Source organism: Nitrospirota bacterium, assembly GCA_035873375.1.
Classification (GTDB): domain Bacteria; phylum Nitrospirota; class Thermodesulfovibrionia; order Thermodesulfovibrionales; family JdFR-85; genus BMS3Bbin07.
Genome location: JAYWMQ010000043.1, coordinates 1 through 57,671, shown reverse-complemented (window position 1 = coordinate 57,671; position 57,671 = coordinate 1). Strand labels below are relative to the sequence as shown.

The window sequence follows — 57,671 nt, the reverse complement described above, 5'->3', positions numbered from 1 at the left end:
ACCCATGTAAATGGTTGTCATATCACCTTTTTTATCCGTTCAACCGCCTCTTCAATCCTTTCCACAGACACGGTAAGGGCAAACCTGATATATCCCGCCCCAGGATCACCAAAGCCATTACCAGGCGTGCCGAGAACCCCTGTCCTGTCAAGGAGATGCACAACAAAATCCTCTGAGGTAAAGCCCTGAGGCACCCTGGCCCAGAGGTAAAAGGTGGCATCAGGTCTGATTACATTTAAACCCATCTCCGTGAGCCCGCCAAACAGCACATCCCTTCTTGCCTGATAAGTTGACCTTATTGAAGACAGCAGATTATCATCCGTATCAAGGGCAACTATGGATGCCTCCTGTATTGCCTGAAAGACACCGGAGTCCAGATTGGTCTTTATCTTGCCAAGCCCTGCAATTACTCCACTGTTGCCCACGGCAAACCCTATCCTCCAACCTGTCATATTATAGGTCTTGGAGAGGGAGTGGAACTCTATCCCCACTTCCTTTGCACCCTCGACCTCCATAAAGCTTACGGGCATCCTGTTGTCATAGTAAATCTCGGAGTAAGCAGCATCGTGACAGATAATAATATTATATTTATGTGCCAGGGTAATGGCCTCACTGAAGAAGTCCTTGTCTGCAGTGGCACTGGTCGGGTTGTTGGGATAGTTAAGGAACATAATCTTTGTCCTCTTAAAAACCTCCTCAGGTATGGACGAAAAATCAGGAAGAAATCCGTTTTCCTCTGTCAAAGGCATAAAGTAAGGCTCGCCTCCTGCAAACAGTGTTGCTATCGAGTAAACAGGATACCCGGGAGAGGGACAGAGCACAACATCCCCCGGATTTACAAAGGCAAGCGGTATATGACCTATACCTTCCTTTGAACCAATAAGGGAAAGGACTTCCTGCGCAGGGTCAATGGAGATTTTGAACCTCCTGGTATACCACCTCGACACAGCCTCTCTATAGGAGGGCATCCCGTCATAAGACGGATACTTATGATGCTCCGGCTTTTCAACAGCCACCTTCATCGCCTCCACAATATGTTGAGGGGTCGGCATATCAGGGTCACCAATGCTCATATCTATGAGATCAACTCCCCTGTTTCTCGCCTCTGTCTTCATGCCGTCAATCCTTGCAAAGAGATAAGGCGGAAGATTCTTTATCCTGTCGGCAAGTTCAATTCTGATAGACATCGTACCTCCTTAATTTGAATTGCATATTGCGAGTCTAACCCGCAATCTCATAATCTACATTCAAAAAAGGATTATTATACCAGAACAGTGCACTTTTTCACTCTCCGCGATTAGATGACTTCAGGTACAAAGAGGGATTAAGTCCTGGAAGTGGGACATTAAAATCAGGCAGATTTATAACTCATAGTCAAAAAGAGGATGGATCCTATCCTCTTTTTCGATCTAATAAACGGCTTCAACAGGATAAATCTCGGTCAGATATTTTCCAACTGTGTTACATAAATCCAAGATACCTTCCTCGGATTTAACGCGAAGATGGAATTCACATCTCATACAGGAAGATTTCTTACGCCTGCCAATCTTTTCAAGTGCATCTCGACAACAATTATCTTCAATAACCCAACAGACCCTTCCCCCGTTGACCCCACCGTTTAAACCATTTGCAGAAACTTCCGTGGTAACCGGACAGACCCCGAGTTCTTCTGCATGCACCCCCCCGGGTTCTCTCCCGCATCTCATGAATTCCCAGCAATTTAGTTTTATGTCTTCGTTCATGAAATAAATTTAACATTATCTGCTGGAGTAGTAAAGGTAAAATTCACATTGGCAGAAATATTGATTAACTTAAATAATGATAATTGAGGGAGGCTATCAGATAAGCGGAATCGATAGAGAAATTTATGGCAATCCTGCTTAAAAAGAATCCGCCATGGTGTCATATGGCAAAAAAAAGCCGGCCAAGAGGCCGGCTTTTTTTATCTTTTGGATAAGAATTAATATAGAAAGTTTAAATCGAAACCAGACTCATTACTACCAGCAGATCCAATACCATGTACCGATTGCTTTTACCCAGATACACGGATTGCTCTGAAGAACCGTGATGCTTTCGGCATTCTTCATCTTCTTTCCGACAAGGCTCTTCTTGAATTCAGTCTTTGTCATTTTTTTTGGTGCTTTCATGTCTCCTTTTTCTACTTTAATATTCCCGTTATCCATTACTGCTAATCTCATAACTACCTTTGCCATTGCTTACCTCCCTTGATGGAAATGATCTTCAGGTTCTCAAGAACCCGGCAATTGAAAAAAACATGGCTTATTAAAACCGAGTCAAAATGCCAATGTAACTTTAGCCAGGATCAGTCGCTCCGGATAAATGGATGGATTTGTAGAATCGGTATCCTGGAACTTGAATTTTTCATCGAATAAGTTTCGAGCTTCTATTGAAACCATGCCGTAGCGTTTAGGCAATCTATACCTGATAGAGGCATCAACTACCCAGAAACTATCGCTGTCTTCAACTGTTGTCAAAAGGATTGGATTAAAAAACTCTCCCGTCTGATCAACATATGTAGTCTTTATATGGGCAATCAATCCGAGGGGGAAGAAAAGGGAAACTTTTATTGGGATTCTGGTAGTCTCCAGTTTTTTTATGTCATCAACGAAGAAATCTTCTCTGTCAAATTTTTCATATTGATATTCTTCACTCAGAGCCAGCCACGACAGTGGTGACCAGTAAAGATATACCCGAAACAAGTCTTCTTCCCAATCCGTCACTTTATTTTCAGTGACGGGTCCGGAGGGTGGTGGTAAGATTGTCAGCTTCTTAAACGGCACATCCATTTTACGCCTGGAGAACTCTGCACCACTGAAGAGATTCTGTGTGAATTTCTGATCTATCGCAATACCGTATCTCCATGCATCTGTGCCATTGGCATCATCAAAGAACTGATTGAACCCTGCCACCTGAGTTGGCTCAATCGTCTGGTTCGAAATAAGCTGTCTTTTCAATGTCCTGAATACAGCACCCCGGAGGGTCGTGTTGGTCGGAAGGGTCCAGGTCAGACCAATCTTTGGATTAAACTGGTTTTTATCTATAGTTTCGTTATCAAAAAAATCAGCGCTTCCCCCAACTGTCCACATTAGGGCATCAGGATAGTTGATATGTGTATAGACATAAAGGTTGGTGTGGCGCACGTCGTTTTCCTCAAGTGCCGGAGGAGAAGTGATCGCAGGAAGAGGCGGTATTATAACAGTAGTCGTTGTTTCACTTTCAACATCGGAAGTGAAGTGACCAAAACCGCTGATAATGTGCAACCGCTCTGCATTATAAAGGTGCTGGATTTCCCCAAGGTAGCCACTCTCTTTAGCGTTAAGTTCAACTTCCCTTGTGCTTGGCACTCCGGGAACAATATCAGGAGTGGAAACAAAGAAATTATATTTAACACTCTGATGAATGGCAGAGGCTATTATTTCCGAGTTTGGAGTAATACTGTGACGAAATCCCAAACGAATTGACTGAGAATGGTCTTCTTCTCTCCTGGCAGGAAAGAAGGCATCGGGGTCAAAGTTGAGTGATAAATTGCCGTTTTCCTTGTTTTTGTACCGATATTCAGCCTGGATACTTGTTTTGTAGGAAATATTGTACTGGGTAAATATATTGTAGATATCCTCACGAAGATCGTTGTTTTCCCTAAAACCGTCGGTCTCGTAGTGGAACTGCCCTGTGCTTAAAGAAAACCTGTCATATACTCCTGATGCGACAATTTCGTTGCCGAATGTAGCATTTCCACCGTAAACTCCACTTAACTGCAAAGCCAACCGGTTCCGGTTGAAGAGGGAATTGAATTCATTAAATGACAAGTCTCCCGGCCCGGCCCGGTCAAAAATAAAGAGATTGCTCTCGGCAAGCTGGGGTTGAACAGGGGTGATGTTGAGCGGCTGAAGTAGCTGGGACTGGAGGAGTTCGCTGACTCGTGCTATCTCATGGCGTGGCTGAGAGGCATATGTATCGGCCAGCAGCCTGTGTGCTGAATAGTTCTTTGGATCGGTATTAACCGATTTCCATCCCTCTACAAGCGCAAGCCGCTGAAAGCCAAGATCACTGTAAATCCGGGCAATGCTGGCACTGCGTGCTGCAAGGTCGTCATCAAGCAGGAGTTTGGAACGGTATACCCCCCGGTTATCATTCAACTCTATTGCTTTCTGCATATCGTGTAATGCCTCTACCGGACGGTTGATGCTCTGTTTCAGAATCGCATCATAGAAAAAAGGAGTAGGATCAAGGGGGTCAAGTTCCCTGGCTATACCATACTGGTCTTTCGAAAACTTCTCCCGTTTTTCTTCATAGTATGCCTTACCGAGATAGCTCCTGATAATAGACTGGTTTGTATCCAGGCTTACAGCAATCTCTATCTCCCGGCGTCCTTCCCGGAGATATCCCTGACGGATTTTTGCCAGTCCCAGACCAAGACGCGCAAGTGGATCAGCCTGATCCAGTTCAATTGCCTTTTCAAAGGCATCCCTGGCCTCCCGCACCTTTACCTGTGCAAGGTATGCAAAGCCAAGAACTGTTTGCGTACGTGACAGGTCAGGATTCAGATCAACGGCTTTATGTGCTGTAACAAGGGCCTTGTCGAGATATCCGAACGACAGCCACATCTCGGACAAACGTGCCCAGGCAAGGCTGTTTTCCGGCTCGGCTCTCACTGCCTTCCTGAGGCTTCTCAGGGCCCCCTTAAGATCAAAGTTTGCCTGCTGTGCATAAGAAAGGGCGATAAGTGCTGCAGCTGATGAGGGATCGGCATTAACAGCCTTCCGTGCAAGCACAAGGGCACGTTCCTTGTCATTTTGCACAACAAAAATAACAGACTGAAGTGCAATGGCCTGAGCGTAATCAGGAGCAAAAGACAGTGCCCGTTCTATATATCTGAGCGCCTCTTCAACACGGCCTACAGAGAGCATCAACGAGGCTCGGTAAGTGAGGTACAACGGATCCGTTTCGTCTTCAGTCAGTTCCCCGGGATACTCCATAACAGGAGGATAATAGAGCGCCCACTGGACTGCATCCCTGGGGTTAACTACAACTTTCAGTACCGGAGCCTTCCCCTCTTCTGCAACAGCCGATTGACCTTCTGTCAATGTCAGGCTCCCCGAATTGTTTGAGGCCAGGACCTTGCCTTCAAAGACCGACACAAAGGTTTGACCTTTATCTACTCTAACCAGGAATTCTGTTCCCTCTACTGAAGCGTTCACATATGGGGTGATAACCTTGAGAGTTCTGGGAACACGGCTCAGAAAATGAATGGCGCCTCTGATAAGGTCAAGCAGGGATGTCTCTTTCTTTTCTATACCACTGAACATTATCGTCGTATTCTGGTCGAGACGGATAATGGTTTCATTGCTCAGAACAATAGCAGCCCGGCTGTTTTCCATAAGACGGAGCATATCCCCGGGGCAGAACGTGCTGTTCAATTTAATGGGTCTCCATTCAACATCCCCTGTTAGCCTGACCTCAGCTATGCCCTGAACAGAAACCACTTTGGCTACCAAAACCTCACATCTTTCTGCAGCCATGGAATTTGAGGAAATAAATACCGGAAGTAAAAAGAGAAGCGTTGATGGAATGAGAAGACGAGTCAGTATCAGTCTCAAATACATATCCTCCTTAAAAGGAAATTTTCAAAACCTGCCAACTGGACTTACTTGTAACTCTTGCATGTAAGAACGATTAACCAATACTTTTATATTACATACTATATCTATTTTTTTTCCACACAAATAACTCCATCCCATGATTTACCCGGAGGCTCTTCCATGTAATGAGAAATCAACTTCAGATAATATTGAGACGGACCGTCTTCTCCGTATTTGTTTATTATATCATGGAATGTCTCTGCTGCATCTTCCCATAGCTGACGCCTGAAGGCGTCAAGGGCATCGGAAAAACTTAAACACAGCCCTTTTTGTTCCTCTGTCATTTTATCAGCACGGCATATCAATTCAAATACTCTTATAGGTTTTGCCTTCCCATACAAGAGAAACTCCCCGAGTTCTCTCGTAAGAATCCCTTCGATTCCTTCAATGGTCTCTTCGGATGCCAGCAGATATGTGCCGAGGTGTTTATTAAGACCCTCTATCCGTGCTGTTGTGTTAACGATATCCCCGATAGGTCGGTATTCATAGTGATCAATGGCACCGATATTTCCAAGTAAAAAACGGCCAAAATTTAAACCTACTCTCGTTGGTATCTTTACATCAGTGGAGGCTTGATTAAACCTTTGAACCTCCTCTGCCAAATCAAGAGCTGCAAGACAGGCATTCTTCCTTTGCTGATCATCGGGCAGGGCTGTTATCCACAATGCCAGCATTGAATCAGCAACAACATTGGAGACAACACCACCATATCGTTTTACCGGGCCGAAAATAGTCTCATAATATTGCTTGATAAAGTTGCTCAGCTCTTCCGGCTCCATTTTTTCAGAAAGTGAAGTGTATTGCTCAAGATCGGTATAGAGACATGTCCCGTTTACGACCTGCGTGCTTGCCCTGATATCGCCAATATTCCTGATTAACGTGTCAACTATATCTTCAGGCAGGTAGTAGCTGAAGGCCTTTCTTATTTTTTGACGCTCCCTGCCTGTATCAACATATTTCCAGACAACGGCACCAAAAAAAGATGCAGGTGATTGTAACAGGCACGGCACCACAAGGGGATACCAGAGACCGGCAGTCCTGAACTGATAAAGAGCAAGGTATAGATATAATGCATTCATGCCTATTATGATTATAACCGCCGGGATGGAAGGTAGGAGAAAGGCAGCCAATCCCAGGAACAATCCAAAAATCAGGATCAAGACAGTATGTGAAGACATGTTAAGGGGTCTGACAGGCAGATATTCAAGAATATTTGCAAAAGCTGTGGCAGCAATCTCGACTCCATTAAGATCCAACCCATCAGGAGTGGTGAAAACTGTGTAAAAACCGTCTTTCTGTAAATACGGTTGAGTCTCTGCCTGTCCTACAAATACGACTTTACCCCTGAAATCAACCTCCTTTGTGCCGCCCCTCATATCGTTATTCAGATACAATACCTGATGATAAGGCACAGTTGTTATTGTCCTGGAAGGGCCGTAGAAGTTGAGGTACTGGCTGTCCGGACTCTGGTACATTTTTATCAGTGCAGTCAGTATCCGCCTTTTGCGTAGTTCTGATGCGAACGTTTTCGAGCTTTGTAACTCTGCAAGCATCCTGTCCGCCATAGCCGGATTTTTCCGAAAAATATCCCTCAGGGTCATCATGAATTTAACGACCTTGCCGGAAGCTGCAAGTTCATCCTTCTTAAGAGAAAGTATATCTATTTCATCTGGATAGTGTTTTTTCAGCAGCTCAATAAATTCGTTATAGACCTGAAAGCCATAGACCTGAAATGCCACAACCGGCAAGGTGGGAGTATCACCGGCAGACGTCTTGAATGTCCAGTACTGGTTGACACGAAAGGGCAGTTTGGGCAAGGGGAAAGGTGCCAAGGCTGCAGCATTCCCTGCAAGGATGGGAATTGGTGGAACCAACTCTTCAATATCCAGTTTTCCGGAAGGAGCTCCGTTCAATTTGCCAAAGGGGACAATCTCTTTTTTGAGAAATTCACAGAAGACAATATTGCGGGCCTTGCGGACTGCCTCTGCAAAAATACGGTCATTTACCGGATCGCTCTCCTTGTCAAAGGTTACATCAAAGACTATAACCTCTGCTCCCTCCCTGAGCAAATTCTCAATGAGCCTGGCATGGAGCGCACGGGGCCAGTCAACGGGACGATTCGGCAGGGTCAGCTCATCAGACGATGCCTTGTCAATATTGACAACTACGACTTCTGAAGGGGCATCTCTTTCCCCCCGCAGTTTAAAGAGCAGGCCAAGCCCCAGATTTTCTTCCAGTTCATGTCCAAAAGAGGTGAGGCTCAGAACAATGCCCAGCAAACCCGCAACCAATCCAAGAATAACCGATTTCAGTAATTTAGACATTTATATTTTTTTATTCTGACGACCTAAACCCTATTATAGAAGAGTCGATATGATATACTATACTTATATAGATTTATTTTTAGAGATACGGCTATTTTTTATGTTTGTGCAACAAATTCCAATATATGGTAAAAAAACAAGTTTATCTTTAAGATGTAAGGTATCATATCGAATTTTTGATGTCAAGAACCTGTTAAGATTAACTGACACGTTATGTACCGGGACCCCAGCGATAAAAAGTCTTGAACATGTCGCTTCCAAAAGGCATTTATCCCTGGATTTGGGTATATACAAATAAAAATTGCAGGTATAATCCATGATTTTAAAAGAAAAGGACAAGCTTCTTGTCGGGAAGTTTCTGAAGGAAATTCCTGCATTCAGAAATCTTTCAGATAAACGTGTGGAGCAGATAATTAATGACTTCACTATTCGCACTTTTCATGCAGGAGAGACCGTATTCTATCAGACTGACAAGAGCACCGATATGTACATAATTCTCGAGGGCAAGGTTAAAGTAACCTTATTGAGTGAGGAAGGTGATGAGTTTGTCCTGACAGACCTTAATCAGGGTGATTTTTTTGGGGAAATGAGCCTTATTGATGGCAATCCGCGCTCTGCTTCGGTTATAGCAGAGGAGGATTCAACCTTTGCAGTTTTAGAGAGAAACAGGTTTCTTGATGCAATTAAAGAGGACCCTGAGATTGCAATCGATCTCCTCAAGTCTCTTGTGCAGAGACTGAGAAATGCAACCGAAAGGGAGGAAAGCCTTGCCTTCCTTGCTGTTCATCAAAGATTGGTCAAATTGTTCATGAAGCTTATAAAAGACGAGGGGAAAAAGAAAAAAAACGGCTTCTACCTGATCAAAAAACGAACTCACAAGGAAATTGCTGAAAGAATCGGGGCGTCAAGGGAATCAATCTCGAAAGTTGTAAAAAGGCTTGTGTCAGGTAATCTGATAGCTGAAAACGGGGATACATTCCTGTTATCCCCTGATCTGTTTGAAGATATTGATGAGCTTACAGATTAAGCTCTCTTCTTTAATCCCGCTGAATTATTCCCCCGCCAAGCACCACATCCCCCACGTAAAAAACCGCATTCTGCCCGGGGGCAGGGGCCCATTGGGGTTCGTCAAAGACCAGTCTTACAATATCCCCGCTCTCTTCCATTAAGAGCATTGCAGCCTCATCCCTCATCATGGAGCGAATCTTTGCCGTAACCCTCTTAACAGGCGGTGCAATCCAGTTCAGCTCTCCTACCTCCATCTCCCTTTTAAACGCCATCGCCCTTGACCCTACATGAATTGCATTGTTTCCAGGGTCTATCCCTATCACATAGAGTGGATCGGCAGAAGAGACATTAAGACCCCGCCTCTGTCCCACGGTATAATTAAATATCCCTTTATGCGTTCCCAGCACACTGCCGTCAGGCCCTATAATCGGGCCTGGTTTTACTGCCTCAGGAACGATATTACTGATAAAAGATGGATAGTCACCTTCCGGGATAAAGCATATCTCCACACTCTCGGGCCTTTGCGCAGCCGGCAGTTTCAGTCCCCTTGCAATATCCCTCACACGCTCTTTTGTATAAAGTCCCAGGGGGAAGAGCAGCCTGGACAGGGTACCCTGATTCAGCACATAGAGAAAATACGTCTGGTCCTTGACCGGATCAACCCCTTTTTTCAGGAGACAATGCCCGTCAACCCTCTCCACCCTTGCATAATGTCCTGTGGAAATAAATTCAGCGCCGATACTCCCGGCCTCTTTCAGAAGATAAGGAAACTTGATATGGAGATTACAGAGCACACAGGGATTTGGGGTTATCCCGTGCAGATAACCATCGACAAAGGGCTCTATGACCTTATCTATAAAATCCCCCCTGACATCAATCACCCTGTGAGTAATCCCGAGTGCCTTTGCTGTCTCAGCAGCCCCATTTATCGCCTCAAGTGAGCAACACGTCCTGAAGTCTGTCCTCTCCCGGGCCTCCCACAGCATAAAGCTTACCCCTGCCACTTCATGGCCCTGCTCCCTGAGTAAATATGCCGTAACAGAGGAGTCGACTCCTCCGCTCATTCCAACCACTACCTTTGCCATTTTTCTACCCTCTTTCTATGGTGTAACCAGACAATAGAGATTCTGAAATAAATTCAGAATGACATATATCGTTATTTTCTGTTTGTACAAAAAACTTTTGACCCGCTTGAAACTGTTTATTTGTTTGCCGGTTCAATAACCTTGCCCCGGCAAGCAGAAACGAAATATAGCGTGGAGTATAATGATACCATATCCTTTTATCACCTGTATTCTTGTCATCAGCTAAAGTGTGTGCTATGATTAAAATAGATAAACAGGTTAACAGGAGGGAAAGATGAAGATATTGCTAGCCACAGACGGGTCGGCATGTTCAGAAGGTGCGGCAGGATTCTTATCCAGGCTCAACTTATCGTCAGATGATGAGATTATCGTCCTCCATGTATTAAGCTGGGGCCCCTATCATGATGACAGGGAATCCTACTATATAAGCATTAAATATTTTAAAGAGAAGATCGCCCCAAAAATCCTTGATTCAGCAATCGATATTTTAAAACCCGCAGAAGCAAGAATCAGCACGGCACTGGTCGAAGGTTTTCCTGACAAGGCAATTATCGAAGCAGCAGTGGCTTCCGATGTTGACCTGATAGTCATGGGTGCACGTGGAATAAAGGGTGTTAAATCGCTTTTCATTGGGAGTGTAACCAGGTCGGTTGCAATAAATTCACCAAAGCCCGTCCTTGTAACCAAACCTCCCCTCCGGGAGATACCTGCAAGGATGAGAATCCTCCTTGCCACGGACGGTTCTGATTCAGCTCATGCAACTGCTGCATTTCTTGCCTCGATTCCGTTCCCTGATGATACCGAGCTGATAATTATGAATGTAATCCGTTCAGCCATTTCTGATATACCGGAACGGTTTATTATGGAAATAAATGATAAGATCAAGGAAGAAGTGGCAAAGGCCAGGACAATGGAGTTTGAGGAATCGTCCGGAATTATTGAGCAAGCCCGGCCATACCTGAACAAGAGATTTTCAAAAATTGAGGGGATTACAAAGATTGGAGACCCCTCAATAGAGATACTCAACGCAGCGGGTGTATTTGGAGCGGACCTGATTGCTGTCGGGTGCAGGGGTCTTAAGGGAATAAAGGGAATGATGGGCAGCGTATCAAGAAGGATACTCAGCCACAGTCAATGCCCGGTATTGGTTGGGAAGAAAAGCTAATGCAACTTAAACTCAGAAACAGAAGGTGAACGATGGACATTAAAAAAGTGAGACTTGAGGATATCAGTAAAACAGAAAGGCCAACTCTTGGCGATGAGGTTCCGGTTGAGGTATTCCGTCTGCTGAGAATAATCGGAATGTATAGCATCCTGGGCGAAGGCTCAGGTTATACCCTGTATCTGGCCGGAAAAGAACTCGGCGTTGAGCTTGACGTAAACACGACCGATGAACTTGCCGCACTCCTTAAAAAGCTGAAGATCGGCATTCTTACGGTTGTGGAATCATCTGACGACAAAGTTGTTGTGAGAGTTGATGAATGCATAACCTGCTCCGGCCTGCCCGATATTGGCAGGATGATCTGCCATTTTGAAGGGGGAATTATTGCGGGAGCCATGGAGAGGGTACTGAAAAGGCCCACAAAGGGTGTTCAGACCAAGAGCCATACATCAGGCTTTGACCACTGCGAATTCCAGATCCATCTGTTATGAATCTGAATGTCAGGATTCCATGAAAGACCACGGAAAAGATAATGACTTGACAAGAAAAGACCGGGAAATCAGAGGACTGAAACTCGAGCTCGAGGAAGTTAAAAGACTGACGGAAATAAACGAAAAGCTGTTACTATCCAGCATCAGGGAACAGGAGAGACTTCTCAACGAACTTTCCAAAAGGTCAGAGGTGATCCTGAAGAAGGGTTTGGAGATAAGGGAACTGAAGGCCTTTAACGAAATTATTGCAGTAGCAAGTAAGCACCTCAGCATCAAGGACATCCTTAAGTACAGTCTTCAAGTCATTATCAGCTCCCTTGAATCCCTGGAAAAGGCTGTGGGCAGGGAGGTGAAGATAAGCGGGGGCATATTCCTCATCGATGAAGCTACTGAAGAACTCGTTCACTTCACATCCTCCGGAATTTCCCCTGAAGCCCTGGGCTGCAGGGGAAGGGTAGCCCTGGGTAAGTGCATATGCGGCATGGTTGCACAATCCGGGGAAGTCGATATAATCCCTTACTGCCGGGCTGAAACACATCACGGGGGAATGCTCCCGGCCTGCAAGGAGGAGGACCATGCCCATGTCAGCATTCCACTGAAGTCAGGGGACAAGGTTCTGGGTCTCATTTATCTGTATTTTGTCCCCCCTGGTTATCTGCATCTCACCTCTGATGTTAACATCTTCTCGTCAATCGGGAACTACCTCGGACTGCGTATTGAAAAGGCCAGGCTTTATGAAAAGGTGCAGGAACTTGCCACCCACGACGGCCTTACCGGACTATATAACTACAGGGAATTCCACAACCGCCTTGATCACGAATTTCTGAGGGCAAAACGATACACAAAAACGCTTTCTCTCCTCATGACAGACATCGACCACTTCAAACGATTCAATGATACCTACGGTCACATGTCAGGGGATGAGGCCCTGAGAACCATTGGAAGACTTATCAGAAACCTTGTCCGAAGTGTAGATATACCTGCAAGATACGGGGGAGAGGAATTTACTGTAATTCTCCCTGATACGCCATTAAAACAGGCTGAACTGGTAGCGGAAAGACTGCGCTCTTCAGTGGCAAGCCACCCCTTTTTCGTAGAGGGCAAACCCGTCTCGCTAACCATAAGTATCGGAATAGCCTCTTTTCCGGAAGACGCTGATACGAAAGACGAACTGATAAAAGCAGCGGACCGGGCCCTGTATTGCGCAAAAAACGGGGGCCGCAACAGGGTATACAGGTTTACGAGAGGGAAAAATCCTTGCAACAGGGTTACAACTCCCGGGACAGATGAATCATGACCGGGGAGCACCTTCACTCTCTTCAATTTCATCACGGGAAGCTGTATGAATGGAGCGCAGCCTGAAGAGTTTATGCACATCTTCCAGGACAAGATAAAGAGAAGGGATAAGCAGCAGTGTAATCCCTGTAGCAAACAATATCCCGAAGGCAAGGCTGATGGCCATGGGGATAAGGAACTGGGCCTGCACGCTCGTCTCCAGTATCATGGGCATCAGTCCGAAAAATGTTGTTAGAGACGTCAGGAGGATCGGCCGGAACCTCCGCTTGCAGCCATCAACCACGGCCTGAAAGAGTTCAGCACCTTCCTGCCGGTTCCTGTTCACCTTGTCAATCAGAAGGAGAGAATCATTGACAACAACCCCTGAAAGGGCAACGATACCAAAAATGCTGAGGATGCTCAGCTTGAACCCCATTATCAGGTGCCCGGCAACAGCGCCCACCATACCGAAAGGAATAGCCGCCATTATCAGCAGGGGCTGGCTGTAACTTTTAAAAGGGATGGCAAGCAGGGCATACATGCCGAGCAGGGCAAGCATAAACCCCTGCACCATACTCCCCATGGATTCTATCCGCTCCTTTTCCTCTCCTCCCATATCAAAAGTCAGGCCCGGATAATCATTGGCCATCTTGCTGAGAATGCCCTGTTTGAGGTCAAAAAGTATCTCCTCGGCATTGGCTGTCTTATCATCCACGCTTGCCGTGACATTGATTACACGTTTCCTGTCTGTCCGGTTGATTTCACTGAAGCCCCGTCCCTCCGTAATATAGGCTGCCCTGGTCAGAGGAAGCTCCCCTCCATCCGGAGTCCGGATCCTCATTGACTTCAGGTCCCAAAGGCTCTTTCGATCCTCTTCAGGGTATCGGACAACGACCTTGACCTCATTGCGCCCGCGCTGGAATCTCAGGGCCTCGGCCCCGTAAAAGGCCCCCCGGACCTGCCGGCCCAGGTCCTCCTCCGTAACCCCGAGGGTACGGGCCTCAGGGGTAAGGCGGAACTTGAGTTCCCGTTTCCCCTTAAAATAATTGTCCCCTATATCTCCGACACCCGGGTATTGGGCCAGGGCCTCTTTAATCCGCTCCGAGGCGAGGTCCAGGACTCCAAAGTCCTCGTGGGCAAGCTGTATATCAATATTGGCGCCCATCCGAACCACATTGGACGTAAACACAATCGATTCCACACCCGGAACCTCACCCACCTTTGTGCGCCACCGATTTGCAATCTCTACCGCTGGAATGCCCCGCTCCTCGCTCTGTTTCAGAAAAAGGGCCATATCAGAGAGATGAGTCCTGGAGTCAACACTTGACCCCACATTTCCTGCCTCAATCATGGTGCCCCCCACCACGGCATAGACATCCCGCAGAATGGAGTCGCCCCCGGGACGTTCCCTGTCATACTCAGCCACCACCTCCATGGCCTTCTCTTCAAGGAATTTCTGCACCCTCGCAGTCTCCTCTACAGGTGTTCCGGGAGACATCTTCAACGAAACGGTAATCACATCACCATCCACAACAGGCATGAAATGGAACTTCAGAATCCCCCCCTTGACAATTCCCACGGTTAACAGCAGGACGGCAATACCTGCCGCTATAGTGGTATAACGGTTTCTCAGGCAGAGACTCAGAAAACGCTGGTATGGACCGGCTATAAACCTGTCAAGCTTCCTGCCAAAGCCGGTACGGACCCGGTCGATAGCACCGATCAGGCCGCGCGACACCGGACGTGGTCCTCCCATGGCCAGATGGGCCGGCAGCACAAAAAGGGATTCTATAAGCGACAGGAGCATCAGCGAGATCACCACCAGAGGAATAACCCTGATAAACTTCCCCATCATGCCGCTGACAAAGACCAGGGGGAGAAAGGCCGCCACAGTGGTCAGGACCGAAAACGTTACAGGAACAGCCACTTCAAGGGCACCGTCTATCGCTGCCTGAAGATAGGGCTTGCCCTTCTGACGCTGCTCATATATATTTTCTCCTACTATGATGGCATCATCCACCAGGATTCCCAGTGCCAGGATAAAGGCAAACAGGGATATCATATTTATGGATACGTCCATGTAAGGAAAGAGGAGCAAAGCTCCGAGAAAGGATATGGGAATGCCGAGCATGACCCACAGGGCCAGCCGGATCTCGAGAAAGAGCCCGAGAATAATAATCACCAGGGTCAGACCGAGAAAGGCGTTTTTTTCCAGCAGGTTCATGCGGCTGTGCAGCAGTTCCGAGGTGTCGTTCCAGGTGGCAATCTTCAAAGAATCGGGCAGGAAGCCTCTCTTCTGCTCCACATACTTCTTTACAACCTCGGAGATCCTGATCGGTTTCTGCTCCCCTACCCGAAAAACCTTCACCATGGCTGCAGGTTTACCGTCAAACCTGGCAAACATCCCGGTATCGGCAAAGGCATCCTTTACTTTTGCTATATCCCCAAGCCTTACCCTCGTGCCGTCAGGCCTCGTGAGCACGATTATATCGGCATATTCAGGCCCGTAATGACGGCGTCCCTTTGTGCGCAGAAGGATCTCGGAACCCCGGGTCTTGATTGTACCTCCCGGCAGGTCAATGGAAGCCAGTCTCACCTGTTGAGCCACCTGCTCCATTGTTACATTGTAGCGCCGAAGGTTTTCCTCCGGGATCTCAACGGCAATCTCGTAAGGCCGCACACCACTGAGTTCAACCTGGGTAATCTCCGGATGTGCAAGCAGTTCTTCACGGATAATCTCGGCCTGCTCCCTCAGTGTCCTGTCCGAGGCGTCACCGTAGACCACAACCGAAATCACTTCAAAGCGGTTAAGGAGCTTGGTAATCACGGGTTTCTCGGCATCCACCGGAAAGGTGATAATCCGGTCCACCTCGCTCTTTATCTCCTGAAGCTTCAGATCAGGGTCCTCCCCTGGCAGAAGCTCGGCCCTAACCGTACCAACCCCCTCCTTGGCCACAGACCTGATCTCCTTGATCCCCTCCACACCCGTAAGGTTCTCTTCAATCTGAAGAAGTATCCCTTCTTCCACCTCCTCGGGGCCGGCACCGGGATAAGTCACGGTGACCTGAATTGTGTCCAGGCTGATCTCGGGAAAGACCTCCTGCTTGATCGAAGAAATCCTGATCAGACCACCGACCACCAGGATTATCATGAGAAGGTTGGCGGCCACATGATTGCTGGCCATCCACTTGACTGCTCCTCTCATCGTCCCGCCGCCTTATCTATGAGCCGCAGTTTCATGCCCTCAGCCGCACCTGAAATGGTTGTGAGGACCAGGCGTTCCCCCTCCTTCAGGCCATCACTGATAATCACTCTCTCCTGCTCCCGCCGCACCACGGTCACCGGCCGGATATTGAGTCTGTCCTCTTTGTTTACAACCCATACTGTATTATTTTCGCGAAGGGCATTTGCCGGAACGGGAAATACACCGGGCAATACTTTACCGTGGAATGTGACCTCCACAAACATGCCCATCTCCAGGTCAGGCTCTTCATTGTTTCTCCGGGTATTCAGGTAATAGGGATCATCCACAGCCACCACAACCCGTGCCATACGCCCTTTGGGGTCAACCTCACCCAGTGAACGGACCAACCGGCCCTGCCAGCTGAAGGATTGCCTTCCAACGGTAATTTTCACTATAGCAGGGGAACCCTTATCCTCAGAACCCTGACGGGGAACACGCAACCACTGCAAATCCTCCAGGGAGAGGGGAACAACGACCTCGGCAGTTTCAGTCCCGGCCACCACCGCAACACTGCTGCCGGCACGCACATACTGTCCGGCCTCGACCGACTCAGAACGAACCCGGCAATCAAAGGGTGCGTAGATACGTGTACGTTGCAGATCAAGTTCAGCCTGCTTTAGAGCAGCCCCGGCCGCTGCCGCATCAGCCCTGGCCTTTTTTATCTGAGGCTCATAGAGGACCAGGGGATTGGGTTTTTTGTTCTTATCCGTTACCGGATTATTCATTACCAGTCCTTCCCACTCCCGGCGGGCAACAAGGGCGCTGCTCTCCACCTTGGCAAGCTCAAGTTCGGCCTGCGCCAGGACAGCCCGTGCACGGACTACAGCCAACTGGTAGTCAACCCCCTCTATCTCAAAGAGGATATCTCCACCGGCAAAAAAACCTCCGGCAATAAATGCAGGGGCAATATACTTGATACGGCCGCTCACGCGGGGAGTAATACTTGCCTCCCTCCTCGCCTGCACCGTACCCGTTCCAATGACCTGAACCTGATGGTCCTTACTGCTGACCGTCAGGACCTCAACCAGTGCGCCTGGATTACTCCTGACCTCCTTCTGCGGGGCAGGACGGGACAGCACCAGCAGCCGCATAACAACAAAGCCTGCTGTCAGTATAATAACCGGAATGACTATCCTGAACAGTTTACTCCTGAAACTCATGAGCCCCCTCCTTTATGATTATTGACGGTCAGGCGCTCTTGTATTTCATGTTCCATCCATTCCCCTCCGAGCGCCCTTGCCAGGGTGACACGGTCGGATACAAGCTGGCGGCGGGCCGTCAGGAGCTGACCCTGAGCATCAAAATAGAGTGTCTGGGCAATCAGTACCGGAAGATATCCGGAAAGACCCTGCATGTAGCGCTCCTGTGAAATGCGCAGTGCCGACCCTGCTGCTTCTGTCAGCTCCTGCAACTGCGTGATACGCTCTTCAGAAGTGCGGTTCCTTACCAGGGCATCCTCCACTTCCTGAAAGGCGTTCAGGACAGTCTTATGGTAGAGGGCAAGGTTTTCACGAAACACGGCCCTTGAACGATCCACCTCTGCGCTGCGCCTGCCACCGTCCAGTAACGGCTGTGACAGGTTTATCAGAATTTTCCAGAAATTCCCGACAATGTCACCTGTACTGAAAACAAAGCTTGATGTGCCGTAACTGCCAAGCAGGTTAAAAGAGGGAAAACGATCGGCAATAGCCACCGCTACCCTGGCATCGCTCGCCTTGAGGCGCAGAAGGGCTGCGCGGACATCAGGACGCCGTGAAAGGACCTCTGAGGGGAGACCGGCGGGGAAGGCAGCAGGAGTCTCCGGCAATTCAACCAGCTTACCCACCATTTCACTGCCGGGATAATGGCCCATGGCAACAGAAAGGGCATGCTCCGTCACCCTCAGTGTAGACTCAAGGATAGCTCTACGGGCCTTGACCCTGGAGAGGTTCTGCCGAGCCTGGTAAACATCAAGTGCAGGTACCAACCCCTCCCGGTAACGCTCTTCTACCAATGAAAGGATATCTGTATAGGAGTTAATGGTCTGTTCCGTAAGTTTTAGCTGGGCACGCTGCTCTGCCGCCAGATAATAAAGGTCGGCAATACGGGCCGAAAGGCTGATATAGAGGGTCTTGATCTCTTCGCGGAGTGCCTCCACGTCAAGACCGGCAGCCATGGTACGGGATTTGAGCTTTTGCCAGAGGTCCAGCTCAAAGCCTGCAGCAAGGGACAGGATGTAACTGTTGCCGGTATTGTTACCGAAAAAACTTGGTGTATCCTCCCTGCTCCACTGCCCCTGAAGGTCAACCGAGGGCTTCCGGGCAGCTGCGGTGCTGCGGTATATGGCCCGGCTCTGCTCAAAACGCTCATACGCCTGCACCAGGTCGGGATTGCCGGAAAAGGCCTCCTCCATAAGGAGATTCAGGTCTGCATCCCCAAAGGCTTCCCACCAGCGCTCCACCGGAACACCCGGGCTGTTTTGTTCACTGAACGATGCCGGAACAGGAAGCGGGGGCGCTACAGTCTGAGGACTGTGCACAGCGCAACCTGCTGACAGCATTATAATAAAAACAAAAAGAGGTGTCTTTATACTCCATACCCTCATGGTCTCTCCATCCCTGCTACAGCAAAGTCAAGGAGCATGGCTGTCAGTGACTCCACATCACTGACGGGTGTGAGCCCCTCAGGCAGGGAATAATTTTTCCCTGCCATGCATATGGCATGCCCCATGGCCCCAATGGCAAACTGAAGCCGCCAGAAGAGGATGTCGGGGGAGAGCTCCGGCAATGCCTCGCACAGTATGTCAAAGAGAAAATAAAACAACGGCGCAATGTGACGGATAAAGACATTTCTTACTGTATCATCAGGGTCGGACATGGCCCGCCCCACGAGGGTGATGAAATCTTCCGCCCCTGTCCCGGATTTACGAAAGGCAAGCGTTGGCTCAATAAATGCCCGCAGGGACTCTTCCACCCCGGGGAGCCTTCTCTCCTGCCGTGCCGTTTCACGAACCGCTTCAAGATTCTCCCGGCGGATATTGTTCAACGGCACGAGACGCCTTTCAAAAACCGCCTCAAGGAGCGCCTCCTTGGAACCAAAGTGATAATTAACAGCAGCCAGATTCACTCCGGCACGACCGGTAATGGCCCTGAGGGAGGTATTGTGGAATCCTTTCCGGGCAAAGAGGTATTCAGCAGAGTCAAGGATTCTTTCTTTGGTCTCGGGAAGACTCATGACTCATTCCAGACAATCATACGTTCAATTAAAACATATGTTTGAAAAAAAATCAAGGGTAAAAAGAGTAAAGCAGTTCAGAACCACGAAAGGAAATTGCTGAAAGAATCCTGGAAGCAAAAATATCTAAAAGGACAGACTGATTTACTCCACGACTGTATCCAGCCTGATATGAAGGTCTTTTAATTGCCTCTCATCCACTGGTGAGGGGGCCCCACTGAGCAGACAGACGGCCTTCTGTGTCTTGGGAAAGGCTATAACGTCCCTGATGGAGCTTGCGCCAACCATGAGCATTACAAGCCTGTCAAGTCCCAGGGCAATACCACCGTGAGGAGGAGCGCCGAAGCGGAGTGCATCAAGGAGAAAACCGAATTTCATCCTTGCCTCTTCCGCGGATATCCCGAGGATATCAAACATCCTGCTCTGGACCTCCGGGTTGTGAATACGTATACTGCCACCACCGATCTCATTACCGTTAAGCACTATATCATAGGCCTTTGCCCTTAGAGAGGCCGGCCCGTTGCGGTCATTCATATCCCCTCCGAGCATCCTCTCCATATCAGCATCTGCGGGTGACGTAAAGGGATGGTGCATTGCCTGAAACCTGTTTCCTTCCTCATCCCATTCAAGCAGTGGGTAGTCGACAACCCAGAGGAACCTGAAACCATCAGAGACAAGGCCCTGTCTCCTTGCTATCTCAAGCCTCAGCCTGCCAAGGACATCAAGCACCACGTCCTCCCTGTCTGCAACAAAGAGCATTATATCGCCCTCCTCTGCCTCGAGCCTCAGTGCCATCTCATTCAGGACATTTTCAGGGAAAAACTTCGCTATAGGCGATTCAAACCCGTTCTTGATCTTTATCCATGCCAGCCCCTTTGCTCCAAAAGACCGGACCTCTTCCGTCAGCAGGTCCATCTCTTTTCTTGAAAGCCCGGCCATCCCCTTGCCGCACACGGCCTTTACCCGGCCGCCTGATTCAAGGGCGGACAGAAAAACCTTAAAGCTGCCCTCCCTGGCAAGGTCACCCATCTCCCTGAGTTCCAGGCCAAACCTGAGGTCAGGTTTGTCGGAACCGAAACGCTCCATTGCATCCCTGTAGGAGAGACGCTGCATGGGGGTCTCTATCTCAACCCCAAGGGTCTCCTTAAAGAGGTGGGACAACATCCCTTCAATCGTGGAGATCACATCATCGGGCTCAACAAATGACATCTCCATATCAACCTGCGTAAACTCGGGCTGACGGTCCGCCCTCAGGTCTTCGTCCCTGAAACATTTTACGACCTGAAAATACCTTTCAAGCCCCGACATCATCAGTATCTGCTTGAAGAGTTGAGGGGACTGCGGCAGGGCGTAGAACTGGCCCGGATTGAGACGGCTCGGCACCAGATAGTCCCTTGCGCCCTCAGGGGTTGACTTTGTAAGCATGGGGGTCTCTATCTCTATAAAACCCTCTCTGTCAAGATAGTCACGCATGAGCTTTGTAACCCTGTGCCTGAATACAAGGTTCCCCTGCATCTCCTGTCTCCTGAGATCAAGGTAGCGGTATTTAAATCTCAGGGACTCGGATACCTCTGCTGCCTCTTCCAGCACAAAAGGAAGTGTCTCGGACCTGCTCAATATATTCAACTCCCCGGCATAGAGCTCAACTGCACCGGTCGGGATATCAGGGTTCTCCGTACCATCAGGTCTTCTGCTCACCTTACCCCTCACCTTTATAACAAACTCAGAGCGGAGCAGATGGGCTGACTCATGGGCCTCTGAAGAGACATCCGGACTGAATACCACCTGCACAAGGCCGCTCCTGTCCCTCAGGTCAACAAATATCAGCCCCCCATGGTCACGTCTCCTGAAGACCCATCCCGAAAGGGTAAGTTCCTCACCAATATCAGCCTCTCCAACCTCTCCGCAATTCCTGTCTCTATACATGACACCTCCTGAGTCTTTATGGAGTAATGGAGCATTGGGGTAATGGAGCATTGAAAAATCCAATTCTCCAGCACTCCATAACTCCGGTTATGTTTTACCCACATCCAGCAACAAAAAGGCTCCGGCAAGGAAAGGAAGCGATATGATGGAGTCTGAACGGTTTTAATTTCGCAGCAAATTCACCTGGATGGTGAATTGCGAAATTACCTCGGAGATGGACACGATGTCCATCGAGAATGAGTGAAGAATCTATCATATTGCTTCCAACAACCTTTTATCTGGATTCGGTTTTCACTTTACATTTTAAGGCTTTTCTTCAGTTTCTTCACCTCAACCTCATCCAGATATCTCCACTGTCCTGTCCTGAGATCTCCAAGACCAAGACCATCAATCCTGATCCTCCTGAGTTTCAGCACAGTATGCCCCACCCGCTCAAACATCCTCCTTATCTGCCTCTTCCTGCCTTCGTAAATCGTTACTTCAAGCCATGAGTTCTTCTCTGCCCTGGGCGCCCGGACCCTCTTTATCTTTGCGGGTGCAGTCATGCCGTCATCAAGCATTATGCCCTTGTGCAGCTTACTGATGTCTTTCTCCTCTATCACCCCTTTTACCTTTACAAGATACGTCTTGGGTATCTTGTGGGAAGGATGGATTATCCTGTAAGCAAGGTCTCCGTCATTTGTCAGCAGCAGCAGGCCCTCTGAATTGAAATCAAGCCTTCCAACAGGGTATACCCTGAACTTCAGCTTTCCGAGAAGTTGCTGTACAGTCGGCCTGCCTTCGGGGTCCTCAAGGGTTGTAAGAACACCGGGAGGTTTGTTAAGTATGATGTAGACCTTTGGCTCAGACCCGCGCAAAAGCTTGCCGTCAACCCTGATATGGTCCCTTTCAGGGTCCGCCTTCATCCCGAGGACGGCTGTCTTTCCGTTTACAACCACCCTGCCCTCGAGGATGAGTTCTTCCGCCTTGCGCCTTGAGGCAATGCCCATTTTTGCGAGTATCTTTTGAATTCGTTCTTCCATTATGCTAAACCTGTTTGCTCCTCATTTGAATGACAAATTGTACATCTTCAAATAAACACGGACATATATATTAACCTGAACCATGCAAAGATGTAAAACAATGCAGGGAATTAACTGAATTTACGGAAGGGCCTGATAAACCATTGCCCGGCTATCATGGTTATCACATATAGTACAATACCCCCCAGTACATCCACAACATAGTGATAGCGGCAATAGACAGTAGCAAACAAGAGGAGGAGAGTTATCGGCAGGTAGATATAAAAAAGCCTCTTTTCATAACGGAATGCAAGGTGCAGAACCACCAGGGTTATTGCTGTGTGACCACTTGGAAAGGCGTCCCTCTTTATACCTTCAATACTATTGAGTATGCCGTATATCTTCTCAAAAAGCAGCTTACCCTCAAGGGGAATTGACTGGAGGTGGTTCATGGTATACCTCGGGCCAAGGGCAGGAAAGAGTACGTATCCGACGTAGGACAGATAAAAGCAGAGGAGTATAAAGACCAGACCGTCATTAAACTCGGTCTCTTTCTTCTTTATCCTGAGGACGATCCCGAGAATAACCGGAAGAAAATAATAACTTGTATAGGCCAACTGCAGTATCTCCGTAAGATAGGGATTCACCACCCTTTCAAGCCAGACCGTGGGGTAGCCCCCCAACAACCAGTAATCCGCCCGTATGAGCAGGTAATCAATGTCCCCGGGGTTTACGCCCGGCACGAGCTCTGTCATGCTGTCAAATACAAGAAATACGGCTATCACTGGAAAGACAATGTCATGAAATAATTTCCAGAACCCGCGTTCAGGAGAATACCAGATAAGGATCAATTGAATGGAGAGCAACGAGATATATGTAACAAGCAGTTTATCGGCAGATTCAATAGAGCCATAATAAATCACGGTCAACAGGGCAAAGAGCGCGACAAAGATTACAGTAATAGCGTCTGCAGGCCTTACCCTGCCGGAATTCAGCCCCATTACAACTTGTTCAAGGCCCTCGTTACGGCCTTCTGACGTTTTGAGAGTCTGTGTGAAGAGCCCTTCCTGACTGACCACTCATCTTCTTCATCTTCATCACCAGGCATCTTCCCTGTTAATTCATCCATCATATCTTCACCACCTGCAAACTCTTTCTCTCTTAACGCACGACTGAGCTTTCCGAGGAAATCAGCGGAACCAACCGGCACAGACCCATGAGCCCAGGTAAAATCAGCCACATCCCTGTCCGAGCTGACCACGATAAAGAACTTCTTCTCCCTGACAAGCATCTCCTTTATCACATCATCCGCCTTCTTCGCTATCCTCGAAAATATTATCCTGACTCCGCCATCGACCCTTACCGTCTCCCTGGATGAAACGCCGCCATGACCATCAAAGACTACGGTTATATCATGCCCCAGAACTCCCCTGTATCTAATCAGCCTTTTGACGAGTTCGTTCCTCTCGGACTCAAGATCCCTGTGCTGTATTCCGATGAGATTATACCCATCAATAATCAAGTGGGATATTTTAAACCTCCCTGGCCGGTAGCCTGAAAAATTCACCGTTTGTTGTTAAAATATATTATACTTATATCATAAATTGAAAAGCCATTTATAAATAATCCATTGCCGTATTCATTTCCAGTATCATTGAGCAGGGGGGTTGTCAGGGTTTTATGTTTCCGGTCAAGGATACAGTACCGCGCAGGGAATTCCCGTATATTACATGGATGATAATCCTGATAAATGGGATAGTCTTTCTTTTCGAAATATCCCTTCCCGAAGACAGTCTCAAACAACTCTTCTATCTCTTCGGCGTAGTACCTGCAAGGTATTCCCATCCGGATTGGGCGGTTCTGTTTGGACTCCCCCTCGACGACTACTGGCCTTTTATAACAAACATGTTCCTCCACGGTGGTTGGATACATATTATAGGTAACATGTGGATGCTCTATCTCTTTGGCGATAACGTAGAGGACAGAATGGGCCATGGCAGATTCCTTGTATTCTATCTGCTCTCAGGTATTGCAGCCAGCATTACATACTTTATCTTTGATATGCACTCAACCGTTCCGGCTATTGGCGCCTCAGGTGCAATTGCAGGTGTAATGGGTGCTTACTTTGTAATGTTTCCCACTGCACGGGTTATTACGCTGATACCGATCTTCTTTCTGCCGTTCTTCATCGAAATACCGGCCTTCCTGTATCTCGGTGTCTGGTTCGCATCACAGGTATTTTCAGGTACGTTCTCCCTGCTTACACCTAAAACCGGCGGGGGGATAGCGTGGTGGGCGCATATCGGGGGCTTTATTGCAGGCATCGTGCTCTTACCCGTCTTCAGGAAGAAGAAGCGCTCTTATCGCAGATATTTTCCTGACGAGATATATTCCAATCTCTATAAATAAAAAAGACCCAAAGGAGGGTATATGAACGTCGACATATTCAGCATATTCTGGCTCTTCTTTATGCTTACCGCACTTCAGCCTGTCCTTAAACAGCGGCTCCTTGAGGCATCGAGACAGAAGCTTATTGCCAAAATCGAGAAAAAACGCAGTTCAAGGGTAATCCTGCTTGCACACAGGCAGGAGACAATGAGCCTCCTCGGCTTTCCCATCCTCAGGTATATCAATATCAATGACTCCGAGGAGGTAATCAGGGCCATCCATATGACCGACCCCGAGATGCCCCTTGATCTGGTACTTCATACACCCGGGGGGCTTGTGCTTGCATCCTACCAGATTGCTCATGCAATAAAAAGGCATCGTGGAAAGGTAACGGTATTTGTGCCCCATTATGCAATGTCCGGAGGCACTCTTATAGCCCTCTCTGCTGATGAGATAGTGATGGGAGAGCACGCAGTCCTTGGCCCTGTCGATCCCCAGATTGGCGAGTATCCTGCAGCATCTCTTGTTAAGCTGGTTGAGACAAAGCCTCTCTCGGAGATTGATGACAGGACGTGGCTGCTTGCAGATATCGGGAAAAAGGCGATGAAACAGTTGAAGAAACAGGTCGGTTCACTTCTCGAAGGCAAGTATCCTCCTGACAAGGCCGAAGAACTTGCAACAATCCTTTCAGAAGGCAGGTGGACACATGACTATCCCATAACATATGAAGAGGTAAATACACTCGGCCTTAATGTGAGCAACAAAATTCCCCCTGAATTCTACCAGTTGATGAGCCTCTATCCGCAACCCGTAAGACAGCAACCATCGGTTGAATACCTGCCCATACCACGATTCAGGGGGCCGACAAACCAGAAATCTGAAAAGAATTAACGCGTCATCGGTAGTTCTTCATAAAATCTATCCATATCGGAAGGGCCGCCCTTGCCCCTGTCTCCTTGTCACCGATAGGGGTATGGTCATCCCTTCCAACCCATACTCCCACGGCCACCCTGTCATCAAAACCGACAAACCATGCATCGGTGTAGTCATTGGTTGTACCTGTCTTTCCATAAACAGGCCGCTTGATTACCCTCGCCATCCTTCCGGTACCCTGAAGGATAACGGAGCGGAGCATATCCCTGATTTCATCCACCACTGCCTCATCAATGACCCTGTCGGCCCCCGGGTAATTCTCCTCCAGGGTCAGCCCGTCTCGGTCTGTAACCCTGTCGATAAAGAGTGGTTTCAGCCTGTACCCCCGTGCAAGGGTTGCATAACCATAGACCATATCCTTAAGTGTCGCCTCTGATGCCCCGATTGCCGATGAAAGGTAGGGTTTGACCTTACGGCGTATCCCTACCTCCCTTGCCGTCCTGACAACACTTCTAATCCCTATCGTATCAGCAAGACATACTGTTGCCGAGTTCAGACTGTGTGCGAGTGCATATCTGAGCGTTACCTCGCCATTATATTGTTTTTCATAATTCCGCGGAGACCAGACATCCTTGTTATCCGGGGTTGGATACCCCACCTCGGTATCCACAATCACGTCTTCAGGGATAAACCCCTTCTCCAGTGCTGCCAGGTATACAAACGGTTTGAATGCAGAGCCGGGTTGTCTGTATGCCTGGGTTACCCTGTTGAACTGGGTCTGCCAGAAGTCCGTCCCCCCCACCATAGCCTTGACCTCTCCTGTCTCCAGATCCACGGCAAGCAGGGCAGCCTGCACTCCAGGGTCAATCCTCTTGTCAAGTGCCTGCACACCTTTGGTTACGGCCTTCTCTGCAACCTCCTGCATATGCATGTCAAGGGTTGAATATATCCTCAGACCCGCAGTGTAGAGACTGTCCGAGTATCTGCGTTCAAGTATATCCCTCAGATACTCAATAAAATACGGGGCCTTGTAACGTCTCCTGTGTACCTTGTCGGGCAGGGGTTCTTCTATTGCCGCATTATACTCCTCTTCAGTTATATATCCAAGGCTTAACATCTTTCTGAGAACAAGGTTCCGCCTCTTAAGTGCCTTCTCCGGATTCTTGAATGGCGAGTAATATGAAGGCGCCCTCGGGATGGCTGCCAGAAGGGCAGCCTCTGCAAGTGTCAGCTCTTCCGTGGATTTATTAAAATACGTATGGGATGCAGCCTCAATTCCGTATGCCTTGGTGCCGAAATATGCCTGGTTCAGGTAAAGCCCCATTATTTCGTCCTTTGTATACCTCTTCTCAATCTGTATGGATAGTGCCGCCTCCTTTATCTTTCTTGAAATATTCCTCTCGGGCTTGAGAAAGAGCAGTTTTGCAAGCTGTTGCGTTATAGTGCTGCCACCCTGAACAATCCTGCCTGCCTTGATGTCATAAACCAGGGCCCTTGCTATACCGATCAAATCAATACCATGATGACTGTAAAACCTCTCATCCTCAATTGCCACAAATGCATTCCTCACATACCCCGGGATTCTGTAAAACGGGACAAAGGTACGCCTCTCAACATAATACTCGGCAATAACGTCACCTGAGGAGGAATAGACTTTTGATGCCTCAATAGGGTTATACTCCTCAAGGGCCTCAATCTTTGGCAGGTCAGAGAGGCTCCAAAAGACAACCCCTGAGAAGACACCTGCCAACACACCCAAAAGACCTATGATGATTAACCCTCTTGCCATCAAAATATTATAACTCATTTTGGGCTCCGGCTACTGCGGTACTTTAAGGCAAAAAAGAATTTCTGTAAAAAAGAGCTGCGCTATTGAAGAGATATACTAATGTCAGCTTGAAAAAAAAGATCCTTTATGGTAAGTTTAAAGTAATGGTAAAGAAACTGTCTGGTCTGATAATATCTCTCGTTATTGCTGTTATTGCCTTTATTCTCTCCTATATTCATCCCACTTTTGATGCCCTGGCAATCTCGATAATCCTTGGAATGTTATTCTCCAACATCCTGGAGGACAGAAACTTTCTGAATGACGGAATTAATCTCGCAATCAAGATATTCCTCCCTGTTGGGATAGCCCTTTATGGGGCACAGCTCTCGATAAGAGAGATTGACCCTGCCATGACCCCTCTGGTCTTTCCCACTTTTGTTGCAATATTTACCCTTGTCTACTTCATCTCAAAATGGTTTGGGGTAAGAAAAAATATCCGGATACTGCTTGCCACGGGCATGTCAATCTGCGGGGCATCAGCAATTGCAATTGTCTCCCCCCTGATAAAATCAGACAGTGAAGAGACTTCCATCTCTCTGATTGTCGTGATGATCTACGGTCTTTTTGGGATGATAGCCTATCCTATATTTGCAAACTTCTTTGATATAGGGGTGAAGGAATTTGCCTTTATTACCGGCACAACGCTGCCGATGATCGGACAGATAAAGGTAGCGGCATCCACATACGGGAGCGAATGTGTAACAACAGCCCTCAAGTATAAACTCCTCAGAATGTCTTTTCTCGTCTTCCTTGTAACCCTGACCGTCTTCCTCTCCAGGAAAGAAGACAGGCGCATCTATATCCCCTGGTTCATAGCCGTCTTTGTCCTCCTTGCCGTTGTGGTAAACATCTTCAAGCTCGGCTGGCTCTCAGACATCTCTGCACCCATCAGCCGTTTTTCCCTCGCTACCGCACTGGCCGCAATCGGACTGTCGGTGGATTTCGAATCTATTACAGAGGAAGGGATTAAACCACTCATAATCGTGGTCTTATCGATTATTATCATTTTAGTAGCCCAATTCCTCCTCTTCTACTTAATATAATGTTTAAGACAAAGCTCATATATAGATTCCTTATAAACTTCCTCATCTTCTCAATTGCCCTTATACTGCCCCTTTCCTTCTCTTTGCGTAAAGACCTGAAAGGGATGTTTGCAAATGTAGAGGTTCTTGTAGAGAAAGGCAAGCTCAAGGATACCCGTGCTATTCAGGATGAATTCTTTAAAGAGATATTCACGCACCTTATGAGCATCTCCTTTTATGCCTTTTTCCTTGCCTTTATACTTTCCATCTTTTCTTCAAGGAGGTTTCTTAAACCCATCAAGGCCCTTTATGCCGGTGCAGAAGCCGTAAAGGGGGGAAATCTTGACGTAAAAATACCTGTCTATTCGGCGGACGAACTCGGCGAGGTCACAACGATATTCAATGAAATGTTAACAAATCTCAAGACCAAGACGGAAGAATTACAGAACAAGGATACCTATGTCAAGACAATGATGGATGCACTGTGGGTGGTCGATTTAAACGATATAATAGTTGACATAAACCCGGCCTTTACAAAGATGTTCGGTTATGAGCGCAATCAGGTGATCGGATCATCAATATATGATTTTCTCGACACGGAAAATGCAATGATAATGAAAAAGGAACTCGGCCTGAAGAGACACAAGGGAGAGCATTCCACTTATGAGATTAACATTATTGCCAAAAATGGCTCTCAGATACCCGTACTTATAACTGGCGCTCCCATAATCAGGGATGGCGAGGTCGTCGGCAAGATAGGAATTATAAAAGACTTCAGGGAGCAAACCAAACTGGTAAAGGAACTTAAGGAATCAAGAGACTATCTCGAAACGATAATGAATAGTATTGAAGACTCGATACTGATTATCAATAACGATTACAGGATACTGAAGGCCAATGTTGCTGCCCTCACCAGGTATGGAAATAACATTACCGAAAAAAAATGTCATGAAATCACTCACAATTCTTCCAGACCCTGCTGGATGGAAGGTGAGGACTGTCCTATTCAGGGGGTCTTTACCAATGGTGGAACCTGGAGAACCATCCATGAACATTATGACGAGGGGGGAAGCAAGTGTTATGTAGAAGTCATAGCCTCTCCTGTCAGGAATTCTGAAGGCAAGGTCGTTGAGGCACTCGAAATCATGAGAGACGTAACAGAACGTGTGAAGCACATGGATGAGATTAACAGGAGAAACAGGGAACTCGTCCTCCTGAATTCCATCGCCTCTATTATAAATCAATCCCTAAAGGCGGAGGAGATTTTCTCTAATGTGCTTGACAGACTCAGAGGGGCTCTCGATATGGATGGCGGCTGTATATTCATTCTCGACGAGGAGACCCGCACGCTTGTATGTTCCTGTCACATGGGAATCGCTGAGCAATGCACTTCAACCGCTGTCAGGATAAAACTTGGTGATGATATACCTGGAAGAGTCGCTGTAACAGGTGAGGTAATGACATCCTCAGACCTGAGTTCTGACAGCAGAATCACCCTATCTGCATTTAAAGATACGGGCATAAAGGGCTACTGTTGCATCCCTGTAAAAGGTAAAGACCGCGTGCTTGGTGTCTATTGCCTCTTTAAGTCCAAAGAGCACTTTTTTACCATGGAAGAGGAGCGGCTGTTGAGAGCGGTTGGTGAGATGACCGGACTGGCCCTTGAAAATATCAGGTTTTACGAAAAGATGAAAGAGATGTTTGAGACTCAGAAAAACCGCCGCTTTCAGGAACAGCGGGACCTCCTTGAGTTATCCTCGGAACTCACATCTGCAAGAGATATGGATGAGGTCATCCATTGCACATCCTCTCTGATAAAGGAGTTTCTCGCCTCTGATGCGATATTCTTCTGGGAAAAAAGAGACAACAACTCACTTGTCCTCAGATATTTTGACGGGATGCAACCACAAACCGCCACACTTAAAATGGATGTACCATCAACAGAGACTTATGCTACTGCCAAAGGCACACACATAAGTGTTTATGATATAAATACTGATGAGCGTTTCCTTTTTACAGAAGACCTCAAGAGCCTGGGATTCAGGTCGGCATTGTCAATGCCTGTAGTAGTTGGAGAAAATGTCCTTGGAGTCTTTACAGCCATGACCAGGACATCACGGGAGTATCGTGATGATGAAATACATTTTCTCCGCATCATTTCAAGCATCTTCGGAGTAGCCCTTGAGAGGAGCCAGATTTATGAAAAGAGGAGAATTGACCATGGTCTGGCTGAAGCTATTCTGAACACCATGTCTGAAGGTGTCTGCACTGTAGATACCAATGGAGTGATTATATCAGTGAACCGTTCTGCAGAGAGAATATTGGGGATACCGGCCACCAATCTTGTTGGAAGGGACTACACGGAGATTTTCAGTGAGCCCATAGAAGGGAATGCGTGCCCTATAGTAAAGTCTCTCAAAGGAGAGACGGCATCAGCAGAGTTTATACCGGAAAAAGGGAAAGGAAATGTAATCCATGTAAGCTCACTTCCTCTCATGGATTCTGCCAACAGGATTTACGGGGCAGTACAGGTCTTCAGGGATATTACCAGAGAAAAAGAGATAGACAGGATGAAGACAGACATTATTCGTTCCGTCTCCCATGAGTTCAGGACTCCCCTGTCGGCAATTGTTGGATTAACTGAAATGCTCATGGATGGAGAGATTGCAGGTGCGAGAGCCCGGGAATATCTTTTGACCATTTATGAAGAAGGGATGAGACTCACTGAGATGGTTTCAGACCTGCTGAGTATTTCAAAAATTGAAAGCGGTAAAGAACCCATAAGATTCAGTATTATTGATTTTTCAGAAATTGTTGAATCCATAAAGAGAGTTCTTAATACCCCCGTCGCAAACAAGAACATTTCCCTCTTGACCGAGGTAGACCCTGACATAAAAGGGTTTTATGGTGACAGGGAAAAACTGAGACAACTCCTTCTCAATCTCCTTGATAATGCCATCAAGTACTCTGACCCTGGCTGTTACATAAATCTGAGAGTAAGATATTCCGGTGAATATGTTATACTGGAAGTGTCTGACACGGGATGGGGCATTCCCGAGAATGATATTGCAAACCTGAGTAAACACTTCTACAGGGGAGCACACGGAGAAAGGACCAAAGGCACCGGACTCGGGCTTGCCCTTTGTAAAGAGATAGTAAGGATACACCACGGAAACATCGATATCAGGAGTAGATTAAATAAAGGAACAAGCGTTATTATCACCCTGCCTTACAGGAGAATGAAAGATGCCTAAAGTGATGGTAATTGATGATGAACCCTTTATATTGATGATGATAGAGGACAAGTTGAGACGTGGAGGGCTCGAGGTTGTTACTCTCAGGGAGAGCAAAAACGCTGTTGATGTAATACGCAGGGAGATGCCCGACTTGATCATCCTTGACTGGATGATGCCGGAGATCAGCGGGATAAGCATCTGCAAAACAATAAAGACCGACCCTGACCTTGCAAACATACCGGTTTTCATGTTAACGGCAAAAGGACAGGAGGATGATGAAAAGTTGGGAATCAAGTGCGGAGTTGACCGCTACATAACAAAACCTTTCAGCCCCCGAATCCTTTTGGAGTTGGTACTTGAACAACTTGGAAACAGATAGGCTTAAAGAAGACCTGAAGGCCACGGTAACCGAATTAAGCGATACCTATGAGGAATTATCCCTCCTCTACATGCTTTCCGAGGAATTTTCAGGGCTCGGGGTCGATGGAATCTGTTATCTGCTTTTAAAAAAGGCCGCATCATCACTAAGTGTTAGAACCGGAGTCGTACTATTTCTGAATGAAGATTCCGGAGAATTGTATACACAGGCATATATCGGTGACTGGGATGCGGACACGGCCTTCAAGAAAGGGAACAATATTCTGTGGAGAGCAATTCGTTCAAACAAGGCAATTGCTGTATGTAACCACAATACCCACGAAGAAAGACTGAACAAAATCAAATGCAACTCACTTCTCATAACCCCTCTGGCCGGTAAAAAACAGATCATCGGCGTCCTTATGGTGGCTGACAAGACAGACGGCAGGGAATTCTATTCAGGAGATATAAAGTTACTGACCACTATTGCCTCCCAGGCAGCCCTTTTTATTGAGAACGCCCTTCTCACACAGGAAATGCAGGTATTCCTGATAGAGACCATCAGGTCATTTGTAAAGGCCCTTGAGGCATCATCCCTGTGGACTGCAGGACATACCGAAAGGGTGACACGTTATGCGCTGTCAATTGCTGAACTGCTCGATCTTGATGGTCAGGAGATCGAAAAACTGAGGGTCAGCAGCCTTTTGCATGATATCGGAAAGATTGCCACTCCCAAGGAGATATTAAACAAAAACGGCAAGTTAAACAAAGCAGAGTGGTCTGAAATCAGGCGCCATCCAATAGTTGGAGCAGAGATACTTTCAGGGCTCAGCAGCTTTAAAGAGGTCATCGAATGTATAAGGTACCACCATGAGCATTACGACGGAACAGGCATTCATGGTCTTTGCGGAGAGGAGATACCGCTTATGGCAAGAATTTTAGCAGTAGCTGATGCCTTTGATGCCATGATGTCCGACCGGCCCTACAGAAAAAAGAAGACTATTGAAGAGACCGTCGGGGAGATCACAACCTGTGCAGGCAAACAGTTTGATCCAAAAGTTGTTCAGGCCTGTATCTCGTGGGTTAGATTAACCCACGAGATTATACCGCCTGAGCCTGAATCTCACATTTAATTCCCTCGCAATCTCCTTACACCTCTCCACATCTACCCCCGGCGCATCAACAACCGTAACAGTTACATCCGGTATATATTTTCCGGCCTCCTTTATAAAAGCGACAACACTCTTGTAGGCACCCTTTAAAAAGGGTCTGCAAATAGTTTTGTAGGTCTTCTCATCCTGCGCATCAAGACTTATGGATATGGAATCAACAACTCCCTGAAGTTCCGGTAAAATATTTCTGCCATGGATCAGATTACCCTGCCCGTTGGTATTTATCCTCACCCTGCCGCCGTTGTCCTTTATCCAACTGGCCAGGGCCTTGACCAGATCAAGACGCATCAGAGGTTCGCCATATCCGCAGAATACCACCTCTTTATAAGCTGAAGGATCACCTATTGCCTCCTTCAGTTCCTCAATCCCGGGCTCATGGTCAAGCCTGAGGTTATGTCCTTTTACATAGTCGGAATGAAACCTGATACAGAAGGAGCACGCATTCGTGCAACGGTTGGTGATATTAAGATAAAGGGAGTCCCTGATCCTGTAGGCAATCTTTCCCTCAGGAGCCCCCCCACCTATCCCGAAGAGTCTCCCTGCATTCAGGGTGGTTATCCTTGCAATATCCTCAACATCCACATCCCTGAGTTCAGCAAGCTTCCGGGCCGTATGCAACAGAAAGGAAGGCTCATTTCTCCTGCCCCTCAACGGAACCGGTGAGAGATAGGGGGCATCAGTCTCAATAAGCAGGTACTCATCAGGTATGCCTGCCGCTGTCTCCTGAAGTTTTTTAGCGTTTTTAAACGTTACCGTACCTGCAAAAGAGATATACAAACCCATTGCCATCACCTTTTCCGCCATATCCATATCCCCGGAGAAACAGTGAAGGACACCGCGGCTGATACCAGAACCGGAGAGGATATTCAACGTATCAGCCTTTGCCTCCCTGCAATGGACAATCACAGGAAGATTAAGTTCCAGGGCAAGTTCGAGATGTCTCTCAAAGACCTCCCGCTGCACATCCCGTGGTGAGTGGTCGTAGTGGTAATCAAGCCCGGTTTCACCAATTGCAACAACCTTCTTCTCCCCTGACCATATTCTTATCTTGTCTGCTGTATCGGAGGTGTAGTCCTTTGCATCATGGGGATGGATACCGACTGCTGCATATATAAAGTCGTATTCCCCTGCAAGCCTCACTGCCCCTTCCGAGCCCCTGAGGTCAGAGCCGATGCTAATAATAGCCGCTATTTCAGCATCCCTGGCCCTTGCTATAACCTCATCCCTGTCAGGGTCGAAATCGGGCATCTCAAGGTGACAGTGGGTATCGATGAATGATTGACGATTGTCTATTGAAGAACTCATTGCTCTCTGCGGGAATCTATACTCAATCTTCGTTCCCCTTTAAGCACCGAACTTTTTGAGTCTGCCCGTATTGGCGAGTGCAAGGGGAAGGATCTGGATGGCAGGGAATATTCCAAGCTCTCCCCTGAGGCATTCCCTCTCGGTAAATGCCTGGCTCAGTCCGCCAAAGACATAGGGGGAATTTAAAATTACCGGCACAGGGTGCCAGCTGTGTGACTTCATTACGGATGGGGTTGAGTGGTCTCCTGTGATAATCAGGACATCCGGTTTCAGCTCAAGTATGCCGGGAAGAAAGGCATCAAAATCCTCAAGCTTCCCTGCCTTTCCCTCGAAATCTCCATCCTCTCCATATGAATCCACCTTCTTTACATGAACGAAAAAGAAGTCATAATCCTCAAGATTCTCCTTCATAAATTCTATCTCTTCTTTTATGTCGCCATTAACAGGGGGTGTTTCCATACCTATAAGCCTTGCCAGCCCCCGGTACATGGGATATATGGCAATTGCAAGGGACTTAAGGCCGAAAACCTCTTCAAAGGTTGGAATTGACGGCACCTGTGCAATTCCCCTCATAAGTATAAAGTTTGCAGCATCTTCGTCCTTGAGTATTTCCCTCGCCCTCTCGACAAGTTTCTCTGCAATCCTCGCTACCCTGTCAGACTGGTGGTTTGCAGGCACCGGCTTCAGCGGGGGTTTGCCGGCCTTCTGGGGGTCGGTATCACTAACCTCGGCTGAACCTTCCTCAAGCGGTTCCGGGAATCGAAAAACCACGGCAAACCTGTAGTCCACCCCGTGAGTGAAGATAATTTCTGCCTCGTCTATCTGCTTTATCTCCTTCTGCAGTCTCTCCGTTAATTTTCTGCCTCTCTCAGTGGGTATCCTGCCGGCCCTTCTGTCCTTTATCAGTCCCTCCTGGATAGTGGCATAATTACACCTCACTGCGACATCCGTACTCTTCAGTTCAACACCGAGACCAAGAGCTTCAAGCACTCCCCTGCCTATCTGCCAATCAAAAGGATCATAACCAAAGATACCGAGATGTCCAGGGCCACTCCCTGGAGTAATGCCATACGCAACCGGCACATGCAACCCTGTTGCTGAGGTCTTTGCAAGGGCATCAAGATTGGGAATCCTTGCAGTCTCGAGTTCGGTACGTCCATCAAAAGGAAGGCCCCCAAGCCCGTCAAGGACGATCATGAATATCTTTGTATTGTTTTTCTGTACAAGACTTTTAATTATCTCCTGCATGGTAATATTCCCTCCCCTATCCCCTAAAGACTAACCGCGGGGAAAACCTGCCCCCTCTTCTTTAAACTTCTGATAAGTCTTTATAAAAACCACGTAGGTATATCCCATATAAGCGCCGGTAAGGGCCATTGATGCCAAAAGCCCTATAAGAGACAGCTTGCTTAATATCACGCTGGAAACCATCAGAAGAAACCCTATTCCTATAATGGCAGCAAATAGCTTGAAGGTAACGGAGAGGTTGCTCCTTACAATCTGAACACTCCTCTTCATCGCATCAATAGGGCCTCTTTTTTCAAGCATTATAACCACAAAAGTGAAGCTGAAAACAAACGCAACAATTAATCCCGGAATAATAAATAACATAAATCCCAGAAGCAACAGAACACCAAGAACAAACCCGGCAACCATAAGGCTGACGATCATTTCGTTGGCACGGCCAAACCCGGAACCGAGTGACGTCTCTCCTTTGTCTTCCAACTCAACCATCATGGAGGCTACCATCCCCTGAGCAAAACTGTAAAATATCCATCCCACTACGGACAGGACTGATTTTGCCAATATAAGGTCTGTCATCCCTTTCCCGAGTTCACCCACAGCATCAGGCTCCATTGCCGTCATTTGCATTCCGATTACCACGATCGAGAGACAACCAATGAAAAAAGAGACGAGCACAGGAGGCACAATTACGATGGTATGCTTCCTGGTTAGTCCAAGGCTTTCTTTTAGTATATCCCCTACACCCATAGTTTCCCTTTTTTTGTCACTGTTTTTTCTCCGTGAATTCCTCAGTTAAATTTTGATTTTTTGCTATGACTGCAAGCCAAGCAAGTGATTTGAATAATATCAGTTTGATACAAATGGTGTCAAATCGAAATAGAAGGCCCGTTTTTTAATGTATAAGGTATAATGTAGGGCATATTAATTCAAGAATTTAAGGAGTTATCCTGAAACGCAAACTCGGACAACATTATCTCTTTGACACAGCCATACTAAAGAGACTGATTGAGGCTGCAGACCTCGCACCTGAGGACACAGTGGTAGAGATAGGCCCCGGCAAGGGTATCCTCACCCTCATGTTATCTGAAGAAGCAAGAGAGGTTGTGGCCATAGAGCTTGACCCATATCTCTGCGAACATCTTAAAAAAAAGGTCTCGGCAATAAGGAACATAAATCTCTTCTGTGTTGATGCCCTGAAATACCCCTATCACACGCTCCCCCCTTTTAAGGTGGTGGCCAATATCCCCTACTACATAACAACACCGATAATCTTCAGGCTCCTTGCCCACAGGGACAGGCTTATATCTGCAACCCTTACAGTTCAAAAAGAGGTGGCGGAAAGGATAGTAGCCCCGCCGGGCGGAAAGGATTACGGGGTGCTCTCACTCATGGTCCAGTATTATGCTGATACCAACATAGCCTTTTTCATACCGAAAGAGGCATTTAAACCTCCACCGAAGGTAGACTCTGCCGTGGTTCATCTCAGGATATTAGCTGAACCGCGCATCTCTGTCCCCGATGAAAGGCTATTCTTCAGGGTAATCAAGACAGCATTCTCGCAGAGGAGAAAGACCCTCTCGAACTCTTTAAAACCCCTGGCTGAAGATATAAAGGATATCCTGTCTGCTGCAGGGATAGACCCTCGAAGGAGACCTGAAACCCTGAGCATGGAAGAGTTTGCCGGGATCGCCGAAGCAATATCTGCGCATAAAAAGAACTGAGAAGTTCGGGAATCACTCCAATCCTCCATCACTCCGTCTCACACGGTGGTATCTTCTCTTTCAATCTCTCCAGCCGCTCCTTTGTAAGTTCAGGCTTCACAACATATACGGAGAGGGCATATTCGTCCTTTTTCTTTATCAGGAGCCACTGATTCTCCCGCCCCTTCAGTCTTGTCAGGACAAAGTTTCCTCTCAGTTTTCTCCCCTTAAGGATAAACTCCAGCCGCCCCTCCTCCAGACTCCCACCAACAAGCTCATACTCACCCGAATCCCATATGAGTACAGGCCCTGCGCCATAATGACCTTCAGGGATTATACCCTCAAATGTTCCGTACTCAAGCGGATGGTCATCAACCATTATTGCGAGTCTCTTGTCCTTTGGACACATTGAAGGCCCCTTTGGGACTGCCCAGGACTTCAGCACTCCGGCCATCTCAAGTCTGAAGTCATAATGAAGGCGCCTTGAGTGATGTTCGTGTACAACAAAACAGGGCATGAAATATAATAGCATGTGAAGGATTCTGTTTGCAGCAGGAAGAGATTCCCGATTGACATCTTTAAAGGTCAGTGTTAATATGTGGGTAGATTCTAAAAAAGTTAAACAGGGTTCCATGAACAGAGGGTTTGAAATTCTTGATATATCCGGAGATGTGGGCCTCAGGGTCTATGGCCGGAGTCTCGAAGAACTCTTTATCAACAGCGCGCTCGGTCTTTACAGTCTTATCACTGACCTCTCAGGCGTTGAGCCCGCAGAGTCGGTTGATATAAAGGTCAGCAGGGAATCACTTGATGGTCTCCTTGTCGGATGGCTCAATGAATTAATCTTCCGGTTTGATACCTACGGTTTTATTGGCAAGGAAGTCGGGATTAAAAACATCAACGAAAACAGGGTTGAGGCAGGAATAAAAGGTGAGGAATTTGACCCTGAGAGACACGAAAGGGGGCTTCTTGTAAAAGCTGCCACATACCACAACCTCAGGATTGAAGAAAAAGATGGTATCTGGACTGCCGAGGTGGTTCTTGACATATAGAATTATTACAATAGTTGCCGGGAGCGGTATGATAGAGTCTTCACTCATTCTCGACAGGCATACTGCCTGTCTCCGAGGTTTTCGCTTTCAGCGAAAAAAACCGTTCAGACTCTATCATACCGCTCCCTTCACTTGATTGAATCCCTTTATTGCCGGAAAGACCAATGACTGCAGTAACATCCTTACATAAACAGGAGTGATTATATGGCAGAAGGACTGAAAAGAATAGACGAAACCCGTCTTGAGGTCCCCAAAGGATATACTGACGGGATGCGCGTGGGTGGCATAATCTATGTTGATAAGGAGCTTGAGGCATTCCTTGAAGAAGGGGCAATAAAACAGGTCGCCAATGTGGCCACGCTTCCGGGCATAGTAAAGAAATCCCTTGCAATGCCGGACATACACACAGGATACGGCTTTGCAATCGGCGGGGTTGCGGCCTTTGACCTTGAGAACGGGATTATATCACCTGGAGGGGTAGGTTATGACATAAACTGCGGGGTCCGTCTGCTGAGGAGCAACCTGACACGCGAGGAGGTCCTCCCCGGAATGAAGGACCTTGTCGTGAAGCTCTACAATGAAGTCCCTTCAGGAGTCGGCTCAAAGGGCAAACTCAGGCTGACAAAGGAGGATCAAAAATCGCTCCTCCTGAAGGGGGCCCGCTGGGCTGTTGAACGGGGCTATGGCAGGGAAGAAGACCTTGAAAGGACTGAATCCGGAGGGGCCATGGAGGGCGCAGACCCGTCTCTGATAAGTGACAGGGCATTCGAACGCGGCAGGGCACAGCAGGGGACCCTGGGGTCCGGAAATCACTTCCTTGAAATACAGTACGTGGCAGAGATATACGATGAAAAGGCTGCCAATATTCTCGGACTATTTCCAGAGCAGATAACAATAATGATCCACACCGGTTCAAGGGGGTTTGGACATCAGGTCTGCACGGATTATCTCGAGGTAATGGAGAGGGCTGTCGGGAAGTATGGCATAACATTGCCGGACAAGGAGCTTGCCTGTGCGCCTGTAAAAAGTCCGGAGGCACGGGATTATCTTGCAGCAATGAAGGCCGCAGCAAATTATGCATGGGCCAACAGACAGTGCATAATGCACTGGACGAGAGAGGCACTGATGAAGGTAATGTCGGCATCCCCGGAAGAGCTGGGGCTGAAACTCGTCTATGATGTTGCCCATAACATAGCAAAGATAGAGGAGCATACCGTCAACGGCGTTAAAAAGAGACTCATCGTCCACAGAAAGGGGGCCACACGGGCCTTTCCCCCAGGGCATCCCGAGCTTCCGGAGGTCTACAGGGAGCTGGGCCAGCCTGTATTGATTCCCGGTGATATGGGCAGGGCCTCTTTTGTCCTCACAGGCACTGAAAAGGCCATGGAAGAGACTTTTGGATCCACCTGTCATGGGGCAGGCAGGGTGATGTCCAGACATCAGGCGATAAAGCAGGCAAAGGGCCGTGCCATATGGCGGGAGATGGAGGATGCAGGCATAGTGGTCATGAGTGCAGGGAAACGAACCCTTGCCGAGGAGATGTCAGAGGCATATAAAGATGTATCAAATGTAGTGGATGTGGTACACAGGGCTGGCATTTCCAGGAAGGTGGCAAAGTTGAGACCACTGGGGGTGGTAAAGGGATAGATCGTTTGACAATAAAAGCCCCGTTAAGATATGATAATATTCAGCGGGGTAGAGCAGTCTGGTAGCTCGTCGGGCTCATAACCCGAAGGTCGGAGGTTCAAATCCTCCCCCCGCCACCAAAACCTGCTTCAAGAAACAAATCTTTACATATACAATAGACAACCCTGACTGGTACGTTTTTAAATATTACTTAAATGTTTTCTTAAGGATTCAGGGGTGGTAGTTCAGTTGGTTAGAACGCCGGCCTGTCACGCCGGAGGTCGCGGGTTCGAGTCCCGTCCACCCCGCCATACACTCCAGCCCTTACTTCCTCAAAACCTCCATCTTCTGGTTCACAATTTTTTTATAAGAGGAACTCCTCCCTTAATCCCCTCACTGATAGGGGGAAACCTTGATATCCACGCCTTATCAGAGAAATGGAACAAGGGAAGGAGTGATGTGCAAGATAGCAAGAAGTGTGCAAATCCCCCTTGAAAAAAAACAGTGTATATACAAAAGACTCGTCCTCAAAATCAGTCCTGTGTTTGTACTATTTACGGTAAAATCCAGATAGAAGTCCAATTGCAGGAACGTACTGCAGGTTAGAAGGTCCCTTCATATCTTGAAACCCTGCGAGAGGGAGGCTTTTTCATCGCCATCTTTGCAATTTTATCTATTATTGAATCAATCTCCCTGCCGATTTCTCCGTTCTTTACCATCACAAAGTTCGTCTTAATCCTACAGGTAAGATTTGTCTTTTCTTTCCCCTCTGGCTCCAACCTGAAACCAAACTCCTTCTGTCTGACAGAATCAACGTAAATGCGGAACATGAGACTCTTCTTCTCTTCATACTCAACTACCTCCATCATATATTCATTCATTGTCCAGTTCCCCTCTTTTTCAGGGGCAGCAACTTCTCTCACCATATATAGATTATCTTTTACTTTTTCAACACTGATTACCGGGTCAAGGTAAATAGCCGCATTTAATGGATCTGCCACAACCCGCCAAACCGAATCTGTGCTTGCATTAACAACTACAGATTTTGATATGGAAAATTCCTCCCCCATGCTTTTTGCCCCCCCTTTACAGCGCTACCCTAAGATATACCACGTTTTACCATAAAAGTCACCTGCCCAAAAGGACAGGTGACTTTTATTCCCCCATTCATACTCAATAAAGGTGAGGGGGCGGAGAAATAGTACCGGTTAAAAGCAACAGCTGGAACAACACCAGGGACCCTGTTGACTCTTTTATCTTAATCTGCGAGGGGGATATTATTGTCAAAAACCTGGAATATGAGAGAGAGAAAATCCAGGCACATCACTTACGATACAGGATATTTTGTCAGGAGTTAAGGTGGGTAAGTGAAAGTGAAGTACTCCTGGAAATCGATGAATATGATAACCATGCAGTTTTCTTTGGTGTACTTGACAGAGAGAACAGACTATTGGCATATCTGAGACTAATAATGTCTGAAAAGCCTTTCATGCTGGAGAAGGAATTTCTATCGCTCGTTGGGCCGGAACATAAAATCAGGAAGGAAAGCAACAGGGCGGAAATCTCGAGACTCTGCGTAGCACCTGAAGCCAGAAATGCCAAGGTTACAGGCAATTACGGCACCTACGGCATTTCCATGTTTCTCTTTAAGGGCATCTATCACTGGTGTATTAAAAATGGCATACGATATCTTTACGCAGTTACAGAAGAAAAGGTCTTCAGGCTATTTTGTACAAAGGGGTTTCCATACAGATTGATAGGCAGCCCAACAACAATGCCTGACGGGGTTACTGCCATGGCAGTAATAATGGACTGGCGAGAATTTGAAATATTAAGTTCAGTAAAACGGCCGGAAATGATGAGATGGTTTACTCAATATCAATCAACCGTTGCTCAATTGCAATGGCAACAGCGTGCGTCCTGGTCACAGCATCGAGTTTTCGCATAACATTACAGATATGAAACTTTACCGTTCGTTCACTCACACCAAGAATTATTGATATTTCCCACGTGCTTTTCCCCTCTTTTATCCAGCTGAGCACTTCTCTTTCTCTTGGAGAAAGCGTAATCCTGTTCTTTCTCTTATCCTGGTCTACAATACGTACGAGGACCTGATGAAAGTGTGGCACAATGAGTTTCAATATAGTATCAGTGCGATTATTATGTTCTATGGATTTGCCGGACAGCGAAAACAGACTCCCCTCGGTTGCATTGAAATTCCTCGCTCCGTGTGTGTAGCCTTCATTAAGTCCAAAATCTTCAGCAAGTGAGAGGAATTCCGGAGGGGGGCCATGTACTTTATACGTATCAGACCATCTCTGCAACCTGAAATGAGTAAAGTTTTCTTTGGCAACAGGGTCAATCTCCTGGAAATTTCTCTCAAAGTAAAGCTCAATCCATTCAACAGGATAGTTTATGTTTACAGGATTATAGATCTTTACCATACCGCCAACCTCCTTTTTACCAAGCAGGCAAATGGCAAAGTCATACGGAACCAGACGTTTCAGCTTCTTCATTAGTTCCGCCAGTTCCTCTTTTGTATTACAGGAAAGACTTTTGTGGATCAGCTCAAGAAGATAAATGGCATCTTCCCTGGATAAGCAGTGTGCAAAACACCGATTCATCTCTCCCCCCCCTGAATCAAGACTCACCCCCAAAGAAACTGCTCTATATAACAATTATACCCCAAAACAAAATAAAACAAAGGAAACTCCTGGCTGGATGATTGAGAAATCCGCCTGAATAGCCGCAATACAATTTTCTGTGTTATAATATTTCGCCAATGCGTAAAAATGATCTTAGAAATCTTACTGTCCCGTTTTCTGCGCAAGGATGTTTGCGCTACAGGGGTTTCCCTATCCTAATCATCCTTGTCATCATCCTGTTTTTATCTTCCTGTAAAGAAAAGTCTGACACACCCACCGAAACTCCTCCACTGGAAGGACTCAGTCATTCACCCGTCAGTGTTGACTCAGACATAAAGAAGCTACGGGAGATCGTGAGTGAAAAGCCTTCCGACCTTAATGCCTGGATCGAGCTTGGCAACCTCCTTATGGATAGCGGCAGGTTCAGGGAGGCAATAGAGGTTTATAAAAAAATACTTGAGACAAACCCGGACAATGTAGACGTAAGAGTAGATCTGGGCACATGCTACAGGAATTCAGGAGACCCTGAAAGGGCCACAGAGGAATACAGAAAGGCTTTGGGTTATGACCCAAAAAACCCTTACGCGCATAGAAATCTCGGCATTGTGCTGGCTTATGACCTGGGCAGAACAAGGGAGGCAATTACCGAGTTTGAGGCATATCTTGAACTCTCTCCTGATGCCTCTGATACCCCGCAGGTAAAACAGGCAATAAGAGAGTTAAAAGAGAGGTCCTGAGACAGGGGATATCTGCCTGTAAAAGAGAAACCTTACTCGCCTTTCTTCTTTTTCATAAGCCGTTCATACTTTTCCGCCCCTACACACTCCTTTGCAGCAGGACACCAGTCAATACAGGTCGGCCTCATCTCCCTTGCAACAACCTTTCCACACTTACCACACACAGCCTCGGTCTCATCTGACCATATCTCAACCTTACTGCCGCAAAAAACGCAGATTATCTCCTCTGGAAAGGGGCTCTTTATCTCTGTGCTGCCGGGACATCCTTCTTTAAAGTTACTCATACCTTAATTATACCAGGATAAAGGCAAAAGGCCCATGATTTATATCATATACAGATGACCGGTTCAGACTTCCTGCTTTAGCCAATATCATTCCTCCGTGCCTCATAAATCTCCCTGAACATTTCGGAGGACCTCATGAAGGCCTCAAAAACCTGTGGATCAAAATGTTTCGGCATGCTTTTGACATCCCCGTCAGTAAGGATATTTACAACGCTCTCATGGTCCATTACCGGTTTATAGGGCCTTCTGCTCCTCAATGCATCATACTGGTCAACTATATTCATTATCCTCCCTGATACCGGAATATTTTCACCCTTTAGCCCTTTTGGATAACCGGCACCGTCCCACTTTTCGTGATGGGTAAGTGCAATCTCCTCAGCCATCTTCAGGTAGGGTGAGTTTGAATTCCTGAGAATTTTGGCACCAATAGTGGTGTGCGTCTTCACAATCTCCCATTCTTCAGAAGTGAGACCACCCTTTTTAAGAAGAACTCTCTCTGGAATACCTACCTTTCCGATATCATGCATTGGCGAGGCATAATAAATAGTCTCTATATACTCCTTGCTCATACCCAGAGCAGATGCGAGCACCTTTGTATACAAACTGATCCTCTTTATATGCGCTCCGGAATCCTCATCCTTGTACTCAGAGGCAAGGGTGAGCCGGTAAACTGTCTCAGCATACCCTGTCCTGATCCTCCTGTATACCTTTTCAAGTCTTTCAAATGCCCCCTCAAAAGCCTTTATCTTCGCTGCCACCTGCTCCTCAAGTATCTGCTTATGCTGTCTTAAGAAATCACGGCACTCCTTGAGTTTTAAGAGGTTCCTCACCCTCAGGGTGAACTCAACTGCATCGACGGGCTTTACAAGAAAATCGTCAATCCCTCCGGCAATACCTGCACTGAATTCCGGTGATGGGTCAGGGGCTGTGAGTATAACAATGGGGATATGCGCGGTAAGCTCATGGGACTTGAGTTTCTCCGCAATCTCAACCCCTTTCATTTCAGGCTTCATCTCATCCATAAGTATAAGGTCCGGTAAGTGCTGAAGCGTCTGCTCCACCGCCTCATGGCCGTTCCTGGCTACTATCGTTTCATACCCGTGGCCTTCACAAAACGACCTTAAGAGCCTTATCTCTTTTTCATCACCATCAACAATAAGGATTTTGAAGACTTTTTTCTTGTGATTCAATCCATTATTCATTCTACCCCCCAGGATCTCTTACAGTTCCTTATCTTTTTGACCGCATTCACAGATGACCACGAGTGTGATCTCCTTCCCTGTGCCCCCTCCGGAGAAGACTCTCACAAAACAGAATCCGATTATATCACAGCCTGTTACGCCTTTCCATAACCCGAATCCAGCGATAAATGGTTGCTGTAACAGCTACCACAGAAAAATTCTATCATAAAAAATCAAAAAAAAACGAGAAAAAAAACAAATCCATCCTATAAAATAGAGGAACTAAACGTTAATTTCTGCTAAAGTATTTAAAAGTATATCTCGGATTTTCTAAACAAGGAGGTCACAATGTCAGAAAAGGGGATTTCTGTCTTACTTCAGGAACAGAGAAGCTTTCCACCATCTGAGGAGTTTTCACGTAAGGCCCATATCAAGAGTATGGCTGAATATGAGGCGATCTATCGCCGCTCTGTGGAAGACCCCGAGGGATTCTGGGCAGAGATGGCAGAGAAGAATCTCTCCTGGTTCAGGAAATGGGACAGGGTGCTTGAGTATGACTTTGAGAAACCCTTTGTAAAATGGTTTGCCGGCGGAAAACTGAACGCCTCATACAACTGTCTTGACAGGTACATCAGCACCCCGCTGAGGAATAAGGCAGCCATTATATGGGAGTCGGATGAAGGCCATTACAGGACCTACACATACCAGCAGCTTTACCATGAAGTCAACAGGTTCGCCAATGTCCTGAAAAAGCACGGAATCGGCAGGGGCGACAGGGTAACGATCTACCTGTCCATGGTACCCGAGCTGGCAATAGCCATGCTTGCCTGTGCAAGGATCGGGGCCATTCATAGTATCGTGTTTGGCGGTTTCTCGTCCCAATCCCTCAGGGACAGGATAAACGACTGTGAGGCAAAACTCGTCATCACCGCAGACGAGGGGATAAGGGCCGGGAAAAAGGTGCCCCTGAAGGCAAACGCTGATGAGGCATTACTTGAGTGTCCAACTGTCGAGAAGGCAATAGTCGTCAGAAGGTCCTCCGGGGATGTGAACATGGAGGCCGGAAGGGACTACTGGTGGCATGAAGAAATGGCGGCAAAGGATATATCCAACTACTGTGAACCTGAGCAGATGGATGCTGAGGATCCACTCTTTATACTCTACACCTCCGGGTCAACAGGAAAACCAAAGGGTGTCCTGCATACAACAGGCGGCTACCTTTTATATACAAACCTCACTTTTAAATGGATATTCGACTACCATGATGAAGACATTCATTTCTGCACGGCAGACATCGGATGGATAACAGGCCACAGCTACATTGTCTATGGCCCCCTCTCTGCCGGGGCTACATCTCTTATGTTCGAAGGGGTTCCAAACTACCCTGACCCGGGCAGATTCTGGGATATAGTGGATAAACACCAGGTAAATATACTCTATACTGCACCCACTGTAATAAGGGCGTTGATGAGGGAGGGAGAGCAGTGGGTACACCAGCATGATCTCTCGAGTCTCAGGCTCCTTGGTACAGTTGGAGAACCGATAAACCCCGAGGCATGGATGTGGTATCACACCCATGTGGGTAAGGAGAAGCTTCCCATTGTGGACACATGGTGGCAGACAGAAACGGGCGGAATTCTTATAACACCCCTGCCCGGAGCCATGACCCTGAAACCCGGCTCTGCAAACAGGCCCTTCCCCGGAGTGGTGCCGAGCATAGTTAAAGAAGACGGTACACCTGCCGAGGCAAACGAAGGGGGGTATCTTGTCATTGAAAAACCCTGGCCCGGTATACTCAGGGGTATGTTCGGAGATACTGAAGGAAAGAGATTCAAGGAGGTTTACTTCAGCAGATTCCCGGGCAGATATTTTACAGGTGACGGTGCAAGGATTGACGAAGACGGCGATTTCTGGCTGATGGGCAGGATAGACGATGTACTGAACGTCTCAGGCCACAGAATAGGCACAGCAGAGCTTGAGTCAGCCCTTGTAAGCCATGAGAAAGTGGCAGAGGCTGCAGTGGTTGGGTACCCCCATGAGATAAAAGGTGAGGGGATATACGCCTTTGTTGTACTGCAGGAGGGAGTCCCGTCTGATGAGGCCCTAAAAGAGTCACTCAAGAACCATGTAAGAAAACTGATCGGCCCGATTGCAAAACCTGACAGGATACAGTTTACCCCGGGCTTGCCAAAAACCCGCAGCGGCAAGATAATGAGGAGGATACTCAGAAAGATTGCAGGCGGAGAGACCGAGGACCTTGGAGATATTTCAACACTTGCTGATCCATCTGTTGTGGAGGAGCTTGTGAGGAACAGGGTTTAGGATGCCACTGGTCTCCTTTACATCTCAGGCGTTACTATGGTAATCTTTAAGGCAGATTAATTTAACGCAAGTTAACGAAAATCAATAAAGAGACTGTCATATAATTATTCTGCTCATAATTTATGCACGGCTCTCTAATAATTTAAAGAAAGGGGTGATATGGTGCCTCTCACAAAAGAGAAAAAAGACGGCATTATCGAAGCATTCAAGGTACACGCAAAGGATACTGGTTCACCGGAGGTTCAGGTAGCCTTGCTTACAGAGAGAATAACTTATCTCACAGAGCATTTCAAGGTCCATAAAAAGGACCACCATTCAAGGCGGGGATTACTGAAGCTGGTGTCCCAGAGGAGAAAACTCCTTAAATACCTGAAAACCTGCGACAAACAGCGGTATGAGAAGCTCATTGAGCGCTTAGGATTAAGAAAGTAGAGGTGACAACTTACATGTCGGAAATTGACGCTCCACACAGAGAAAAACATGAGATCAGAGAACATCAGCTTATAATTGAGACTGGAGAGCTTGCAAAACAATCTGATGGCTCGGCTTTAATAAGTTATGGTGACACTGTGGTGCTTGCCACAGCAGTAGCTTCAAAGAGGGAAAGGAAAGACCTTGATTTCTTTCCATTAACAATTGATTATCAGGAAAAGGCATACTCAGCGGGTAAGATTCCCGGGGGGTTTTTTAAAAGGGAAGGGAAACCTTCCGAGAAAGAAGTGCTTGCATCCCGCCTGATCGACAGACCCATCAGACCACTCTTCCCCGACGGTTTCCGTTCAGAAACGCAGGGTATAGCATCGGTCATATCGTTTGGAGACGAAAACGTATCGGATATCCTTGGCATAATCGGAATCTCCACTGCCCTTATGTTATCGGATATACCTTTTGACGGCCCTGTATCAGCAGTAAGGGTTGGAAGGATCGACGGAGAGTTTGTGGTATTACCCTCTTTGGAAGAACTCGACAATATGGAGCTGAATTTTGTTGTAGCCGGAACGGATGATGCCGTCATGATGGTTGAAGGGAGCGCAATCGAGGTATCAGAGGATATTGTCCTGGAGGCAATAGATGTTGCCCATGAAGAGATAAAAAAGATAAATGTAATTCAGAGAAGGCTTGCAGAGGTATGCGGCAAACCCAAGAGGCAGATCAATCCGACCGTGATTGATGAGGCACTTAAAGAAGAGGTCAGGTCCTATGTAATTGACAGGATGAAAGAGGCCGTGAGAATACCCTCAAAGATGAAGAGACAGGAGGCGTTGGACCTTCTGCTTGAGGAGACCCTTGAAACGTTTGCCTCTGAAGAAGATGACAGGGCAAAAGAGATATCCGGGCTATTCCATGACATTGAAAAGGACCTCGTAAGAAGGATGATCATAGACGAAGGTGTGAGGACCGACGGGAGAAAGCCTGAGGATATAAGGCACATCTACGGCAGGGTTGGTTTCCTGCCAAAAGTGCATGGTTCAGCCCTCTTTGTCAGGGGCGAGACCCAGGCGCTTGTGGCGGTAACCCTTGGTACATCAGCGGATGAGCAGAGGATAGACGCCCTTGAAGGTGAAACATTTAAATCCTTTATGCTCCACTACAACTTCCCGCCCTTCAGTGTTGGTGAGGTAAAGAGACTGGGATTCACCGGCAGGAGAGAGATCGGGCACGGCGCACTTGCCGAGAAGGCTCTGAAGCCTGTGATACCATCAAAGGAAAAGTTCCCGTATACCATACGGATAGTCTCAGACATTCTGGAATCAAATGGCTCCTCATCAATGGCAACTGTTTGTGGTGCAACCCTTGCACTCATGGACGCCGGTGTCCCCATTGAAACACCTGTGGCAGGTATCGCCATGGGACTCATACATGAGAGTGACAAGACCGTAATACTCTCGGACATACTTGGTCTTGAAGACCACCTCGGAGATATGGACTTCAAGGTTACCGGAACAAAAAAAGGCGTAACCGCCTTTCAGATGGATGTGAAGATAAGCGGTATAACCAGAGAGATAATGGAGTCGGCCCTCGAGCAGGCAAGAGCGGGAAGATTCCACATACTGGAGAAGATGAATGAGACACTGCCTGAGCCCCGGAAGAATCTTGCTCCCAATGCACCAAGGATATATACCCTGCAGATCAAGCCGGAAAAGATAAGGGATGTAATCGGCGTAGGGGGTAAGGTGATAAGGGGAATAACCGAGCAGACAGGCGTAAAGATAGACATAGACGATACAGGTCTTATTAACATTGCCTCTGCTGACGAGGCATCCGCCATGAAGGCAAAAGAGATTATAGAGGGGATTGTACAGGATGTAGAGGTTGGCAGGATATACATGGGAAAGGTCAAAAAAGTTGTAGACTTCGGTGCCTTTGTTGAAGTACTGCCCGGAGTGGAAGGGCTTTTACATATTTCCCAGATATCAGATGAACGTGTTGCAAAGGTTACAGACGTGATTAATTACGGTGATGAATTCCCGGTCAAGGTCATAGAGATTGATGATATGGGAAGACTCAAATTAAGCAGAAAAGAAGCCCTTCGGGAAGAGGCCGAAGGAAAGACAAAGGGATAGACAGAGCATGCTCTGCGTTTTAGAGGCCTGCATAAAGGCAGGCCTCTGAGATCTGCCCTTAAACCTATACTTTATTTCTTCAATTTTAGCTCCCCTGTCCCATTCCCTGTCTGCAGGCAACACACAGGCAGACACCGGGGAAAGGTAAAAACAATATTAATTTACAGAAACCATTTGGAGCAAAGACCATGTTCAAAAAAGAATATCTCGATAACAAAATACCCGTCCTGCTGGAACGCATAAAGGGTGTCCGCTCTGTATGCCTTGGCATCTGGGTAAAGGTGGGCTCAAGATATGAGACAAAGCAGAAAAACGGGATATCCCACTTCCTTGAACACATGCTCTTTAAAGGGACCAAAAAACGTTCACAAAAAGAGATAGCCGTTGAAATAGACTCCCTTGGCGGAGACCTCAATGCCTACACATCCAAGGAAACAACAACATTCTACATAAAGCTGCTCGATGATTATCTTGAAAAGGGCACTGACCTGCTCATGGATATTTTTCTACACTCCCGGCTGCCTGAAGACGAGATAGAAAAGGAAAAAGGTATTGTGATTGAAGAGATAAAGATGGTGGAAGATACCCCTGATGATTACATCCACGACCTGTTCAGTGAATATGTCTGGAACAGGGAAGGCATTGGTCTGGGCATCCTCGGCACTAAAAAAACAGTCAGGTCCTTCACGAAAAAAGACCTGACCGAACATATAAAAAAGCATTACAGCATCAACAATATTGTCATATCATGTGCTGGCAATATTGAGCATGAAGAGGTTTTAAAGGGACTTAACAGCTCCATCGGAACAATCAGCAACACCTCCCAACCCCACACTTACTCAAAACCGGAATTTCATCATGGAACAAAAGTGGTAACAAAAGAGTGCGCTGAAGTACATCTCTGTATCGGAGCGGAGGGTATTGCCCAGGGAAGTCCGGAACGATATGCAATGTTATTGCTGAATACCGTTATCGGGGCCGGGGTCAGTTCAAGGCTCTTTCAGGAGATCAGGGAAGAGAGGGGACTTGCCTACTCTGTATATTCCTTTACTTCCTCTTATCATGATTCGGGGCTTTTCGGTGTATACGTGGGAACAGGCAGAAAAAAATACCAGCAGGTAATAGACATAATAAGGGATGAACTCGTCAATTTCAAGGATACAGTATCTGAAGATGAACTGACAAGGGCCAAAAAACAGCTCAAGGGAAACCTTGTTCTTGCCCTTGAATCCACATCAGGAAGGATGAATAACCTTGCCCGCCAGGAAATCTATTATGGAAAGTATATATCTCCATCAGAGATTATGAAGGCCATTGACGGGGTCCGCTTCTCTGAGGTAAGGGAGCTCTCTGACAGACTCTTCAGTGACAGGAAATTCGCACTTACGGTTCTCGGACCTGTAAAGAATGCCTCAATTTAGCTCTTTATAATGCCTACAATGTCTCCTATCCTGATCCCGAAACTTTCTGCTGCATTGCCCCTGCAAATGAAAAACTCGAGAAGACCACTACTGTTAATAAGACAGTAAAGATCTTTATCTTCCACTTCTGAATAGCAGTTCTTGAATGGAACCACATTGCCCTTCAATACAATCCTCAATCTTTCACCTCCGTTGAGGGAATCCGAGAGAAGGTCTGAAGATATGTTGGTTATTGCATTGCCGAAATGGTCAATATATACCACTTCGCCTTCGATTGTATTCCTGGAAGGCATTCCTGGCTCGGGCATATGGATATTCATAAAATCGTCTATCTCCTCACCAAAGTGACTGACAGGAATACCCTTTGAGAGCCACGCTGCCACAGGGGAGAAAATATCCCTGCCGTGAAACGTTGAAGAGTCTTTCTTGAGGAAATAATGCTCGGAGGTTATATGAGTAACACTGAAGGCGTCCTTCTCCTTTTTATATACCATCGAGAAAAGACCATTGTCAGGCCCGACAAAGTAATGGTTTTGTGTTGTCACAACAATCGGTCTCCTGCTTGAGCCCACCCCCGGGTCCACCACCACGAGATGAATTGTCCTGACAGGGAAATACTGATAACTCAGGCCCGTAAGGACAGCCCCTTCCCTTATGTTATGGGGTGAGATATTGTGAGTGATATCCACCATCTCAACGTCAGGATTGGTATTAAGAATAACACCCTTCATTTGTCCCACAAAAGGGTCTTTCGTTCCAAAATCAGAGGTTAGTGTAATCAAAGGTCTTCTCGCTCCCATATCAAGCCTCCTTTAATAGTGGAAATGTCCTGGATTCCATTTGTGGTCATATAATCCTTTATCCCTGATAATATATCCATTGTTGCAGTTGGATTCACAAAGTTTGCAGTTCCCACTGCCACGGCAGCAGCACCGGCAAGCATATATTCGATTGCATCCCCTCCGTCCATTATCCCGCCCGAACCTATAATCGGGATACTGACCGCCCTGAACACATCCCAAACCATCCTTATCCCTATGGGCTTGATGGCAGGACCTGACAGCCCCCCTGTAATGTTTGCCAGCTTCGGTCTTCTCGTCTTTATATCAATAGCCATGCCTGAAACCGTATTTATCAGAGATACTGCATCAGCCCCTGCATCCTCTGCAACCCTTGCCATGAGTGCAATGTCCGTCACATTCGGTGAGAGTTTAACGATAAGAGGAAGGTCCGTTACCTTTCTCACTGCACTGACAACCTCAGAGGTGACCTCAGGGTCTGTACCAAAGACAAGCCAGCCAGCCTGTTTGTTGGGGCATGATATATTCATCTCAAGGCCGTCTATGCCCTGCACATCGCTTAATCTCTCTGCCGCTCCCACATACTCATCTACGGAGTCACCGAAAAAGTTGGCTATTACAGGCACATTAAACCGCCTCAGAAACGGGAGTTTTTCCTTTATAAAACTCTCCACACCGATGTTCTGAAGCCCTATGGCATTAAGCATCCCCGCGGGGGTCTCCACAATGCGCGGAGGAGGATTGCCCTCCCTGGGTAAAAGCGAGAGCCCCTTTACCACAATTGCACCAAGGCTGCCAAGATCAACAAACTCAGCATACTCTTCCCCGTAACCAAATGTCCCCGAGGCGGTCATAACAGGATTTTTCAGTCCAAGTTTTCCTATGTTGACTGACAGGTTCATGTTCAGCACACTATCTCCCTTACATCAAAAACCGGCCCTTCCTTGCAAACCCTCTTATACCCCTGCCCTGTCTTGATTACACACCCGAGGCAGGCGCCAATACCGCAGGCCATTTTTTCCTCAAAGGAGATATAACCCGGAATGCCCCTCTCATTCAGGAACTTCAGGAGAGCCGCTATCATCCCTTCAGGGCCGCACGCATATACAGCGGGGTTTGCAATGGCAAGGTCATTTAGGGATTCAATCAATCTCTCAACCGCATTGCCCTTAAACCCCATGCTGCCGTCATCCGTGCTTATATAGATGTGCCCTGTGAGTTTCTTTATATCATCGAGGAGATATAGCTCCGTGGAGTTCACAGCGCCATAGAAGAGACGGGTTCCCGCATGTACGCTCCCTATCAGGGGAAAGACAGACGCTATCCCGACACCTCCGGCAACAAGTATCGGGGTCTCATCTTTTAGGGGTTCAGGATAGCCGTTACCAAGGGGACCCAGCATGTCGATGCTGTCTCCGGGCCTCATATTTCTCAACAGGAGAGTCCCCCTGCCCTTCAACCTAACAAGGAACTCCAGATGCATATCATCCCATCTTAAGATACTGAAGGGTCTTCTCAGAAGGGGATCAAGGGTTTCAGATGCCCTCAGCAGATAAAACTGTCCTGCAGCAGGCCTGACATGGGGTTGCAGCGGGGCAAGCTTAAGAATATTATGGGTTTGAGACAGGTGAATATTTCCTGAAACCTCTGCCTGGAAAAACCTACTCAAAACTGATCTCTATAATCTCATACTCTATGGTTTTTGCCGGGGCGTTGACAACTACTGTATCTCCAACCTCTTTACTCATCAGCCCCCTGCCAACAGGAGAGGTGATCGATATCCTGCCATTGGTAACATCCGCCTCATCAGGCCCGACAAGCTGAAACAGCCTCTCCTCTTCTGTTGCAAGGTCATAAACCTTCACCTTTGCACCAAAAGTAACCCTGTCACTTTTGATTTTTGAAGTGTCAATAACCTGGGCCAGCGCTGTCTTGGACTGCAGCTCCTGTATGCGGCCTTCAATAAAGGATTGTCTCTCTTTGGCAGCATGATATTCTGCATTCTCGCTTAAATCACCATGCGACCTTGCCTCTTCAATATCCTTTATATTTCTGGGCCTCTCAACCCTGAGAAGACGCTCCAGTTCCTCTTTCATTTTACGAAAACCCTGCTCTGTCATGGGGATTCTCTTCATCATGCCCTCCCAAAATCATAAAGGTTGTATCATCATACACCTGAATGATATAATGTTGATACAGTAATAATTTAACCATTATTTCGATTGCTTAGTCAACATTTTTCAAGTCACAAGGCATAGCTGTTACTCGCAATTTGAAGCAGGCAACAAACAACAGGTAAAGATATCATCAGCACAAATCTGCACAGGTCTCAGTACGGAGCGAACCTGGTGAATAACGGACTTGCATGTGTTTTGCATAAACCTAATATCCTGACCGAATACTACAACTATGCCTGAAAACACGATAGCCCTGAGAAAGGATGTTCAGGAAAAGATTAATGAGCTTGGAGAGGCCGATATAGTTGTCGGCATTCCAAGTTATAACAATGCCAAGACCATCGGACATGTTGTGAGGGCTGTTCAGGCTGGACTTTCAAAATACTTCCCTGACGCCAAGTCAGTACTTGTAAATTCCGACGGGGGATCAACTGATGGAACCATGGATGTTGTCAGGGAGACCACTGTTGATTTTGACTCCATACTGCTTCATCACAGGGTGGGAAACCTCCACAAGATTATCACCCCCTATCATGGGATTCCCGGAAAAGGGAGTGCCTTCAGAACCATCTTTGAGATAGCAAAAACCCTTAATGTAAAGGCCTGCGCGGTGGTGGATTCCGACCTCAGAAGCATAACCCCTGAATGGATCGAACTCCTGATCAGACCGGTTCTCAATGCAGGGTATGATTACGTTGCCCCCTATTATCACAGACACAAATATGACGGCACCATCACTAATACCATTGTCTACCCGATGACCAGGGCACTGTACGGGCACAGAATCCGTCAGCCCATAGGGGGAGACTTCGGGCTCTCCGGCAAGCTTGCAACTTTTTATCTGACAAAAAACGTATGGGAGACAGACGTAGCCCGTTTCGGCATTGACATCTGGATGACCACAACCGCTGTGGCAAATTCCTTCAAGGTATGTCAGGCATTTCTGGGGGCAAAGATTCACGACCCCAAGGAACCGGGATCCGACCTCAGTGCAATGCTCCACCAGGTGGTAATCTCCGTCTTTAATCTTATGGAAGAATATGTCACAATATGGAAGGATATAAAGGGGTCGAAACCTGTTCCTACATTCGGCTTTGTATATTCGGTTGGCCTTGAACCCATCAAGGTCAATCTTGATGCCATGATAGATAAATTCAGGCTTGGAGTGAAAGAACTCTCGGTCATGTACGAATCATTTCTACCCGGGGAATTAATGTGGTTTCTCGCAACCGTGGGAGACAAGCCAAAAGAGAAATTCTCCATTCCCGACAATGTATGGGTGGAGATCGTATATAATTTTGCCTTGGCGTGTCACAGAAAATTGATGAGCCGGGAACATATAATAAAGTCGCTTACACCTCTATATCTTGGCAAGGTAGCCTCTTTTGTGATAGAGACGTGGGAAAGCACAGCTGCCGAGGTAGAGCAGAGGCTTGAAGAACTCTGTATAGCCTTTGAAAAGGGAAAGCCCTATCTTGTTGAGAGATGGTTTGAGGAGGAAGAAGAGTGAGTTTGAGCCGGTCAACGGTCAATAGGCAATGACCATTAACGAATGATTAATTCAAGGAGGGTTTTTAATGGAAAACTTATTCGATAAAATCGTAACAGCACCTATGATGGACTGTTTCCAGAAGCTTATCGAATTCTTGCCAAACCTTCTCAGTTCTCTTGTTATATTCATTTTAGGATTCCTCTCCGGATGGATTATCAAGAGTATAATCCAGAAGGTACTCGGGATATTAAATACAGACCGGTTCTGCAAAAGAATGGGAATAACCCAGGTACTTGAAAAGGGTGGAATAAAGACACCCCCCTCAAAACTTCTGAGCCAGATATCCTATTGGTTTGTGGTAATAATTTTCTTTATAATGTCACTTTACACCCTGAAAATCCCGGCAATTGAGGACCTCCTCGAGAAATTCTTTCTCTATCTCCCCAATGTTTTTGTCTCTGCGCTGCTTATTATAGTCGGTTACATACTCAGCAACTTTGCTGGAAGGGCAACACTGATAGCCTCTGTAAATTCAGGTATAAAATTCTCGGGATTATTAAGCAAAACCGTCAAAACCATACTCTTTTTGCTTGCCTTCACAATGTCCCTTGAACAGCTCGGCATAGGCCACGATACAGTAATCGTTGCCTTCACGGTAATTTTCGGAGGAATTGTATTTGCCCTCTCGCTTGCCTTCGGCCTTGGGGGAAAGGATGTGGCAAAGGAATATCTGGAGAAGAAGTTTAAGGGAGAGGCCGAAAAGGAAGACGAGTTAAAACATCTTTAGAGGCTTCCCGGCTATTCTGCTCACAGCAACCCAACCCGTTGGCCGGGCGGGTCAAAGAATTTCCCCTCTATCAAGAGGGGATGATGGGGTGTGTGCCTCTTCTTGTTTCCTGCTACTGTTACTAATCTGATCACAATTCAGAGAAACTTATTTGCCGGCACCAAATATTTATCCTGCAAAACCCTGTTTTTTATTTTCCTCCTTAATAACATCCATGCAGACATGTTCTTCCTGCACGTTTCAATTCCATATTGGTTCAATTAAAAGTAGGTACTAAGAATTTGACGGCATGGGAAATAGTGAGTTTCAATTCCATATTGGTTCAATTAAAAGTTGGTAAAAACGCTAATATACTTGTTACCTATCAACTGTTTCAATTCCATATTGGTTCAATTAAAAGTGTAAGTTAAAATAACATACGATTTTGCTTGACATGGTTTCAATTCCATATTGGTTCAATTAAAAGTAAAAATGAATACAATATATAGCGGAGTTACAACTTTGTTTCAATTCCATATTGGTTCAATTAAAAGGGAACTACAATATTGGGATTACTTTATTTTTGCCTTGTTTCAATTCCATATTGGTTCAATTAAAAGTGGTGGGGCGTTCACGACTGAACTATGGGTCAACTTTGTTTCAATTCCATATTGGTTCAATTAAAAGAAATGATAGCTGTCTTATCCATAGCGTTACAAGATCGTTTCAATTCCATATTGGTTCAATTAAAAGACATCATTGATTACGGCAACAAGGTGGAGCAGCGTCGTTTCAATTCCATATTGGTTCAATTAAAAGTGTCTGGCGGGAAGTCGCTGTTGAGCCTTTCAAGCTCGTTTCAATTCCATATTGGTTCAATTAAAAGCGAGGACTTACAGCAAAAGGCAACAGGGCAGGCCCGTTTCAATTCCATATTGGTTCAATTAAAAGGAAAGCTCTCTTAAGGGACATCCTATATCCCCTGTCAAGTAAAAAAATACATTTCAAGAAATATCTTTTAGAATCATATAGTTGCAGAACCCTGTAAGGATTCAAACGTACCTCTCCTCCTAAGCCTTAAAAAGACTT

At 47.0% G+C, this 57,671-nt stretch carries 49 protein-coding genes, 2 tRNA genes and 1 CRISPR repeat array (1 of these 52 running past the window's edge); of the genes, 23 read left to right on the top strand and 28 right to left on the bottom strand.

The genetic code is table 11. The features are described 5' to 3' along the window. The 6 genes from folK to VST71_09185 form a co-directional block, all read right to left on the bottom strand. Positions 1-21, bottom strand: partial view of a 2-amino-4-hydroxy-6-hydroxymethyldihydropteridine diphosphokinase gene (gene folK, locus VST71_09210; protein ID MEC4685892.1) — the 5' portion only. 432 nt of this gene lie to the left of the window's left edge; 21 of the gene's 453 nt are visible here — the first part of the coding sequence; its start codon is at positions 19-21; the stop codon falls past the left edge of the window. Then, positions 18-1,187 carry an LL-diaminopimelate aminotransferase gene (locus VST71_09205; GenBank protein ID MEC4685891.1) on the bottom strand — a complete coding sequence of 390 codons (1,170 nt, stop codon included), beginning with the start codon at positions 1,185-1,187 and terminating at the stop codon, positions 18-20. The genes folK and VST71_09205 overlap by 4 nt, the downstream gene beginning before the upstream one ends. Positions 1,188-1,409: 222 nt before the next feature. Beyond that, on the bottom strand, positions 1,410-1,742 hold the full coding sequence (locus tag VST71_09200) for a hypothetical protein (GenBank protein ID MEC4685890.1): 333 nt from the start codon (positions 1,740-1,742) through the stop codon (positions 1,410-1,412). Between the two features lie 255 nt (positions 1,743-1,997). After that, on the bottom strand, positions 1,998-2,213 hold the full coding sequence (locus tag VST71_09195) for a hypothetical protein (GenBank protein ID MEC4685889.1): 216 nt from the start codon (positions 2,211-2,213) through the stop codon (positions 1,998-2,000). A gap of 81 nt (positions 2,214-2,294) precedes the next feature. Beyond that, positions 2,295-5,618 (bottom strand): FecR domain-containing protein, encoded by a 3,324-nt coding sequence (locus tag VST71_09190; protein MEC4685888.1) that lies wholly within the window; start codon positions 5,616-5,618, stop codon positions 2,295-2,297. 107 nt (positions 5,619-5,725) lie between these two features. After that, positions 5,726-7,984, bottom strand: a complete 2,259-nt coding sequence (locus VST71_09185) for an adenylate/guanylate cyclase domain-containing protein (protein MEC4685887.1) — start codon at positions 7,982-7,984, stop codon at positions 5,726-5,728. 316 nt (positions 7,985-8,300) lie between these two features. On the opposite strand from VST71_09185, the gene VST71_09180 reads away from it, so the two are divergent. Continuing rightward, complete coding sequence (locus VST71_09180) at positions 8,301-9,011, top strand: Crp/Fnr family transcriptional regulator (protein MEC4685886.1); 711 nt, start codon at positions 8,301-8,303, stop codon at positions 9,009-9,011. A gap of 10 nt (positions 9,012-9,021) precedes the next feature. On the opposite strand, the gene mnmA is transcribed toward VST71_09180, so the two are convergent. Then, positions 9,022-10,077 carry a tRNA 2-thiouridine(34) synthase MnmA gene (gene mnmA, locus VST71_09175; protein ID MEC4685885.1) on the bottom strand — a complete coding sequence of 352 codons (1,056 nt, stop codon included), beginning with the start codon at positions 10,075-10,077 and terminating at the stop codon, positions 9,022-9,024. A 274-nt stretch (positions 10,078-10,351) separates the two neighbouring features. Here mnmA and VST71_09170 point away from each other — a divergent pair, with 274 nt between their 5' ends. From VST71_09170 to VST71_09160, 3 genes are read left to right on the top strand one after another with little or no spacing between them, the layout of a single operon-like run. Then, the gene (locus VST71_09170) at positions 10,352-11,242 is read left to right on the top strand and encodes a universal stress protein (protein ID MEC4685884.1); all 891 of its coding nucleotides are present in this window, start codon (positions 10,352-10,354) and stop codon (positions 11,240-11,242) included. A 32-nt stretch (positions 11,243-11,274) separates the two neighbouring features. Next, positions 11,275-11,730, top strand: a complete 456-nt coding sequence (locus VST71_09165) for a DUF2507 domain-containing protein (GenBank protein ID MEC4685883.1) — start codon at positions 11,275-11,277, stop codon at positions 11,728-11,730. Between the two features lie 19 nt (positions 11,731-11,749). Next, positions 11,750-13,027: a sensor domain-containing diguanylate cyclase gene (locus VST71_09160; protein MEC4685882.1), complete on the top strand. Its 1,278-nt coding sequence runs from the start codon at positions 11,750-11,752 to the stop codon at positions 13,025-13,027. Here the strand turns inward: VST71_09160 and VST71_09155 are convergent. From VST71_09155 to VST71_09120, 8 genes are all read right to left on the bottom strand, one after another. Continuing rightward, a complete protein-coding gene (locus tag VST71_09155) occupies positions 13,022-16,210 on the bottom strand; it encodes an efflux RND transporter permease subunit (GenBank protein MEC4685881.1) in 3,189 nt (1,062 codons plus the stop codon). The genes VST71_09160 and VST71_09155 overlap by 6 nt on opposite strands. Further along, the gene (locus tag VST71_09150) at positions 16,207-17,409 is read right to left on the bottom strand and encodes an efflux RND transporter periplasmic adaptor subunit (protein MEC4685880.1); all 1,203 of its coding nucleotides are present in this window, start codon (positions 17,407-17,409) and stop codon (positions 16,207-16,209) included. Before VST71_09150 ends, VST71_09155 begins: the two co-directional genes overlap by 4 nt. Then, on the bottom strand, positions 17,406-18,833 hold the full coding sequence (locus VST71_09145; GenBank protein MEC4685879.1) for an efflux transporter outer membrane subunit: 1,428 nt from the start codon (positions 18,831-18,833) through the stop codon (positions 17,406-17,408). Before VST71_09145 ends, VST71_09150 begins: the two co-directional genes overlap by 4 nt. Beyond that, positions 18,830-19,462 (bottom strand): TetR family transcriptional regulator, encoded by a 633-nt coding sequence (locus VST71_09140; protein MEC4685878.1) that lies wholly within the window; start codon positions 19,460-19,462, stop codon positions 18,830-18,832. The genes VST71_09145 and VST71_09140 overlap by 4 nt, the downstream gene beginning before the upstream one ends. 144 nt (positions 19,463-19,606) lie before the next feature. Beyond that, entirely contained in the window at positions 19,607-21,388 is a 1,782-nt protein-coding gene (gene aspS, locus VST71_09135; protein ID MEC4685877.1) for an aspartate--tRNA ligase, read from the bottom strand. A 296-nt stretch (positions 21,389-21,684) separates the two neighbouring features. Further along, positions 21,685-22,410 (bottom strand): pseudouridine synthase, encoded by a 726-nt coding sequence (locus VST71_09130; GenBank protein ID MEC4685876.1) that lies wholly within the window; start codon positions 22,408-22,410, stop codon positions 21,685-21,687. 110 nt (positions 22,411-22,520) lie between these two features. Beyond that, complete coding sequence (locus tag VST71_09125) at positions 22,521-23,468, bottom strand: phosphatase PAP2 family protein (GenBank protein ID MEC4685875.1); 948 nt, start codon at positions 23,466-23,468, stop codon at positions 22,521-22,523. Then, positions 23,390-23,911, bottom strand: coding sequence for an NYN domain-containing protein (locus VST71_09120; GenBank protein ID MEC4685874.1), 522 nt, complete (start codon positions 23,909-23,911; stop codon positions 23,390-23,392). The genes VST71_09125 and VST71_09120 overlap by 79 nt, the downstream gene beginning before the upstream one ends. A 158-nt stretch (positions 23,912-24,069) precedes the next feature. Here VST71_09120 and VST71_09115 point away from each other — a divergent pair, with 158 nt between their 5' ends. Continuing rightward, on the top strand, positions 24,070-24,798 hold the full coding sequence (locus VST71_09115; protein MEC4685873.1) for a rhomboid family intramembrane serine protease: 729 nt from the start codon (positions 24,070-24,072) through the stop codon (positions 24,796-24,798). Between the two features lie 21 nt (positions 24,799-24,819). Then, a complete protein-coding gene (locus tag VST71_09110; protein ID MEC4685872.1) occupies positions 24,820-25,668 on the top strand; it encodes an ATP-dependent Clp protease proteolytic subunit in 849 nt (282 codons plus the stop codon). A 4-nt stretch (positions 25,669-25,672) separates the two neighbouring features. Here the strand turns inward: VST71_09110 and VST71_09105 are convergent, their stop codons facing one another. Then, complete coding sequence (locus tag VST71_09105; GenBank protein ID MEC4685871.1) at positions 25,673-27,457, bottom strand: PBP1A family penicillin-binding protein; 1,785 nt, start codon at positions 27,455-27,457, stop codon at positions 25,673-25,675. An 89-nt stretch (positions 27,458-27,546) separates the two neighbouring features. Here VST71_09105 and VST71_09100 point away from each other — a divergent pair, with 89 nt between their 5' ends. Genes VST71_09100 through VST71_09085 form a run of 4 tightly spaced genes read left to right on the top strand, consistent with a single transcriptional unit; the run spans position 27,547 to position 33,226 of the window. Next, on the top strand, positions 27,547-28,521 hold the full coding sequence (locus VST71_09100) for a putative sulfate exporter family transporter (protein MEC4685870.1): 975 nt from the start codon (positions 27,547-27,549) through the stop codon (positions 28,519-28,521). Next, on the top strand, positions 28,521-31,754 hold the full coding sequence (locus VST71_09095; GenBank protein ID MEC4685869.1) for a PAS domain-containing protein: 3,234 nt from the start codon (positions 28,521-28,523) through the stop codon (positions 31,752-31,754). Before VST71_09100 ends, VST71_09095 begins: the two co-directional genes overlap by 1 nt. Beyond that, positions 31,747-32,115, top strand: coding sequence for a response regulator (locus VST71_09090; GenBank protein ID MEC4685868.1), 369 nt, complete (start codon positions 31,747-31,749; stop codon positions 32,113-32,115). The genes VST71_09095 and VST71_09090 overlap by 8 nt, the downstream gene beginning before the upstream one ends. Next, on the top strand, positions 32,102-33,226 hold the full coding sequence (locus VST71_09085) for an HD domain-containing phosphohydrolase (GenBank protein ID MEC4685867.1): 1,125 nt from the start codon (positions 32,102-32,104) through the stop codon (positions 33,224-33,226). Before VST71_09090 ends, VST71_09085 begins: the two co-directional genes overlap by 14 nt. Here VST71_09085 and VST71_09080 read toward each other — a convergent pair. Genes VST71_09080 through VST71_09070 form a run of 3 tightly spaced genes read right to left on the bottom strand, consistent with a single transcriptional unit; the run spans position 33,182 to position 36,562 of the window. Further along, positions 33,182-34,570: a TatD family hydrolase gene (locus VST71_09080; GenBank protein MEC4685866.1), complete on the bottom strand. Its 1,389-nt coding sequence runs from the start codon at positions 34,568-34,570 to the stop codon at positions 33,182-33,184. The genes VST71_09085 and VST71_09080 overlap by 45 nt on opposite strands. A gap of 39 nt (positions 34,571-34,609) precedes the next feature. Continuing rightward, a complete protein-coding gene (locus VST71_09075) occupies positions 34,610-35,818 on the bottom strand; it encodes a 2,3-bisphosphoglycerate-independent phosphoglycerate mutase (GenBank protein ID MEC4685865.1) in 1,209 nt (402 codons plus the stop codon). Positions 35,819-35,848: 30 nt separating this feature from the next. Continuing rightward, a complete protein-coding gene (locus tag VST71_09070; protein MEC4685864.1) occupies positions 35,849-36,562 on the bottom strand; it encodes a YciC family protein in 714 nt (237 codons plus the stop codon). 197 nt (positions 36,563-36,759) lie between these two features. Here VST71_09070 and rsmA point away from each other — a divergent pair, with 197 nt between their 5' ends. Continuing rightward, positions 36,760-37,536 carry a 16S rRNA (adenine(1518)-N(6)/adenine(1519)-N(6))-dimethyltransferase RsmA gene (gene rsmA / locus VST71_09065; protein ID MEC4685863.1) on the top strand — a complete coding sequence of 259 codons (777 nt, stop codon included), beginning with the start codon at positions 36,760-36,762 and terminating at the stop codon, positions 37,534-37,536. 28 nt (positions 37,537-37,564) lie between these two features. On the opposite strand, the gene VST71_09060 is transcribed toward rsmA, so the two are convergent. Then, positions 37,565-38,032 carry a DNA polymerase ligase N-terminal domain-containing protein gene (locus tag VST71_09060; GenBank protein ID MEC4685862.1) on the bottom strand — a complete coding sequence of 156 codons (468 nt, stop codon included), beginning with the start codon at positions 38,030-38,032 and terminating at the stop codon, positions 37,565-37,567. Positions 38,033-38,147: 115 nt separating this feature from the next. Here VST71_09060 and VST71_09055 point away from each other — a divergent pair, with 115 nt between their 5' ends. The 4 genes from VST71_09055 (at position 38,148) to VST71_09040 (ending at position 40,504) form a co-directional block, all read left to right on the top strand. Next, the gene (locus tag VST71_09055) at positions 38,148-38,567 is read left to right on the top strand and encodes an archease (protein MEC4685861.1); all 420 of its coding nucleotides are present in this window, start codon (positions 38,148-38,150) and stop codon (positions 38,565-38,567) included. A 204-nt stretch (positions 38,568-38,771) separates the two neighbouring features. After that, positions 38,772-40,214: an RtcB family protein gene (locus VST71_09050; protein ID MEC4685860.1), complete on the top strand. Its 1,443-nt coding sequence runs from the start codon at positions 38,772-38,774 to the stop codon at positions 40,212-40,214. A gap of 42 nt (positions 40,215-40,256) precedes the next feature. After that, a tRNA-Met gene (locus VST71_09045) sits at positions 40,257-40,333 on the top strand. A gap of 94 nt (positions 40,334-40,427) precedes the next feature. Beyond that, positions 40,428-40,504 (top strand) — tRNA-Asp (locus VST71_09040). Between the two features lie 291 nt (positions 40,505-40,795). On the opposite strand, the gene VST71_09035 is transcribed toward VST71_09040, so the two are convergent. After that, entirely contained in the window at positions 40,796-41,263 is a 468-nt protein-coding gene (locus VST71_09035; GenBank protein ID MEC4685859.1) for an SRPBCC family protein, read from the bottom strand. A gap of 128 nt (positions 41,264-41,391) precedes the next feature. Between VST71_09035 and VST71_09030 the strand changes: the two genes are divergently transcribed. Continuing rightward, entirely contained in the window at positions 41,392-42,141 is a 750-nt protein-coding gene (locus tag VST71_09030; GenBank protein ID MEC4685858.1) for an acyl-homoserine-lactone synthase, read from the top strand. On the opposite strand, the gene VST71_09025 is transcribed toward VST71_09030, so the two are convergent. After that, positions 42,062-42,817 carry a LuxR family transcriptional regulator gene (locus VST71_09025; protein MEC4685857.1) on the bottom strand — a complete coding sequence of 252 codons (756 nt, stop codon included), beginning with the start codon at positions 42,815-42,817 and terminating at the stop codon, positions 42,062-42,064. The two genes, VST71_09030 and VST71_09025, sit on opposite strands and share 80 nt — an antisense overlap. 374 nt (positions 42,818-43,191) lie before the next feature. Between VST71_09025 and VST71_09020 the strand changes: the two genes are divergently transcribed. Next, entirely contained in the window at positions 43,192-43,575 is a 384-nt protein-coding gene (locus VST71_09020; protein MEC4685856.1) for a tetratricopeptide repeat protein, read from the top strand. A 32-nt stretch (positions 43,576-43,607) separates the two neighbouring features. Here the strand turns inward: VST71_09020 and VST71_09015 are convergent, their stop codons facing one another. Together VST71_09015 and VST71_09010 are read right to left on the bottom strand one after the other, a co-directional pair. Further along, the gene (locus VST71_09015; GenBank protein MEC4685855.1) at positions 43,608-43,859 is read right to left on the bottom strand and encodes a phosphohydrolase; all 252 of its coding nucleotides are present in this window, start codon (positions 43,857-43,859) and stop codon (positions 43,608-43,610) included. Positions 43,860-43,936: 77 nt separating this feature from the next. Beyond that, positions 43,937-45,061: an HD domain-containing phosphohydrolase gene (locus tag VST71_09010; protein MEC4685854.1), complete on the bottom strand. Its 1,125-nt coding sequence runs from the start codon at positions 45,059-45,061 to the stop codon at positions 43,937-43,939. A 327-nt stretch (positions 45,062-45,388) separates the two neighbouring features. Between VST71_09010 and acs the strand changes: the two genes are divergently transcribed. The 4 genes from acs to VST71_08990 all read left to right on the top strand — a co-directional run bounded on the left by acs (position 45,389) and on the right by VST71_08990 (position 51,347). Beyond that, positions 45,389-47,362, top strand: a complete 1,974-nt coding sequence (gene acs / locus VST71_09005; protein ID MEC4685853.1) for an acetate--CoA ligase — start codon at positions 45,389-45,391, stop codon at positions 47,360-47,362. 159 nt (positions 47,363-47,521) lie between these two features. Beyond that, positions 47,522-47,794 carry a 30S ribosomal protein S15 gene (gene rpsO, locus VST71_09000; protein MEC4685852.1) on the top strand — a complete coding sequence of 91 codons (273 nt, stop codon included), beginning with the start codon at positions 47,522-47,524 and terminating at the stop codon, positions 47,792-47,794. Positions 47,795-47,808: 14 nt separating this feature from the next. Continuing rightward, positions 47,809-49,926, top strand: a complete 2,118-nt coding sequence (pnp, locus tag VST71_08995) for a polyribonucleotide nucleotidyltransferase (GenBank protein ID MEC4685851.1) — start codon at positions 47,809-47,811, stop codon at positions 49,924-49,926. A gap of 188 nt (positions 49,927-50,114) precedes the next feature. Next, the gene (locus VST71_08990) at positions 50,115-51,347 is read left to right on the top strand and encodes a pitrilysin family protein (protein MEC4685850.1); all 1,233 of its coding nucleotides are present in this window, start codon (positions 50,115-50,117) and stop codon (positions 51,345-51,347) included. On the opposite strand, the gene VST71_08985 is transcribed toward VST71_08990, so the two are convergent. From VST71_08985 to greA, 4 genes are read right to left on the bottom strand one after another with little or no spacing between them, the layout of a single operon-like run. Continuing rightward, positions 51,344-52,147: an SAM-dependent chlorinase/fluorinase gene (locus VST71_08985; protein MEC4685849.1), complete on the bottom strand. Its 804-nt coding sequence runs from the start codon at positions 52,145-52,147 to the stop codon at positions 51,344-51,346. The genes VST71_08990 and VST71_08985 overlap by 4 nt on opposite strands. Beyond that, positions 52,126-53,049, bottom strand: a complete 924-nt coding sequence (locus VST71_08980) for a dihydroorotate dehydrogenase (GenBank protein ID MEC4685848.1) — start codon at positions 53,047-53,049, stop codon at positions 52,126-52,128. The genes VST71_08985 and VST71_08980 overlap by 22 nt, the downstream gene beginning before the upstream one ends. A gap of 2 nt (positions 53,050-53,051) precedes the next feature. Then, a complete protein-coding gene (locus VST71_08975; GenBank protein ID MEC4685847.1) occupies positions 53,052-53,816 on the bottom strand; it encodes a dihydroorotate dehydrogenase electron transfer subunit in 765 nt (254 codons plus the stop codon). Beyond that, positions 53,809-54,285 (bottom strand): transcription elongation factor GreA, encoded by a 477-nt coding sequence (greA, locus tag VST71_08970; protein ID MEC4685846.1) that lies wholly within the window; start codon positions 54,283-54,285, stop codon positions 53,809-53,811. The genes VST71_08975 and greA overlap by 8 nt, the downstream gene beginning before the upstream one ends. A 271-nt stretch (positions 54,286-54,556) precedes the next feature. On the opposite strand from greA, the gene VST71_08965 reads away from it, so the two are divergent. Together VST71_08965 and VST71_08960 are read left to right on the top strand one after the other, a co-directional pair. After that, positions 54,557-55,834, top strand: a complete 1,278-nt coding sequence (locus VST71_08965; GenBank protein ID MEC4685845.1) for a glycosyltransferase — start codon at positions 54,557-54,559, stop codon at positions 55,832-55,834. Positions 55,835-55,901: 67 nt separating this feature from the next. Next, positions 55,902-56,603, top strand: coding sequence for a hypothetical protein (locus VST71_08960; protein MEC4685844.1), 702 nt, complete (start codon positions 55,902-55,904; stop codon positions 56,601-56,603). A gap of 237 nt (positions 56,604-56,840) precedes the next feature. Next, positions 56,841-57,533: direct repeats of the CRISPR family, unit length 30 nt; unit sequence GTTTCAATTCCATATTGGTTCAATTAAAAG. Positions 57,534-57,671: the final 138 nt, after the last annotated feature.

What these genes read in the sequence shown, in the direction of transcription:
- VST71_09205 (MEC4685891.1), bottom strand. Translation starts at nt 1,187, where the DNA reads ATGTCTATCAGAATTGAACTTGCCGACAGGATAAAGAATCTTCCGCCT.
- VST71_09200 (MEC4685890.1), bottom strand. Translation starts at nt 1,742, where the DNA reads ATGAACGAAGACATAAAACTAAATTGCTGGGAATTCATGAGATGCGGG.
- VST71_09195 (MEC4685889.1), bottom strand. Translation starts at nt 2,213, where the DNA reads ATGGCAAAGGTAGTTATGAGATTAGCAGTAATGGATAACGGGAATATT.
- VST71_09185 (MEC4685887.1), bottom strand. Translation starts at nt 7,984, where the DNA reads ATGTCTAAATTACTGAAATCGGTTATTCTTGGATTGGTTGCGGGTTTG.
- VST71_09180 (MEC4685886.1), top strand. Translation starts at nt 8,301, where the DNA reads ATGATTTTAAAAGAAAAGGACAAGCTTCTTGTCGGGAAGTTTCTGAAG.
- mnmA (MEC4685885.1), bottom strand. Translation starts at nt 10,077, where the DNA reads ATGGCAAAGGTAGTGGTTGGAATGAGCGGAGGAGTCGACTCCTCTGTT.
- VST71_09170 (MEC4685884.1), top strand. Translation starts at nt 10,352, where the DNA reads ATGAAGATATTGCTAGCCACAGACGGGTCGGCATGTTCAGAAGGTGCG.
- VST71_09165 (MEC4685883.1), top strand. Translation starts at nt 11,275, where the DNA reads ATGGACATTAAAAAAGTGAGACTTGAGGATATCAGTAAAACAGAAAGG.
- VST71_09160 (MEC4685882.1), top strand. Translation starts at nt 11,750, where the DNA reads ATGAAAGACCACGGAAAAGATAATGACTTGACAAGAAAAGACCGGGAA.
- VST71_09155 (MEC4685881.1), bottom strand. Translation starts at nt 16,210, where the DNA reads ATGAGAGGAGCAGTCAAGTGGATGGCCAGCAATCATGTGGCCGCCAAC.
- VST71_09150 (MEC4685880.1), bottom strand. Translation starts at nt 17,409, where the DNA reads ATGAGTTTCAGGAGTAAACTGTTCAGGATAGTCATTCCGGTTATTATA.
- VST71_09145 (MEC4685879.1), bottom strand. Translation starts at nt 18,833, where the DNA reads ATGAGGGTATGGAGTATAAAGACACCTCTTTTTGTTTTTATTATAATG.
- VST71_09140 (MEC4685878.1), bottom strand. Translation starts at nt 19,462, where the DNA reads ATGAGTCTTCCCGAGACCAAAGAAAGAATCCTTGACTCTGCTGAATAC.
- aspS (MEC4685877.1), bottom strand. Translation starts at nt 21,388, where the DNA reads ATGTATAGAGACAGGAATTGCGGAGAGGTTGGAGAGGCTGATATTGGT.
- VST71_09130 (MEC4685876.1), bottom strand. Translation starts at nt 22,410, where the DNA reads ATGGAAGAACGAATTCAAAAGATACTCGCAAAAATGGGCATTGCCTCA.
- VST71_09115 (MEC4685873.1), top strand. Translation starts at nt 24,070, where the DNA reads ATGTTTCCGGTCAAGGATACAGTACCGCGCAGGGAATTCCCGTATATT.
- VST71_09110 (MEC4685872.1), top strand. Translation starts at nt 24,820, where the DNA reads ATGAACGTCGACATATTCAGCATATTCTGGCTCTTCTTTATGCTTACC.
- VST71_09105 (MEC4685871.1), bottom strand. Translation starts at nt 27,457, where the DNA reads ATGAGTTATAATATTTTGATGGCAAGAGGGTTAATCATCATAGGTCTT.
- VST71_09095 (MEC4685869.1), top strand. Translation starts at nt 28,521, where the DNA reads ATGTTTAAGACAAAGCTCATATATAGATTCCTTATAAACTTCCTCATC.
- VST71_09090 (MEC4685868.1), top strand. Translation starts at nt 31,747, where the DNA reads ATGCCTAAAGTGATGGTAATTGATGATGAACCCTTTATATTGATGATG.
- VST71_09080 (MEC4685866.1), bottom strand. Translation starts at nt 34,570, where the DNA reads ATGAGTTCTTCAATAGACAATCGTCAATCATTCATCGATACCCACTGT.
- VST71_09075 (MEC4685865.1), bottom strand. Translation starts at nt 35,818, where the DNA reads ATGCAGGAGATAATTAAAAGTCTTGTACAGAAAAACAATACAAAGATA.
- VST71_09070 (MEC4685864.1), bottom strand. Translation starts at nt 36,562, where the DNA reads ATGGGTGTAGGGGATATACTAAAAGAAAGCCTTGGACTAACCAGGAAG.
- VST71_09060 (MEC4685862.1), bottom strand. Translation starts at nt 38,032, where the DNA reads ATGCCCTGTTTTGTTGTACACGAACATCACTCAAGGCGCCTTCATTAT.
- VST71_09055 (MEC4685861.1), top strand. Translation starts at nt 38,148, where the DNA reads ATGAACAGAGGGTTTGAAATTCTTGATATATCCGGAGATGTGGGCCTC.
- VST71_09050 (MEC4685860.1), top strand. Translation starts at nt 38,772, where the DNA reads ATGGCAGAAGGACTGAAAAGAATAGACGAAACCCGTCTTGAGGTCCCC.
- VST71_09035 (MEC4685859.1), bottom strand. Translation starts at nt 41,263, where the DNA reads ATGGGGGAGGAATTTTCCATATCAAAATCTGTAGTTGTTAATGCAAGC.
- VST71_09025 (MEC4685857.1), bottom strand. Translation starts at nt 42,817, where the DNA reads ATGAATCGGTGTTTTGCACACTGCTTATCCAGGGAAGATGCCATTTAT.
- VST71_09015 (MEC4685855.1), bottom strand. Translation starts at nt 43,859, where the DNA reads ATGAGTAACTTTAAAGAAGGATGTCCCGGCAGCACAGAGATAAAGAGC.
- VST71_09010 (MEC4685854.1), bottom strand. Translation starts at nt 45,061, where the DNA reads ATGAATAATGGATTGAATCACAAGAAAAAAGTCTTCAAAATCCTTATT.
- acs (MEC4685853.1), top strand. Translation starts at nt 45,389, where the DNA reads ATGTCAGAAAAGGGGATTTCTGTCTTACTTCAGGAACAGAGAAGCTTT.
- rpsO (MEC4685852.1), top strand. Translation starts at nt 47,522, where the DNA reads ATGGTGCCTCTCACAAAAGAGAAAAAAGACGGCATTATCGAAGCATTC.
- pnp (MEC4685851.1), top strand. Translation starts at nt 47,809, where the DNA reads ATGTCGGAAATTGACGCTCCACACAGAGAAAAACATGAGATCAGAGAA.
- VST71_08990 (MEC4685850.1), top strand. Translation starts at nt 50,115, where the DNA reads ATGTTCAAAAAAGAATATCTCGATAACAAAATACCCGTCCTGCTGGAA.
- VST71_08985 (MEC4685849.1), bottom strand. Translation starts at nt 52,147, where the DNA reads ATGGGAGCGAGAAGACCTTTGATTACACTAACCTCTGATTTTGGAACG.
- VST71_08980 (MEC4685848.1), bottom strand. Translation starts at nt 53,049, where the DNA reads ATGAACCTGTCAGTCAACATAGGAAAACTTGGACTGAAAAATCCTGTT.
- greA (MEC4685846.1), bottom strand. Translation starts at nt 54,285, where the DNA reads ATGATGAAGAGAATCCCCATGACAGAGCAGGGTTTTCGTAAAATGAAA.
- VST71_08965 (MEC4685845.1), top strand. Translation starts at nt 54,557, where the DNA reads ATGCCTGAAAACACGATAGCCCTGAGAAAGGATGTTCAGGAAAAGATT.
- VST71_08960 (MEC4685844.1), top strand. Translation starts at nt 55,902, where the DNA reads ATGGAAAACTTATTCGATAAAATCGTAACAGCACCTATGATGGACTGT.